We start from the raw sequence: 43697 nt of genomic DNA, 5'->3' as shown, positions 1-43697 counted from the left end.
TCCATCGCGCAACTGGTCATCCAGTATGAAAGCGAATGGCGCTACACCGCGAAAAGAATGGAGCCGCTGGACAAACTGCTGGGCCACACCCGCACCGAGCCGATACTGAACTGGATTGCGGAGAAGGAACGCTGGAAGGCGCTGGGTTTCTGGGATGACGTGTGGAGGAAGGTGGGATTGCCGGAGGCGGCCAAGGTTTATCACTTTCATCCGATTGGACTGATAGGGTGGATGGACTTTAAGAAATTAAGAATAAATAAAGAAATGCTTAAAAAGGTATTTGAAGGTTTAAGGAATACCTCTAGCAAAGATGATTTACTTCAAGGTATGGCTGATGAACTCAGCCAGAACGCAGAGCGCTACAAATTGGATACGCCGCTACGGCTTAGTCATTTCTTTGCGCAGGTTAGGCAGGAGGTGGGTGCCACGCTTGAAGTTGAAGAAAATAGCTTCATTTTTAGTGCGCATTATCTGAAGCAGAACTTCAAGTATTTTATAGATCACCCGGCCGAAGCAAATAATTACGGTTATGTAACTGTAAAGGCATCGCTTTCGCCAAGCAAAAAGATAGAGCTGGCCAATAGAATGTACTGCAATAAGATTGGGAATGGAGATGTGTCTTCTGGAGATGGTTGGAAATATAGAGGTAGAGGACTGAAGCACTTAACCGGAAAGTCTAACTATCGTAGCTTCACAGTTTTCCACAAAGAGTTCTGGGGGGAGGATGTTGATTTCTCTGGAAATCCGGATATTGTGCATTTAAATTCAAAGTATGTACTGCGCTCTGGGGTTTATTTTTGGGTGAGAAATGAACTCTACAAAATTGCCGATAGAGGTTCAACTTCGGAAGATATTAATGACATTACTAAGGTTGTTAACAAGGCGACAACAAGCTACAAAGAAAGAAGAGATAATTTTAGTAGGATATTTGTAGATGAGAAAATATTCTTTGATATTTAGTTTGCTTCTGTATTTTTTGCCTCTTGTGGGCGCGAGAGCAGATGTCGGATACATTGAATTTCCTCATTCGGCAGTAATTGCCGAATTGAATGGAGTTAAGTCGCTGGTGTTTTTTGTTAAGAATAACTATGCGCGCGAGGTTAATGGAGTTAAGGCGCAGGGATTTGTTCATGATGTCGAAATTTATAATGTTCCGCAAATGGGTGGGGAAGTGGAACGCGTTGGGGTGGCCCCCGAAGGAGATGTGATCTCCGTATTCTTCATGGTCGACAGAGGAGGAGATAAGCTTATGTATGTACTTACCTCTTTAGATGGCGCCGCGAGGGGGTTTAAAGGGAAAATTTATAATGCCAATAGCTACTCTATGTTTGTCTCTAATGGACGTCTTGTTGTGCGTGGTTTGGAAGGGGATATTCAGTATGATGCTTTGTCAAATTGTTTTGACGGAACTGACCTTGAAACGGGAGAGGAAAAAAATGCCCTTTCCACGATGCCAAGACCGCGAAAGCATATATTAAGAAACTGGATGGGTGAAGTGAGCTTGGTGCTTGGAAGGGGCGGAAAGTTAAAGTTGAGTGCGTTATGGTTAAAAATTGGATTTATGAGTTGGCAGATAACGGTGGAAGATCAAACTATGTCGATGAAGAATGCGTGAGAGACTAATTGCAATATTGATAGCTGCAGCCACGTCACTGGCCGCCCATTCCGAAGAACCAAAAATTAGCGAGTCCCTATTCTATAAGGGGACGATAAATAAATCACCAATAAGCATGATGCTAAGAATTCAAAGCAATAAAGCATCAGGAAGATATATATATGACAAATACAAAATTCCAATAATTCTCTCTGGAGAATATAACCTAAACAAAATAACCCTGGCAGATCATGATAAAGAACGCCTCGCCCTGTCTTCTGCCACTGGAGACCTTGTAGGTGTGTGGAGTGATGGAAAAAATTCCCAGAAAATCTGGCTAACCCCCCAATCAAAGAGTTACAAGAGCATTATTGAGTCAGTAACTGGATCACCGCAGGAGATAAATATAAAATTCAAAGGAGGTGCCATTCAAAATATTAAACTATTGATCCCAGAAGAATCCTTGGTAATAAATTTTGAAGATTTCAATTTTGATGGATACCCAGATTTTGCAGTGCTAGCAGCAGGAGGAATAACCAACTCGTCATATCTGTATTACGCATATGATCCAAAAGAAAAAAATTCGCCCCCCTACATAACGGCATAGCGACACTGAACAATCCTAGAGTGATGCATAGCATAGAAACTGTTGCGGGACTTTCTAGAGATGGCTGCTGCAGATACTCGGTGACATTAATGAATGGTAGCAATTACACAACAGCAACCTACGACTACTCAACTAAAATCGGCCACAAAACGCAAGGCCTCATTAAAAATAAAAACTATACCCGGCAACCTATCTCACTGCAGGAGTTTGAAAATATCTACATGAAAAAATACAACTCCACACTCCCATAAATAGCCGAGCCGAAAAAGGGAAGATCTGTACTCACGAGAAAAATTTAGTAGCACCCATGAAGTCGAAGGACTGGCTATTAATAGCAAGAAGGTACAACGGCGTCGACCAAAATGCGTATGACGAAAAAATCAAAAGGGCGCATGATGCTCTCAAGAAAAATCGGCAATATATTACTAATTATTTCTCTTGCGGCAAACTTTTCAGTATATGCTGTCGATTGCCGCCAAGTAAGCTCTAACACCAAAATATATCAAGAGACCGACCTGAGCGGAGGAGTTCTATACTTAGCCAGATCCAATGGAGAACTTGAGGTTATTGCATTCAAATTAGAGCCAAGCTTTGGAGAGATGGATAAAATCAGCCTTAGCAATACAGAAACTGAAGGCTGGGATGGAGTTATATCAGGGACACTCCATTCAAGAGCAAGCAACAGAACAACAACCATTAGAAACATATGCGAATCGGAGGGTGGATGGCCACAACTGACGGGAGTACTTACCGAATCAACCACCAATGAAGACTTCCTCGCGATACTATGCAGATACAATATCAACCACTCCGGACTAGGCATAGTCGGAACTTTATTTACGCCAAAAATATTTCAATATCGCGACAAAGAGATAAAGGAGAGGCCTGATATTTCTGAGGCGCTATCAGGCTACGAGGAAACATCAGAAAACGGGGATGAATCATACTATTTTTACAAGGACAACGAAATCTTAAGACGCAAGATCTTCCTGATCTCTCGAAATATCACCTCTGACAATCTAAACTTAAGTCGAGACATTGCTGTCGACCTTTTAAGAGGAGAAAACAATGCAGCAGTAGCAAGCTACATATCCAGCGACAGGATCACACAATTAATAAAAATAGCCCCTATAAATTCAAAGAATGCATCGCTATACAACGATATAGCTTACTCACTTTCTCAAGCAGGCGAAAAGAAACGCGCGATAAAACTAATGCTCGATATAGAGAAAATAGCACCCGAACGCGCACCACTACTTCTCAATATTGCAGACAGCTTATGGGAAATCGACCCTAAAAGAGCAAAGACCTACTACGAGAGATACATATCAAAGATGAAATCAATGGGCACTGAGAGAAAAATCCCACCAAGAGTTATTGAGCGGACTGGAGAATAATATACTGGAGAGGATGAAAAATAATTGCAGTTTAAGAGTCTGAGTGCAATCGCCAAAAACCACCTATCACAGAAGTCACGACGACACCGTCTCCCTGCCCTTCGCCATTGGCTTCGTGCTGGTCCACCACACTTAACGGGCGGCCAGCATGACGAGTCCAATCAATCAATTTCCAGTAGAACACCAGGCAGATACGGGCGTCACGCCGTGGGTCAGCTCCTGGGCCTGGGAAGGCTACGACATCATCGTCAACGTCAATCCCCTCGAAGAGGGCATGGCCTACTTCAAGCAACTGCACTCCGACAGCGAGGCAGTGGCGTACCTGGTGACGACCTATGCGGAGCGGTTGGACTGAACTGTTCCACGCAAAGAATCCACGCAACAAAAAAGGCCCGGCAGGTTCCCCCACCGGGCCTTTCTCGTTTCAGCGCCCCGCGATCAGCAGGTGCAGCACATCATCGGCATGCCGTTGCAGCTCATCATCATGGGCATGCCGCATTCCATCATCTTGTTCATCAGCAGGCAGCAGTTCTTGAGCATGTCCATGCTCATGCCCTGCATCGGCATCATCTTGCACATCATCATGTCGCCCTGCATGGAGCATTCCATCATGCACTTCATGCCGGGCATGCCCATGTTCATACCCATCATCGGCATCTGCATCATCGGGTTCATCATGCCCATCATCGGCATCATGGCCATGGCGGACTGGGACATGCCCATCATCATCATATTGCCGCAGTGCATCATCATCGGCATGCCGCAGTTCATCATCATCGCCATCATCTCGGCGCTGTTGCGGAACATGGCCATTTCCATGCCCATAGCCGGCTTCATCTTGCACATCATGCCGTCAGCGAGCATCTCGCATTCCATGGTCGCCATCATCATCGGCATGCCCATCATCGGCATCATGGCGTTGGTGTTCATCGGCATCTGCATGGCGTTCATCATGGTGGGGCTCCCTGAATCGATTGGAATGAAGTGCTGCGAATGGGGCCGATTCTAGGAAGGCGCGGCGGAGGGACAAGATGGCGAGGGAACGGCGGGTTTTGCAGTGTCGACCCGCGATTCGGATTCGATGTCGGAGATGTTGTTCGCAATGCTTTCAACACTGGCGCTATAGCGAACACGCTCGAACTGAAAGCCGCTATTTCAGCAACATGGATATCTCATCCAGTGCTGAGCAAAGAACCGTAGTGAATATTGAATCTAACCAGCCAGTAAAATATCCCGCTTCGGCGCAGATGCTCGCCCTAGAGCGCTCGCGCCCCATTCGACGAAGCTCTTAAACGAGCATATGAGAATGCGTTTTTAATATTTAAAGAAATAACCAGCGGCGACCTATAGTGGCGGTTTGGCTCAACTCTCATCAGCGCAAGGAAGTCCCATGCTCCGCCATCTGCTCGCTGCCAGCCTCGCGCTGGCGCTGTTCGGCTGCGCCACCCCGCCCGCTCCTTCCGTCCATACCACCGACCCCGCGACCTCGACCCTGCAGGGCGACCCGACACGGCCGGCGCAGGCGCAGTGGCTGCGTACCGAGTTGTACTTCGCGTTGGGCCAGGAGAGCGGCAAGGAGAAGATCAGCGAGCAGCGCTGGCGGCAGTTCCTCGACCAGGAGGTGACGCCGCGCTTCCCGGATGGCTTCACCGCCTACGACGCCTACGGCCAGTGGCGCGACCACGGCGCGCCGGAACCGGAGCGGCTGAGCACCAAGGTGATCGTGATCCTGCATGAAGACACTGCCGCGCGCGGCAAGGACATCGAGGCGATCCGCCTGGCCTGGAAGCGCATCACCGGGGACCTCTCCGTGCTGCGTCTGTCGCAACCGGCGCAGGTTTCCTTCTGATGGGCGAATTCCGCGAGTCGCTGCATGACGGTTACGCGCAGGCGCTGACCGTCGACGAGCCGATCTACCAGGGCAACACCGGCCAGCAGGAGGTGCAGGTGTTCCGCAACCGGCGCTTCGGCCGCGTGCTGACGCTGGACGGCGTGGTGCAGACCACCGAGGCGGACGAGTTCGTCTACCACGAGATGCTCGCCCATGTCCCGATCCTCGCCCATGGCGCGGTGCGCCGCGTGCTGGTGATCGGCGTGGGCGACGGCGGCATCCTGCGGGAGATCGTCCGTCACGCCGGCATCGAGGAGATAGTCGCAGTGGAGATCGACTCGCAGGTGGTCGAACTGTGCCGCGAGCTGCTGCCGCTGCATTGCGCTGGCGCGCTGGACGATCCGCGCCTGCAGCTGATCTACGCCGACGGCCTGGAGTACCTCGCGCAGAGCCGCGAGACCTTCGACCTGATCCTCTGCGATTCCACCGATCCGGGCGGCCCGGCGGCCAGCCTGTTCACCGACGCCTTCTACCGCAACTGCCAGCTGCGCCTGGGCAGCGGCGGCATCCTCGCCACGCAGAACGGCGTGCCCTTCCTCCAGCCGGAGGAACTGGGCGGTACGGCGCGGCGGCTGGCCGATACCTTCGCCGACTGGGGCTTCTTCCACGCGGCGGTGCCGACTTATATCGGCGGCAGCATGGCCTTCGGCTGGGCGTCCAACAGCGAGAAGGTGCGCCGCACCGACCTGGAAACCCTGCGCCAGCGCTTCGCGAAAAGTGGCCTGGTGACCCGCTACTACACCCCCGAGGTGCACCAGGCGGCGTTCGCCCTGCCGCGCTACATGCTCGACCTGATCGAGGCCGGGCTTCAGCGCGACAGCTGAGGGTTGTCCAGGCGCTGCGGCGTCCAGTCCGGGTCGCGGGCGCGAACCGGGCTGCTGACCTGCAGCACCGCCGTGCCGAAGCGCTGCTTGAAGTGCGCGCCGATATCCGTGAGTGCCTGGCGCGTGTAGGGGTTGTCGGCGTGGATGAGGATCAGCATCCGCGACGGCAGCTTCTCCGGCCCGCCGCTGGGGCCGCGCCACTGGCCGTGCAGGTCGAGCCAGCTCAGGCCATCGGGGAAGCGCGGCGTCACCTCGCGGGCGAGGAAGTCTTCCCACTGCGCCAGCTCCACCGCTTCCAGGTACAACTCGGTGCGCAGCATGCGTCGGCCGCTGGCTTCACCGCTGGCGCTGGCTGACGGCTCGTTGAGCCATAGCCCGACCAGAGCCGCCACCAACACGGCCACGGCGCCATTGCGCCAGAGTGCTTTTGCGCGCATCACACGCCCTCCTCCGGCCAGCCTTGCACCTGTGCCGCTCGCGGGCGCAGAAGCAGCTGCAGCAACGCGCCCAGAGCCAGCACGGCCACGCCGAGCAACGCGCCCCAGCCGACATAGGCGACGCTGGAATACAGCATGTACAGGCACACCGCGAGGAAGCCCAGCGGCAGCCACGGGTACAGCGGGACGCGGATCGGCCGCGGCACTTCCGGGTGACGGCGGCGCAGGACGATCAGTGCCACGCTGCTCAGGCTGAGGAACAGCCAGTACACCGGGGTCATGTACTCGACCATGGTGTTGAAGCCATGGCCACTCCAGCCGCCGACCGCAATCAGCAGCAGCGCCACCACGCCCTCCGCCAGCAGCGCGGCGCGTGGCACACCGTGGCGCACGTCCCAACGACCGAGCACGGCCAGCGCTGGAACGTCACGCGCGGCGGCGTAGGTCGTGCGGCTACCGACGATCAGCGTGGAGTTGATGCTGGCGACGGCGGACACCACCACCACCGCCATGATCAGGCCGATGCCCGGCGCACCAAAGGCCAACCCGAGCAGTTCCAGCGCCGGCGCGCCGCTGGCGGCCAGGCCGTCGAAACCCAATCCGCGAATGAAGGCCCAGTTCAGCGCCAGGTAGATCAGCAGCAAGGCGGCGAGCGCGCCGAGCATGGCGGTGAAGATGCCCCGGCGGTTGTCGCGCAGTTCCGCCGACAGCGTGGCTGCATCGCTCCAGCCGCCGAAGGCGAGGAAGACGTAGATCAACGCGGCGGAGAACCCGGCAACGCCAACCTGCTCCGGCTCCACCGGCGCCACGGCGGGTGGCACGAAGCCGCGCCACTCCAGCCACAGGCCGGCGCCGAAGATGCCGAGGAAGCCCGCCGCCACCAGCGCCACCAACCCGGCCTGGGTGCCGAGGCTGACCCGCCAGCCGATCAGGTTGAGCGCCACCAGCGCGCTCACCAGCCCGCCCGCCAGCAGCACGTTGCCCAGCCGGCCAAGGCCGAGCAAGGCGCTGAAGTGATCGGCGAAGAGGAAGGCCATCAGCGCAATCCAACCGGTGTGCAGGATGGCGAAGCGCGACCAGGCAAACAGGAAGCCCACCCGCTGGCCGTAGGCGCGCTCGAGGAAGTGGTAGTCGCCGCCGGGATGGGCGAAGGCCGAGGCCATCTCCACGTAGCACAGCGCACCGACCATCGACAGCACGCCACCAAGCACCCACACCAGGTAGAAGTGTTCCTGGCCGACGTTGAGTGCCACGGTGGGCGCGGTTTTCAGGATGTCGCTGGTGATCACCATGCCCAGCGTCAGCAGCAGCGCGTGGACGGCGCCCAGGTGCCGGCGCGGGCCGGCTGGCCTGTCAGCGGCAAAATTGTCAGCCATGAGTCGGCTCCGCAAAAGTAGCCGGGCCGCAAGGCGGCCCGGTCAGAACACCAGCTATCAGAACGACTGCCTCTAGAACGAATAGCTCGCGCGGGCGTAGTAGTACGCGCCGTTGGAGCCGATCGGCGAGAGCACGTCATACGGCAGGTTGCCGCCGTAGTTGATCTCCGAGCTGGAGCGTTCCGGGTAGTTGTCGGTGAGGTTGTTGCCGCCCACCGCCAGGCTGAACTGCGGGGTGAACTTGTAGGCCACCTCGGCATCCAGCTGCCAGACCGCGCCGTAGGTCTGCTCCGGGTGGTAACCGTCGCCGAAGTCGAACACGCGGGTGGTCTCGCCCTGTCGGGTCAGACGGCCGAGCAGGTTCCACTGCGCATCGCTCCAGGTGGTGGTGAGGATGAAGCGGTCCCTGGGCGCGGCATCGGTGAGGGTGTTGCGCTCCTCCACGCCCACCAGTGCGTCCTCGCCGATGCCGAGGTTGGAGAGCTGCTGCGGCGTGCCCTTGGTGCTGCGTACCTTGGTGTGGTTGTAGGTGTACGCGGTGGTCACGCCCAGTTGCCCGCCGACGAAGGGCTGGTGGTAGTTGAGCACCAGCTCGGCGCCATCGGTGCGGGTGTCGGCGGCGTTGGTGAAGAAGTTCACGTCATGCACGCCGGCCACGCCGAAGTTGTCCTGGATGAACTGCTCCATGGCGTCGCTGCCGATGCGCTGGGACAGGGTGATGCGGTCATCGACGTCGATGCGGAACACGTCGAAGGACAGGTCGAAGCGCTCGTTCAGCTGCGCGGTCAGGCCCAGGCTGAAGTTCTTCGAGGTCTCCGGGTCGAGCTTCTCGGCGCCCAGCGCGCGGGCGATCGGGTCGTTCACCGAGAGCACGCGGATATCGGTAAGCGTGCCGCCGTCGCCGAAGTTGCTGGTGGTGTTCTGGAAGCCGACCTGGGCCAGCGAGGGCGCTCGGAAGTTGGTGGAAGCCGCCCCGCGCAGGGCCAGCACCGGGGTCAGCTGGTAGCGGCCGCTGAGCTTGCCGGTGAGCTTGCTGCCGGCGTCGTCGTAGCGTTCCCAGCGCGCGGCGGCGTCGACGAAGAACTTGTCGGTGAGATCGCCCGACAGGTCCACGTAGGTGCCGAAGACGTTGCGGTCGATGTCCACCTCTTCGCTCGGGCGCAGGCCGTTGGCGCCATCCGCGCCGACGCCGTAGTAGGAGGCTTCGTCGCCGGCGGTGGTGATGTAGTTTTCGTAGCGGTACTCGCCACCGACCGCGAGCACGAAGGGCCGCCCGGCGAGGCTCAGCTCGCGGCTGAGGTCGAGGTTGGCGACGCTCTGGCGCAGCTCGTAGTCGCCGGTATCGAAGCGCGTTGGCGTGTCGTCGCCGAGCGATGCGTTGAGGGTGCGCCGGGTCGAGGATTCGAAACGGTTGCGGCCGTGGGTGACGCTGGCGTCGTAGTCCCAGGTGTCGGCGATCAGACCCTTGTAGCCGAGGGTGGCGGAAAGATCGGTGTTGTCGCCCAGGGACTGCGGCAGGTAGCCGTTGGGGTAGATCTCCGGGTGCTCGTCCGGGTAGCGGTAGAACTCCGCGCCAGTGGTGTGGCGCTCGTTGTACAGGCCGAAGGAGTAGAGCTTGCCGCCGCCCAGCGCGAGGTCGCCGTTGAACCAGGCATTGACGTCGCGCGCCAGGCCATCGCCCATCACGTAGTTGCGCTGACCGGGGGTATCGGCGAAGCCGTCGTAGCCGGCGCGGTTGGTCGGCTCGCGGTTGATGAACTCGGCGCCGCCACGGACAAAGCCGTCTTCGCCCAGGCGCGTGCCGGCCTTGGCGGCGGTGTAGGAGTTCTGCCCGTCAGTGGTGGTCTTGTCGATGGCGTCCTGGTGGGTGTGGTAGGCGCCGTAGCTGGTGGTCACCTCGCCGCCTTCGGGGGCGTCGTCGAGGATGATGTTGATCACCCCGGCGATGGCGTCGGAGCCGTACTGCGCGCCGGCGCCGTCACGCAGCACTTCGATGCGCTTGATGGCGCTGATGGGGATCGAGTTGAAGTCCACCGGCGCGGTGCCACGGCCGATCTTCGAGGAATCATTGACCAGCGCCGAGGTGTGCTGGCGCTTGCCATTGATCAGCACCAGCACCTGGTCCGGGCTCATGCCGCGCAGTTGGGCGGCGCGCACGTGGTCGGCGCCGCCGGAGTTGGACTGCCGTGGGAAGTTGAAGGACGGCAGCAGCGTCGCCAGGGCCTGGCCCAGCTCGCCACCGACAGCGCCGGTGGACTTGAGGTCCTGCGCGGTGAGCACGTCCACCGGCACCGGGGAATCCAGCAGGGTGCGGTTGTTGCCGCGGGTGCCGGTGACCAGCACGGTTTCGAGTTTGGTGGTGGCCTCGGAGGTCGACGGGGTTTCGTCGGCGTGCGCGGCAGACTGGGCGATGACCGAGGCCACCGCAACGGCAATGAGGGAACGGGATAACACGCGAAGTACTCCTGTCTCGCTTAAAGAGCGCCACTCGCCGTTGGCGGCGAGTCCGGAACTCCGCTGATGTGTTTTTCTGATGGGCTCGAGCGGTTGGTGTCGGAAGTCCGGAAACCGCGAGCGACTGTTCCCCTCAGGATGGAGAAAACAGTGCTCGGGAAAGCGCTCCAGGTGTCACGGCCGGTCTCTCTTCGTGATGAGCGAAAAGGCGCGGCTCTCGGTATCGCCGGTCATCCCTGACCAGATGGGGAAGGCGTCATCCTAGCTAGTGGCAGAGTGCTTTCAAACGAATAAAAAATGCTTTGTTTATAACTGGTTACGGTGTTCGCCGAGCAACAGCTCAAAGTGTTTGCCCAGCAACAGCGACGCCCGTCAATCAAAGGCCTTGCGCTCCCATTCGTCCTCGGGAATATCCAGCGCCTCGCCGGAAAAACGCTCCTCGCGGAACGGATCAGCCTCGTTGTGGAAGCCATTGCGCTCCCAGAATCCGAGGCGGTCGCTGTCGCTGAATGCCAGCTCGCGCAGCCACTTCGCACTCTTCCAGAAATAGCGCCCGGCGATCACCAGCCGCAGCGGCCAGCCGTGCACCGGGGTCAGCGGCTCGCCGGCGTAATGCGTGGCGAGCAGGCTGTCAGGGCGCAACAGGTCCTCCAGCGGCAGGTTGGTCTCGTAGTCATGGTCGGCGTAGGCCATGACGAACTGCCCGGCCGGTTCCACGCCGTAGTGCGCGAGCAGGTCAGACAGGTGCACGCCGCGCCACGCGGTGTCGAACTTGGACCAGCGCGTGACGCAATGGATATCGCAGACCAGCTCGCGCTGCGGCAGCGCCAGCAGGTCGTCCAGGCTCAGTTCCAGCGTTTTGGACAGTGCCCCGGACAGGCGCAGGCGCCAGGTCGCGCGGTCGTATTCGGGTACCTTGCCTTCGTGGAGGATCGGGAAGCGCTCGGTCAGCACCTGACCCGGCGGCAGGCGCTCGCCATAACGCGGGTCGCCAGCCGGCGAGCGCGCCTTCTTCAGGCGCCGGGCCTTGTCGTGCAGGCTCATGCTTCAGTTCGCCAGCGGAATCCACGGCGCCTGCGCCACCTTCTGCGCCTCGCCGAAGGCGGGCACCTTGCGCGCCAGGTCACGGACGTTCTTCACGTCGAGGTCGAGCAATTGCTGGCGGGTGATCAGGGTCGGCGGCACCAGAACCTGCTCGCCGGGATTCTCCCCGGCGATGCGCAGCGCCAGGCTGCGCACGCTGATGGCGCCGGCCACTTCCGGGTTGACCGCGGCGGTGGCGCTCCAGGCGCTGCCCTGCTCCTTCATGATCTGGATGTCGGCGGTGGAAATGTCGGCGCTGTAGATCTTCACCTGCTTGCCCAGCCCGGCTTCGTCCACGGCGATCTTCACGCCCTTGGCGAACTCGTCGAAGGGCGCGAAGAACACAGTGATGTCCGGGTTGGCGCGCAGCACCGCGCTGGCCTGGTCGGCCACCGAGTTGGCGATCGGCGCGTTGAGCGTGCCGAAGCGCGCCTTCTCGACGATGCCGGGGTTCTCGGCCTTCACCTGGCGCCAGATTTCGTCGCGGCGCTCCATCGGGGTGAAGCCGTCGATGTACACGTAGCCGGCGTCGAACTGGTTGCCGTTGTCCTGCAGCACCTGCCTGAGCGCCAGGCGCGCCAGCTCGCGGTGGTCCTGCTCGACGCGGGTGATGCGCGGGTCGTTCACGTCGACGTCGAAGGTCACCACCTTGATGCCCTTGGCCAGTGCCTTGTCGATGGAGTCCTTGAGCGTTTCGGCGAGACCGAGCTGGACGATGATGCCGTCCACGCCCAGGTCGATGGCCTGCTCCAGCATCTCGCGCTGGGTGGCCGCCTGCTGGCGCGCGTCGAACACTCGCAGCTTCACGTCCAGCGCGTTGGCCTGCTTCTCGACGCCACGCAGATAGGCCTCGGGGAAGTCGCCGGAGAACAGGTAGCCGACCAGGGCGATCTGCACGCCGCCCTTGTCGAAGGGTGCGGGCGCACCGGGTAGCCCGGCGGCGACGGCGCTGGCTGCGCCGGACAACAACAGCCCGGCGGCGAACAGCGCGCGCAGGGTTTTTGCGGGGGTGAATTTCATCCGTTGAATCTCCGAATAAGGTGACGATCAGCGCCCGCGCCGGGCCAGACCGAAAGTGAACATCAGGGCCGAGACCAGCACGGCGCCCTTGACGAAATCCTGGGCGTAATACGGCGCGTTGAGCATGGTCAGGCCGTTGAGCAGGGTCGCTACCAGCACCGCGCCCACCAGGGTGCCGAAGGCGTTGGGCTTCTGCGCGCCGAGCACGGCGAAACCGATCAGCGCAGCGCCAAGGGCATCGAGCACCAGCCCGTTGCCGGAGCTGACGTCGCCACGTCCGAGGCGCGCTGCCAGCAGCAATCCGCCCAGTGAAGCGAGCAGCGCCGAGAGCACGTAGGCGAGCAGCTTGTAGCGCTCCACCGCCGCACCGGCGAGGCGTGCGGCCTGCTCGTTGCCGCCGATGGCGTAGAACAGCCGGCCCGGCCGCGTGCGCTCGAGGAACAGCCAGACCAGCAGCGCGCAGCCGAGCATGATCACCACGGGCACCGGCACGCGGTCCCACAACTGCGCGCGGCCGAGGGCGAGGAACCAGCCGGCAAAGGCGCCCGGCGCTTCGTCACCGTTGGGCAGGGTCATGCCCACGGCGATGGAGCGGCCACCGGTGGGGATCAGTTGCACGCCGACCACCAGGAACATGCTGCCAAGGGTCGCGAGAATATCCGGCACGCGCATGCGCACGATCAGCCAGCCATTGAGCAGCCCCACCAGGGTGCCGAGGCCCAGGCTGATGAGGATCGCCGCGAGCGGGCCCCAGTCCAGCACCACCATCACGTAGCTGGCGGTCATCAGGCTCAGCGCGGCGACCGCACCGATGGACAGGTCCAGCCCGCCTACGGCCATGCTCAGGGTCACACCCAGGGCGAGCAGCGCGACGATGGACACCGACTGCAGCACCAGGAACAGATTGCCGACCCGCAGGAAGGCAGGCTCCAGCAACGCGAAAACCAGTACCAGCAGGGCCAGCAGCAGGAGCAGCGCGTAGTGGATGAGGAAGTCGAGCAAGCGTGCGACGGGCGACGTCGCTGGGCTGCCCAAGACAGTTCTGGACACGCACGGCTCCTTTCTAGATACGCGCAGTTTCCTGGCGTGAAGGGTTGGATGGGGTGAAATGGGCGACGATTTCACTGCGCTGCAAGTCGTGCCGGGGCAGCTCGGCGACCACCGCGCCGTCGCTCACGACGAGGATGCGGTCAGCGATTTCCAGGGCTTCGTCCGGGTCGCTGCAGATCACCAGCGTGGCGCGGCCGGTGGCGCTGGCGCGGATGCGCTGGCCGATGTCGCGGCGGGCGCGCACGTCGACGCCCTGGAAGGGCTCGTCGAGGATCAGCACGCGGCCCTGCCCCAGCAGCCAGCGGGCGAGGATGACCTTCTGCTGGTTGCCGCCGGAGAGCAGTTCGAGCGGATGCTCGGGGCCGGGCCCCTTGATGCCGAGCGCTTCGATCTGCTCGGCGACTTTGGCGCGCTCGGCCGTGCGATCGACGAAGCCGAAGCGCGTAAAACTGCGCAGGAACGGCAAGGTCATGCTGGCTCGCACCGAGAAGCCCGGTACCCGCGAGTTGCGCGCGCGGTCCTCGGCGGCGAAGAACACGCCGGCGGCAATCGCTTCGCGCGGCGTGCGGGGCAGCCAGTCGCGGCCATCCAGGCGGATCGATCCGGCGTGATGGCGGCGCAGGCCGAACAGCACTTCGGCGATCTCGCTCTTGCCGGCGCCGAGCAGGCCGGTCAGGGCGACCACTTCGCCTTCGTGCAGGTCCAGGTCGAATGCTGCGCTGTGAGCTTCCAGCTGCCAGTCGCGCAGGGACAGCACCGTCTCGCCGCGCTCCAGCGGCTGCAACTGCACTGCACCCAGCGCGGCGCCGAGCATGGATTCCACGGCGGCGCCGAGATCCAGCGGTGCACTGAACTCGCCCACCAGGCGGCCGTCACGCAGGACCAGCGCGCGGTCCGCCACGCGCTGCAGGTCCGACAGCCGATGGGAGATGTAGAGGATCGCCACGCCGCGTTCGCGCAGGTGGTCGATGAGATGGAACAGACGCTCGGCCTCGACGGTCGACAGCGATGCAGTGGGCTCGTCGAGAATCAGCAGGCGCGGTTTCAGCGCCAGCGCGCGGGACAGGATCACCAGTTGCCGTTCGGCGGTGCCGAGGGTTTCGATGGGCGCTTGCAGTGGCAGGTGCAGTTGCAGGCCGGCGGCGATTTCAGCTGCGCGCCTGAGTGCTTCGCGCGGACGGAAGATCAGGGAACCGGAGGCGCCGCAGAGTTCGTCCAGCAGGAGGTTTTCGGCGACGCTCAGGCCGGGCACCACACCCTGCTCCACCTGCTGATGCACGGCAACTATGCCGTGGCGACGGGCGTCGTGGGGCGAGGTGAAATGAACCTCATGGCCGTCGATCAGCAACTGCCCGGCGTCGTGGCCATGGGAGCCGGCGATGATCTTCACCAGCGTCGACTTGCCCGCGCCGTTGGCGCCGAGCAGGGCAAGGACCTCGCCGGGGCGAATTTCCAGGCCCAGATCGACCAGCACGCGGTTTTCGGCAAAGGACTTGCCGACACCTTCGAGGCGGAGGAACGGGACACAAGCAGCTTGGACGGACATCGGGCTCTCGATACGACGCGGCAGAGCGAAAGCGCCGTTTCAGAGCTTCGCCGTTGGACTGAGCGGCGATTCTTTTATAATCTCAAATCATGCATCAACTAATTTTTAATATCGTTTATGCATATGCTAACAACCGGCTGCGCATCCCCAGGCGTACTGTTCGCCCAGCAACAGCCGCCCGGAAAATCGGCTGACGCAACGTAGACCCGGCGGTTAGCATCCATGGCATTCAACCCACAAGGTGAGAACTCACGATGGCGAACGATACCTACACTCCACCCCGCGTCTGGACCTGGGACAAGGGCAACGGCGGCGCCTTCGCCAGCATCAACCGGCCCATCGCCGGCCCGACCCACGACAAGGAACTGCCGCGCGGCAAGCACCCGCTGCAGCTGTATTCGCTGGCTACGCCCAATGGCGTGAAAGTCACCATCCTCCTGGAGGAACTGCTGGAGCTGGGCGTGAGCGCCGCCGAGTACGACGCCTGGCTGATCAAGATCGGCGACGGCGACCAGTTCGGCAGCGGCTTCGTCGAGATCAACCCGAACTCGAAGATCCCCGCCCTGCTGGACACCAGCGTCGAGCCGGCGCTGCGCATTTTCGAATCCGGCTCGATCCTGGTGTACCTCGCGGAGAAGTTCGGCCACTTCCTGCCCAGGGACCTGGCCAAGCGCACCGAAACGCTGAACTGGCTGTTCTGGCAGATGGGCAGCGCGCCCTTCCTCGGCGGCGGCTTCGGCCACTTCTACGCCTACGCGCCGGAGAAGTACGAGTACCCGATCAACCGCTACGCCATGGAGGTCAAGCGCCAGCTCGACGTGCTCGACCGCCAGCTCGCCGAGAACCGCTACATCGCTGGCGACGAATACAGCATCGCCGACATGGCGATCTGGCCCTGGTACGGCGCGCTGCTGAATAACCAGGTGTACGAGGCGGCTGAATTCCTCGACGTGGAAAGCTACACCCATGTGCGCCGCTGGACCGACGAGATCGCCGCTCGCCCGGCGGTGCAGCGTGGCCGCCGGGTCAACCGCACCTGGGGCGACGACGCCCTGCCGGAGCGGCACAGCGCGGAGGACTTCACCCGCTGATGCCCCGCGATCCGCTACAGGGAAGAACCTTGTAGGGCGCATAACCCGGAACGGGTTATCCGCCGATGCCACATCGGCGGATAACTCTGGCGCGTTATCCGCCCTACGATGCTCTGCCCCCCTCCCCGGCAAACGCTTGCGTAGGATGGGTGGAGCTTGCGATACCCATGCTGTTGCCGGTGCGCGGGAGCGATGGATATCGCTGCGCTCCACACCATCCTACGTTGGTACTCCGCGGTGATTTGACGTACAGATGGACCTCTGAAAAAGCAAAAACCGGAGCCCCTTTCGAGGCTCCGGTTCTTCATTTCAGCAGTCTGTTACTTGCCAGCAGTCAGGGTGCTGTAGGCAGTGATCAGGTTGCGGTAATCCGGGATGTGGTTGGAGCACAGCGCAGCCAGGCCTTCGATGTCGTTGCGCCAGTCACGGTGCAGCTCACAGGCTACGCCGAACCAGGTCATCAGCTGGGCGCCAGCCGCTTCCATCCGGCGCCAGGCGGCGTCGCGGGTCATCTCGTTGAAGGTGCCGGACGCGTCCGCCACCACGAAGACGTCAAAGCCTTCCGCCAGGGCCGACAGCGCCGGGAACGCCACGCAGACCTCGGTCACCACGCCGGCGATGATCAGCTGCTTCTTGCCAGTGGCCTTCACCGCTTTCACGAAGTCCTCGTTGTCCCAGGCGTTGATCTGGCCAGGGCGGGCGATGTACGGCGCGTCCGGGAACTGTGCCTTCAGCTCGGGAACCAGCGGGCCGTTGGGGCCGGTTTCGAAGCTGGTGGTGAGGATGGTCGGCAGGTTGAAGAATTTGGCCAGGTCGCCCAGCGCCAGCACGTTGTTCTTGAACTTGTCCGGATCGATGTCGCGGACCAGCGAGAGCAGACCGGCCTGGTGGTCGACCAGCAGTACGGCGGCGTTGTCTTTGTCCAGGCGGTTGTAGGTGGGGTTGGTCATGGTGAAATCCTCGATTTGCTTTCAGTGGGTGCCGGCTGGGCCGGGAAGGTTTGGACTCGTTTGCAGTGCGTCACTGCATGGAACAAAGATTAAATTCGATACCCTTGATCCACCAGACGGCAAAAATTGCTTCTAGCGTTCCATCAACAGAACGATCTACCGCAAAGGTGCCGCCGGGTGATCGGGCTAACCCGCGTGCCGCCAGGTGGATTCGCGCACCCCATCGAAGAAGCGTCGCTGCCAGCTCAGCGGCGTGACGCCTTCGATGCGGTAGAAGATCCGGCAGAAATGCGCCTGGTCGCAGAAGCCGCATTGCAGGCCGATCTCCGCCAGCGGGAAGGTCGATTCACGCATCAGTTGCTTGGCCTTCTCCACCCGCTGGATTCGCATCCAGGCCTGGGGCGAATGGCCGGTGGTGACCTTGAACTTGCGGGTGAAGTCGCTGCGTGACAGTGCGCAGGCGGCGGCCAGGTCGCTGACCGTGATGCCGCTGTCCAGATGCTTGAGCAGCAGCGCCTGGGCACGCTCCTTCTGCCAGGGGGCCAGGTCGCGCTTGGGGGCGTCCACTGGAATCTGGCTGATGAGTCTCTGAAGCATGCTGGTCTCTCCCCTGCGGTCTGCGAACCATTCTTTGTGGGTGCAGGGGTACCGGCGAGTTAAAGCTGGTTAAACCGCATTAATCCGCAGCAGAACAAAAGCAGCGGTCCGACGCCCGCGAGCAAAGGTTTTCAGGGGCCGCCCTGTCGCTCGCCACCCCCGTGGAAGTACCTGTGATCAGCCGCCGGGCCTCGCGCAGCGGGGCCTGTAGCGAAAAAGTCCGAACGACGCGTTGCGCCGGGCTGGTCTCGTTGGGCAGCGGGGCAGCTGGCCCGGCGTTAATCGTTATTAAGCCCGCCGGCAGAACGCCACGCCCGGCGCAGGATGGCTCAACGCCGAGCCGTCGTTTACCCTGACTACCGTTCACAGAAGAATGGCCAATCGACCGCAGAGTCGATGGACCTGTGCCACCGGGGCTGACGCCCGGGCCGGCACGCAATCTGCCCCCAGCGTGCGAAAGCGACTACCAGACGATGACTCCCGAGCCCGCGGCCACGGTCGAAACCGTGCTTCATTTCGGCCCTTACCAGATCTATCCCGCATCCCGCGTGGTCCTCGAAGCCGGCCGCCCGCTGCGCCTGGGGCAACGCGCGCTGGACATCCTGCTGGCACTGCTGGAGCGCGCCGGCCAGGTGGTCAGCAAGCGCGAGCTGCTGGCCCGCGCCTGGCCCGGCCAGGACATCGACGAAGGCAACCTGCGGGTCCACATGACCGCCCTGCGCAAGGCGCTGGGCGACGGCCAGAACGGTCGGCGCTTCATCGTCACGATCGCCCTGCGCGGCTACAGCTTCGTCGAGCCACTGACAGCGTCGGCGCAGGCGACGCCCGCCCCCGATGACAGCCAGTCGGCGGATCACAACCTGCCGCCTCGGCGCAACCGCCTGCTGGGCCGCGAGGCCGAACTGGAGCGCCTGGTCGCCGAGCTGCCGCGACGTCGCTGCGTCAGCCTGGTGGGCTGTGGCGGCATCGGCAAGACCAGCCTCGCCCTGCAGGCCGCGGAGCGTTTCATCGGCCGGTATCCCCACGGCATCCGCATGCTCGACCTCACCCAACTGCAGGATGCGCGGCCGCTGAACAGCACGCTTGCCGGCGCGCTGGGCATTCCGGGACTGGCCGGCGAATCGCTGGAACATCTCTGCCGCCAGGTCGCCGACCGGCAGATGCTGCTGCTCATCGACAACTGCGAGCACCTGATCGAGGCGGCCGCGCACCTGGTCGAGTGCCTGCTGCGCCACGCGCCGCAGATCCACATCCTCGCCACCAGCCGCGAGAGCCTGCGCGCCACCGGCGAATACATCCTGCCGCTACGGCCGCTCGGATGCCCGCCGGCGCAGGTCGGCAGCGTCGAGGACGCCCTCGCCTACCCCGCCGTCGCACTGCTCATCGAGCGGACCAAGGAGACCCACGAGGACTTCGAATTCCGCCCCGAAGACCTCCCCCGCGTCGGCGAAATCTGCCGACGCCTGGAGGGCATTCCGCTGGCGCTGGAACTGGCCGCCGGCCACCTGGGCCAAGCCGACGGCGGCATCGACGCGCTGCTGCAGGACGGCTACCTGGACCTGCCGCTGCAGTCCGATGAATCGCCCAGCCGCCACGAACACCTGCGCGCGATGCTCGACTGGAGCTACACACTGCTGCGCCCTGCGGAGCAATACTGCCTGCGTCGCCTGAGCGTGTTCCGCGGCAGCTTCACCCTGGACTCCATCGCCGCCGTCCTCGGCCAGCCGGCGGACCTGGGTGCGGCTTTCGTGCTGGTGAACCAGCTGACCGCCAAGTCGCTGCTGACCACCGAGATTCGCAGCGACGAAGTCACCTACCGGTTGCTCGAACCGACCCGCCTGCATGCGCTGGAGAAACTCCAGGCCGCCGGCGAGCTGCACGAGGCCCGCGAACGCCACCTGCAGCTGTGCCAGAGCGCGATGCAGGCCGCGCAGAACGACTGGGAAAGGTCCGCCTCGCTGGGCTGGCTCAAGCAACATTCGCCATGGCTCGCCGAGGTTCGCGCGGCCCTCGACTGGGGGCTGCACGCGGAGGTCCGGCACACCCAGGCCATTCACCTCGCGGCCTGCTCGGCGCCGCTCTGGCAGGAGCTGTCACTGCTGCACGAATACGGCCCCTATGTGAGCGCGGCACTCGGCCTGCTCAGCGCCGAATCCGCTTCATCGTTGCCACTGGCCATGCGCCTGGAACTGGCGCTGGGCAACACGACCTACCACGACGTGCGCAATAGCCAGGCGGACGAAGCCTTCCAGAACGCCCGCTACCTCGCCCAGCAGATCGGCGACCTCAACGGTGAACTCACCGCGCTGTCCGGCGGCCTGGCCGTGCTGCTGTGGGCCGGCCAGTACCAGCAGGCGGCCGAGCAGAGCCGGCACTTCGACCGGCTGAGCGATGGCCAGGGCGAAATGCTTGCCACCAGCGCCCTGCGCCTGAAGGTGCTGGCGCTGCATTATTCGGGCAACCAGGTACGCGCCCAGGCCGTCGGCGATGAAGTGCTGCGGCGTCTGGAGGAGCAGCGCCGGGCCAACCGCTTCGCCCCCTGCCTGGGCGTGCAGTACGACCAGCAGGTTGCCTCCCTGGCGACACAAGCGCGCACGCTCTGGTTACGCGGTTTTCCCGAGCAGGCAGAGCGCATGGCGACACAGGCCATCGAGCTGGCCTGCGAGATCGACCACAGCGCCTCCATCGCCTACAGCCTTGCGGTGGCCGGCTGCGTCATCGCCTTCTACAACGGCGAGTTCGACAAGGCCCGCAGCCGCGTGCGGCAGATGATCGAGGTTGCCGAGCGCCACCGCGTGCCGTTGTTCACCGACTGGGCGCGGCACTATGCGTGGGCCATGCAACTCGATGAAACAGCCGGCGCCATGGCACCTGCCGTCGGCCTGGTGCGCGACATCGTACAGACCCTCGGCGGTCGCCCCCTGCCTGCCGATCAGGCCCAGCTGATGCGCGCACGCACCGGCGCGGCCGGCTGGTGCGCACCGGAAATCCTGCGCAACGAAGCGGTCGCCCTGCTGGCGCGCGGCGACCGCGAATCCCTGCTCGGCGGAGAAACCCTGCTGACCCGCGCCCTGACACTGGCACAGGAGCAAGGCGCACAGGCCTGGGAACTGCGATCGGCCACCGGCCTGGCGCAGCTGTGGAGCGCGCAGGGCAAACAGCAGGCCGCGCGGCAACTGCTGGAGCCGGTCTACCAGCGCTTTACCGAGGGATTCGACTCACCGGACCAGCGCAGAGCACGGCAATGTCTTGAGGCCTGCGCCCACTGACGACGCGCCTGTAGGAGCGCGCCATGCGCGCGATCGCGGGCATGGCCCGCTCCTACAATGGAACGTCCATGCCAGCCGGTGAAGCAGACGCGAGCTATCTGCAGTGCCCCCGATACGCAACCCACCGGCCCCGCAGCAACCCGCTTGACATTAAAGTTAACTTTAAACTTAGGGTAAGCCCATCCGCCGCCCGGCTCGTAACACTGGGCGGCTCCCACCAGGGTCAAGCAGAGGTTAGCAGATGAAGGCGCGGTTCAAGGAAGTCGAGTTCGGCACCCAGAGCGTTGAAGTGATCGAGGGCGGCTATTACGACCGCTACCGGATGAACCCGGACCTGAACGAGGTGGCGAAGGACCCCGCCGCCGGCAACATCGACTACTTCCGGCGCATTCCCAAGCAGATGGTCGCCTCGCGCGTCGGGCAAACCTGGGCGCCGAATTTCTACTACCGCACCAGCAGCATCCAGCTGCTGTTCCTGGCGCCCATCGACCGCCTGCGCGCCACACTGCCGGTGCCGCTGGAACCGCTGCGCGCCCTGCCCGGCCAGGGGCTGGTGGCGCTGACCTTCTTCTCCTACTCGGTGTGCGACAACGACCCGTACGATGAAGTCTCGGTCGCCATCGTCATCCGCCGGCCGGGCACCAGGGGCAGCCATGCCCTGGAACTGTTCGACGCCGTGCGCCGCCGCAGCTTCGTCGCCCATGTGCTGGCCCTGCCGGTTTCCACCGAGATCGCGCGGGTGCGCGGCGTGCATGGCTACCAGTTGCCGAAATGGCGCACCGGTATCGAAGTGAAGATCGGCAGCGAAGTGTCGGCCAGCATCCAGGGGCCCGACGGCAAAGCCGACCTCGCCCTGCAGGCGCCGCTGCCGGCGCTGGAGATCGCCACCCCGCAATCGCGCCTGGGCACTGCCACCATGGTCCATCAGGTCGATGGCCGCTGGCACCAGACGCGCGTGCAGAGCAACACCCTGGCCTACGCGCAGAAGCTGCTGCCCGGCAACGTCCGGCTTGCCCGCAACGGCGGGCCGCTGAGCCAGTTGCTCGATGGCCTGGGCGCATCGCGCATCCTGCGCCTGGACGTGGTCAAGGATGCGCAGATCGTGCTGCACCTGCCCTCGCCGCTGGAGAGCCAGCCCTGAACGGACGCCCTACTGCGGCTGGACGCTGACGGCGACGGCGGAGGTCACCCGCATCACCAGCTGGCGGCCGAGGTACTCGGGCTTCATCACCACATCAGGGCGGACCTTGACCGTATGCTGGCTACCGTCGGCGAACTGCAGGGTGGCAGTGCGCTTGGCGGTGTCCATGGATTTGACGGTGGCGGTGATTTCCACCGTGTCGGCCGCGAGCATGCCCGGCTTGCTGCCCGGCTGCGCCGTGGCCAGCAGCCCGGCGCCGCCGCTGCCGGTTTCCTGGCCCGGCTCGCGCAGGAAGACGAGGCGCTCCAGCGCAACGATGGCGCGGACCTTGTCACCCACCTTGAGTTGGTCGAAGTTGCGCATCTCCGGCGGCGCCTGGAGGGTGCGGCTGTTGCCGTGGTCATCCTTGAGGGTGAAGGTCCGCTTGCTGCGATCGATGGCAGTGACGCTGGCCTGCATCTCCTCCGTCTCGGTCATCGCGCCGCCCGGCACACCCTTGGCAACCGACTCGGTGCTGTCGTACTGGTAACTCAGCTCATCGTTCTTCTGGCTCTGGCAGCCGACCAGCACGCCAGCGGCGAGGGACAGGCAGATCCAACGGGACACACTCATCAGGCGACTCCTTGCATCAGGGTGTTTGCGTTCGGGGTTTGCGGGCAAGTACAGGAACGCGCATGTCGCTCCTTCATGGCTGCGTGGCTACACCGAGCGTAGCAGCCGCCCGGCCATCCACCGTGCGGCACTTCGCGCTCTGGCGCTTTCAGTACTTGATGTCCCGCGCGGTCTCACGCCCCTGCTGCTTGGTCTGGCGTTTGTCCTGCCGACACTGGGCGTTGTACTGCTGGTCCGCGGCACGGCAGTTCTGCTTGGTCTGGCGCGCATCCTGGCGGGTTTCCTGGCGCACATCCCGCGCCTGGCGGCGCTGGTTGCCCTGCTCGGTGGCCCAGGCGGTCCCGGCCGAGGCGAAGAGGAAGGTCGCCGCGAGCATCGCGGTGAACAGGGAACGGGTCATGGCAGCACCTCCTGTCGCGCAGGGATCGGGACTATCCAGTACAGCCGATTTCCCGGGGGCTTGCCGGGGACGGCAAAGGCTTCGTCGCACTGGACGACGAAAGGCAATGCCGGCTACCTGCAGCCGGCCCCAGCCGCGCCTACTGATCGCGCACCAGCAGCACCGGGCGCTTGCTCGACTGCAGCACGCCTTCGGCCACGCTGCCCAGCATCAGACGATGCACACCACGGCGGCTGTGGGTGCCCATGACGATGGCGTCGGCCTTGACGGCATCGGCCTCGGACTCGATGCGGTCAGCCACTTCCTCACCGGTGGTCTCCATCGTGACGCGCTGGTAAGTAGCGGGTACGGCGTACTCGCCGACCACCTCCCGCGCCTTGCTCAGGATGTCGTCGGCAGCTTTGAGCGCGGCGGCCTGCAGCGCCTCGGCGTCATAGTACTTGGCGTAATAAGGCAGGTGCCCCAGCGGACGGTCGACGATGGTGATGACGTGCAGTTCACCGCCACTCATGCGGACCAGCCGTGCGCCTTCGGCCAGGGCTCGGAACGAAACGGGGCTGCCGTCGACGGCGGCCAGTACGTGCTCGTACATGCTGTGCTCCTCGTTGTTTGGGCAGTTCGACCTTAACTGCCCAGGCCAGGAACGCCCTTGTGCCGTGTCAATGTAATCACCCCATGGCGCATCAGTGCGCCGGAGCGACCTCGTCACGACAGGCGGACGGGCTCAGCCCGGTCCAGCGTTTGAAGGCGCGGCGGAAGCCGCGCACGTCACTGTAGCCAAGCGCCTCGGCGATACGCTCGATGGGCATTTCCGGGTTGTTCAGCAGGCTCATGGCGCGGGCGTGGCGCACCTGGTCCTGCAACGCATCGAAGGTGATGCCGTGCTCGCTCAGGCGACGACGCAAGGTCCGGCTGCTCATGTTCAGCTCGCTGGCGACCTTGTCGATCGGGCTGCCGTGGGCCAGGTCGCGGGCGATGGCGCGTTCCACTGTTTCCAGCAGGCCGGTCTTCTGCTGTACCGGAGCGGACTCCGCCTCCAGCAGGCTGAGCGCCTGGCGCAGGGCGACGGGATGATGGCTGGGCAATTGCACATCCAGCCAGTGGCTGGCGATGGCCACGCGGTTGTGCAGGCAGCCGAACTGCAGGTTCGGCCCGAGCAGGCGGCGGTACTCGGCTGCATAGGCCGGCGCGGCGTGGGTGAACTCGAAGCGCAGGGGCTGGAACTGGGGCCCGATCAGGGTGCGGTTGTAGACCAGCAGGCTGGCGAAGAACTCCTCCACGGCGAACACCTGGATGTCGGCGAAGGGCAGCCGGCATTCCACTTCGATGAAGCTCTCCTGCGGCCCCTCGATCAGGTTGCAGACCGCGATGCCGCCGGTGGTGTGCTGAAAACGGCGGCCCAGCTCGAAGGCATCGCGCAGGTTCTTGCAGAGGGAGAGCACATGGCCCAGCAAACCGAGGGTGCCCAGCACGTTGCGGTGGCCGACCCAGAGCCCCAGGCCACGCTCAGGCAGTGCCGCGAGGGCACGCTGGATCATCGCCACCGTCTGCCGGTAGGTAACGCGCTGGTCCGGGTCCTGCAGCTCCTCGGCGGTGAAGCCGAGCCCACGACACAGGCGCTCGCCGCTGACGCCTTCGTCACCGGCGACCTCGGCCAGGGTCTGCAGCAGGAAGGGCGAAACCAGGGCCAGGTCGTATTGCGCATCGATGCTTGTACTGGGCATGCAGGCTGCTCTCGATCGGGGGCGCCAGCGATTCTTGTTATGTGGCTGGCGCACGATGGCCGCATCATAACGCGTTCGCAGGCCCGCCAAGAGCGGGCGTAACAGAATATTACAGGCAGCCGTAGAAACAGCTGCCGGCGCAAGACTCCCCATCTTGCGCCGGCGCTGCGCCAGTCAGCTATAGACCGGCCACTGCTCGACGATGCGCCCTCCCCGCACCGCCAGCAGGTCGCCGAATTGCAGCAGGATCGACTCGGACTGGGTCGGCCGCAGGAACATCTGGTCGTCCACCTTCAGGCCCACGGCGCTGGAGCCGTTGACCATCTCCTGGTTCGAACTGCGTCCGTACAGGCCGTTGAACTGCAGGCCCCTGGGCGATTCGGGCTCGGCCATCCAGTTGCCGCCATAGACGAAGAAGGTCTCGCGCAGGTTCGGGTCCCACCAGGAGAACAGCTTCGACTTGTCGTCCAGCGCCGGAATCCGCACCGGGCCGGTGCTCTTGATCACCGGGGTGGCAATGAACGCGGCGGGCTGGTGGTCCACCAGCGAAGGCAGGTCGTAGTGGGTCGGTTTGACCAGCGCCGAGCCCACCGATACCTCGGTGCTGGTGCGTTCGTTCTCGTGCATCCTGTAGCTCGGGCTGCCGGCGGTATTCAGCGTCAGGCCCGGCTTCCACAGCGTCGGGTGCTGGGTGCGGGCGTAGTCGACGAAGCCGTCGTAGAGCGTCATCACCTTGGCGAAGAGCTCCTCCGAGGAGCCGAGGACCTCGGGCACACCCATGCCGACGAAGGGGTCGTAGCCCATGAAGCCGGCGAACTCCAGGTGCTGCGGGTTGGTACCGATGATCCTGAGCATCCTGCCCAGGGTTTCATGATCGGCCACACCTCCCCGGTGCAGGCCGACGTCCAGTTCGATGTTGATCCGCAGACGGGTATTGCGTCCCTGTGCCAGCACCAGGTACTGCTGCAGGCGCTCAGGGGTATCGAGCAGCCATTGCAGCTGGGTGGTCGGGTCGAAGGGGCCGCGCAGGTTCTCGTAGAACTGCTGCGCCGAGCCCACCGGCAGTGGCTTGCCCAGCAGCAGGTCGGAATCGGGGAAGCGCTCGGCGTCGTGGTTGAGGAAGGGCTGGTGGAAGGACATCATCCGCCGGGTGCCGGCGCGCCTGGCAATGTAGTCGAGCAGTTGCGGCGACGGCAGGGACTTCTCCACCACACGCAGGTGCTTGCCGGTGCGGGCCACCGACTGCATCACCACGTCGACGTTGTGATCCAGACGGTCGAGGTCGATCAGCATCACCGGGCGCATCGGCCCGTGCTCGCGCAGCTCGCGGTTGAGCCGGGCGAAGTAGTCGTCGTACGGGGCGCCGTGGTCGCTCGGGCGCAGCCAGGCGCCGGCACCGGCGAGCAGCACGCCCGCCCCCGCCGCGCCGACGATGAAGTTGCGTCGTTTCATGGTGATTCTTCCTTGTCAGGCCACGCCCAGGATCGATGACAGGTGGGCATTGAGGAACTTGCCCTGCGGGTCCAGTTCGCGGCGCACCTCGGTGAATTCCTTCCAGCGCGGATAGAGCGGTTGCAGCGTGCGCGCGTTCAGCGTGTGCAGCTTGCCCCAGTGCGGCCGGCCGGCGTACTTCCAGAAGATCGGCTCGACGGCGGCGAAGAAGTTGTGGTGGTCCATGCTGTAGTGCTGGTGCACGGAGATGGAGCAGCTGTCGCGCCCCTCGAACATGCTCAGCGGGATGTCGTCGGCCTTCACGTAGCGGTACTCGATGGGAAACCAGGTGCGCAGGTCCTTGTCGTTGATCAGCTTGAGGATCTCGCGCAGGCAGGCCGGGCCGTGTTCGGCCGGGACCGAATACTCCATCTCGTTGAAGCGCACGTTGCGCACGTTGGCAAAGACGTCGTAGGAATCGCCGATGCGGTCGTCGAAGCTGGCGATGTGACGCAGGCTGTTGAGCAGGAAGCGTCGCGCGGCGGGGAAATCGCTGCCGTACTTGTCCAGGCCCTCGATGATGCTCACGTACTCGTTGCCGCCCTCCTTGGCCGGGTCCAGCGGCGGCGTTGCCGGGTCGGTGGTCTCGTTGAGGGCGATGGACAGCGCGTAGTCGGAATGGGTCAGCACCTGCATTTCCCAGTGCTGGTTCTCGCGGGTGTTCTTTTCCACGTCCTCCAGCAGCTCTTCGGTGCTGGCGATCCACTGCCGCTCGTGCAGGCGGAAGGCCGCGCGATTCTGCAGACGCACGCGGGTGGCGATGCCGAAGGCGCCGAGGGACACCCGTGCGGCGTTGAACACCTCGGGATGGCGCTGGGCGTCGCAGTCCAGCACCTCGCCGCTGGCGGTCACCAGTTGCAGGCCGGCGACGTGGGAGGAATAGGAACCGAAGCCAACCCCAGTGCCGTGGGTCGAGGTGGAGATCGCCCCGGCCAGGGTCTGGTAGTCGATGTCCGACATGTTCGGCAGCGCCTGGCCGATCTCCTTCAGCGCCGGCCCCATGAGCGACATGGGCGTGCCGGCGGCGAATTCCGCCTGCAGCGTGTCGGCATCGTGGCCGAGCAGACCGTTGAAATAGGCCAGCGAAACCAGCGTACCGTCGGTGGGCACCAGGGCGCTGAAGGAATGCGCCGAGCCCACCGGGCGGACCTTGCCCTGGGCCTGGCGGATGACCTGGACCAGTTCATCCAGGCTCTGTGGCGCCAGGCGCGCCGCCGGCAGGCAGCTCTGCCCGCCGGACCAGTTGCGCCAGGGAATCAGTCGCGGCGCACGGGCCAGCTCGGCCGCCAGCGGGCTGCTCGACAACGCCATGAATGCGCCGGCAATGCCCGCGTTCTGCAGCAGTTGACGGCGGGTGAGATGAATTGGCATCGAAGGAACCCCGCGCTTATTGGACCGACTGGCCGGACATGAAGGAAATCAGCGCGAGGAACTCCTCCTCCGAGCACTGCATGCACATGCCCATCGGCGGCATGCCCTTGAAGCCGTTGATGCTGTGGTCCAGCAGGCTGTCGGCGCCCTGGGCGACACGCGGTTGCCAGGCCTTCGCGTCACCGGTCTGCGGCGCTCCGGAGGCCGGGTTGGCGTGGCAGAGCTTGCAGCTGCTGTCATAGATTTTCGCCAGCGCGGGATCAGCGGGCGACAGGACGGCAGCGTTGCGGGCCACCGGCGGCGCGGCATCGTCGCCACAGCCGCCGAGCAGGCCGGTCAGAGCCAGCAAGGCAAGCGCAAGCCAGGGTGTTGCGGGTTTATGCATGGTGCTCCCCTTTTCTTCCCGCGCGCGACGACGGCGCGGATTATTGTTGTCATGGGTAGCTGGCAGGTTAAGCCGGGCAGCGGCCGGGCCTGAGGGCATTACCGGCCAACAAGGGGGCTCTGAGCGGACAAGGTGGCGGTTTGGGTCCCTTGTCGGTTTCAGGATGCGCAGGGTCGTTCGAGTGCTATCCCTAATCCAGAGGGATGGCAATCTTTCCTACTGTCGAGGACCAGGCACGCAAAGATGCCTGGCCGGACGGCAACACCCCATAAGAACGATGGCGCCCCGGAGAACCACGCAGACCCGCCGGTACGCCGCCGCCGAAGGATTCCGGGCCGCCGCCCATCGCAGGCGCCCGCGATGTCGAGGTGCGCTGTATGCCTGATGATTCGCTTCACCTGCCCCTGATCCACGATGTGCTGGAACGTCTCAAGGCCACGCCCGGCGCCCTGCTGCCGGTGCTCCACGCCATCCAGGACTGCGTCGGCTACATCCCCGACGATGCCCTCCCGGAAATCGCCCACGCCCTGAACCTCAGCGTCGCCGAGGTACGCGGGGTAATCAGCTTCTACCACGACTTCCGCAGCGCGCCGCCGGCCCGCCATACGCTGCGCCTGTGCCGCGCCGAGTCGTGCCAGAGCCGGGGCGCCGAAGCCCTGGCCGCGCAGCTGCGCGAGCAGCTCGAACTGGACGACCACGGCACCAGCGCCGACGGCCGCATCGCCCTGCGCCCGGTCTACTGCCTGGGCGCCTGCGCCTGCTCGCCGGCGCTGGAACTGGACGGCCGAGTGCATGCCCGCCTCACCGCCGAACGCCTGCGCGAACTGGTGAACGGTTGCCGGGAGGACGCCGCATGCTGAAGCTGTTCGTTTCCTGCGATTCGGTGGCCCGCGCAGTGGGCGCCGACGAAGTGACCGACGCCCTGGTCGCCGAGGCCGAGCGCCGCCAGCTGCCGCTGGACATCCAGCGCACCAGCTCGCGTGGCCTCTACTGGCTGGAGCCGCTGCTGGAGCTGGACAGCGACGCCGGCCGGCTGGGCTTCGGCCCGCTCACGGTCGACGACGTGCCGACCCTGCTCGACGCGCTTTCCGGCGACCCGGCCAGCCATCCGCTGGCTCACGGGTTGGTGGAACAACTGCCCTACCTGAAGAGCCAGCAGCGCCTGCTCTTCGCCCGCGCCGGCATCACCCGGCCGCTGTCGCTGGACGACTATCGCGCCCACGGCGGCTTCGCAGGCCTGGCCCGCGCCATCGGCATGGACGGCGCCGACGTCGTCGCCGCGGTGCTCGACTCCGGCCTGCGCGGCCGCGGCGGCGCGGCCTTCCCCGCCGGCATCAAGTGGCGCACGGTGCGCGAGGCGGCCGGCAGCCAGAAGTACGTGGTATGCAACGCCGACGAAGGTGATTCCGGGACCTTCGCCGACCGCATGCTGATGGAGGGCGACCCCTTCCTGCTGATCGAGGGCATGGCCATCGCCGGCCTCGCCGTCGGCGCAACCATGGGCTACCTCTACGTGCGTTCGGAATACCCGGACTCCATCGCCACCCTCAACCAGGCGCTGAAGCTCGCCCGCGACGCCGGCTACCTCGGCGAAGACGTCTGCGGCAGCGGCCGCGCGTTCGAGCTGGAGATGCGCGTCGGCGCCGGCGCCTATATCTGCGGCGAGGAAACCGCCCTGCTGGATTCGCTCGAAGGCAAGCGCGGCGTGGTCCGCGCCAAGCCGCCGCTGCCCGCGCTGCAGGGCCTGTTCGGCCTGCCGACGCTGGTGCACAACGTGCTCACCCTGGCCTCGGTGCCGATCATCCTGGCGAAGGGCGCAGCGTTCTACCGCGACTTCGGCATGGGCCGTTCGCTGGGCACCATGCCCTTCCAGCTGGCCGGCAACGTCCGTCACGGCGGGCTGGTGGAGCGCGCCTTCGGCCTGACCCTGCGCGAGCTGGTGGAAGGCTACGGCGGCGGCACCGCCAGCGGCCGCCCGCTGAAGGCCGCGCAGGTCGGCGGCCCGCTGGGCGCCTGGGTGCCCCCGGCGCAGTTCGACACCCCGCTGGATTACGAAGCCTTCACCGCGGTTGGCGCCATGCTCGGCCACGGCGGTGTGGTGGTGGCCGACGACAGCCTGGACATGGCGCGCATGGCACGCTTCGCCCTGCAATTCTGCGCCGAGGAATCCTGCGGCAAGTGCACGCCCTGCCGCATCGGTTCGACCCGTGGCGTGGAGGTGGTGGACCGGCTGATCGCCGCCACCGACATCAGCGCGCGCGAAGAACAGGCGCGACTGCTCACCGACCTCTGCGACACCCTGCAATACGGTTCGCTCTGCGCCCTCGGCGGGATGACCGCCTTCCCCGTGGCCAGCGCCCTCAAGCACTTCCCCGCCGACTTCGGTCTGGCGACTTCGGAGGCCGACCAGTGATCAACTACTTCGATCCCTCCTCGTCTGCTGGCAGCGCCAGCGACATCGACTTCGGCACACCGGCGCGCGACAGCGACGTGCAGGTCAGCCTGAGCATCGACGGCCGCGAGATCAGCGTGCCCGCCGGCACTTCGGTGATGCGCGCCGCCGCCCTGCTCGGCACGACCATCCCGAAACTCTGCGCCACCGACAGCCTGGAGGCCTTCGGTTCGTGCCGCATGTGCCTGGTGGAAATCGACGGCATGCGCGGCTACCCGGCCTCCTGCACCACGCCGGTGAGCGAAGGCATGGTGGTGCGCACGCAGACGTCGAAGCTGGCGGACCTGCGGCGCAACGTGATGGAGCTGTACATCTCCGACCACCCGCTGGACTGCCTGACCTGCTCGGCCAACGGCAACTGCGAACTGCAGACCGTCGCCGGCCAGGTCGGCCTGCGCGAGGTGCGCTACGGCTACGACGGCGCCAACCACCTGAAGGACCAGAAGGACGTCTCCAACCCCTACTTCGACTACGACCCGAGCAAGTGCATCGTCTGCAACCGCTGCGTGCGTGCCTGCGAGGAAACCCAGGGAACCTTCGCCCTGACCATCGAAGGGCGCGGCTTCGAGTCCCGCGTGGCGGCGGCCGGCGGCGACAACTTCCTCGACTCCGAATGCGTCTCCTGCGGCGCCTGCGTACAGGCCTGCCCCACCGCCACGCTGATGGAAAAGAGCGTGGTCGAAATCGGCCAGCCGGAACGCGCCGTCATCACCACCTGCGCCTACTGCGGCGTGGGCTGCTCCTTCCGCGCCGAGATGAAGGGCAACCAACTGGTGCGCATGGTCCCGGACAAGAACGGCCAGGCCAACCACGGCCACTCCTGCGTCAAGGGCCGCTTCGCCTGGGGCTACGCCACTCACCCGGATCGCATCACCAAGCCGATGATCCGCCAGCACATCAGCGACCCGTGGCAGGAAGTCAGCTGGGACGAGGCCGTCACCTACGCCGCCAGCGAGTTCCGGCGTATCCAGACGAAATACGGCCGCGACTCCATCGGCGGCATCACTTCCAGCCGCTGCACCAACGAAGAAACCTACCTGGTGCAGAAACTGGTGCGCGCGGCGTTCGGCAACAACAACGTCGATACTTGTGCGCGGGTCTGCCACTCGCCTACCGGCTACGGCCTCAAGCAGACCCTGGGCGAGTCCGCCGGCACCCAGAGCTTCGACTCGGTGATGCAGTCCGACGTGGTGCTGGTGATGGGCGCCAACCCCACCGATGCGCACCCGGTGTTCGGCTCGCAGCTCAAGCGCCGCCTGCGCCAGGGCGCCCGGCTGATCGTCATCGACCCGCGGCGCATCGACCTGGTCGACTCGCCCCACGCCCGCGCCGAGCTGCACCTGCAACTGCGCCCCGGCACCAACGTCGCCATGCTCAATGCCCTGGCCCACGTTATCGTCAGCGAAGGCCTGGTCAAGCAGGACTTCGTCGACGCGCGCTGCGAGGCCGCGGACTTCATCCGCTGGCGCGATTTCGTCAGCCTGCCGGAGAACGCCCCGGAAGTGCTCGGCCCGGTGTGCGGCGTACCCGCCGAAGAAATCCGCGCCGCCGCGCGCCTCTACGCCACCGGCGGCAACGCGGCGATCTACTACGGCCTGGGCGTCACCGAGCACAGCCAGGGCAGCACCGCGGTGATGGGCATCGCCAACCTCGCGATGGCCACCGGCAACGTCGGCCGCGAGGGCGTCGGGGTGAACCCGCTGCGCGGCCAGAACAACGTGCAGGGCTCGTGCGACATGGGTTCCTTCCCCCATGAGCTGCCCGGCTACCGGCACATTTCCAACGAGACCGTGCGCAGCCAGTTCGAACAGGCCTGGGGCGTGACCCTGCAGCCCGATCCCGGCCTGCGCATCCCCAACATGTTCGAAGCGGCTCTGGGCGGCACCTTCAAGGCGCTGTACTGCCAGGGCGAGGACATCGCCCAGAGCGACCCCAACACCCAGCACGTCACCGCCGCCCTCTCCGCCATGGAATGCGTGGTGGTGCAGGACATCTTCCTCAACGAAACCGCCAAGTTCGCCCACGTGTTCCTGCCGGGCAGCTCCTTCCTCGAGAAGGACGGCACCTTCACCAACGCCGAGCGGCGCATCTCCCGCGTGCGCAAGGTGATGGAGCCCCTCGGCGGCAAGGCCGACTGGGAAGGCACCGTGGCCCTGGCCAATGCCCTGGGCTACCCGATGAACTACACCCATCCGTCGCAGATCATGGACGAGATCGCCCGCCTGACGCCGACCTTCACCCGCGTCAGCTACGCCGAACTGGACCGCCATGGCAGCCTGCAGTGGCCGTGCAACGATGCCGCACCGGAAGGTACCCCGACCATGCACATCGAGCAGTTCGTGCGCGGCAAGGGGCGCTTCATGCTCACCGGCTACGTGCCCACCGAGGAGAAGGTCAACGCCCGCTACCCGCTGCTGCTCACCACCGGGCGCATCCTCAGCCAGTACAACGTCGGCGCGCAGACCCGGCGCACCGACAACGTCGCCTGGCACGAGGAAGACCGCCTGGAAATCCACGCCAGCGACGCCGAGAGCCGTGGCATCAGCGATGGCGACTGGGTCGGCGTGGGCAGCCGCGCCGGGCAGACGGTGCTGCGCGCCAGGGTCAGCGAGCGCGTGGCGCCGGGAGTGGTCTACACGACCTTCCACTTCCCTGAATCGGGCGCCAACGTGATCACCACCGACAATTCCGACTGGGCCACCAACTGCCCGGAATACAAGGTCACGGCGGTGGAGGTGGTGCGCGTGTTCCAGCCTTCGGAATGGCAGAAGCGCTACCAGGCGTTCAGTGACGAACAGCGGCGCCTGCTCAAGGAGCGCCGTCACGCCCAAGGCGAGAAGGCCGAAAAAGCCGAGAAAGTCGAGAAAGTCGAGGTCCGTCGATGAGCGTCGAGAACCTGATCAAGATGGCCAACCAGATCGGCCAGTACTTCTCCACCGAATCGGACCATGCCCTGGCGGTCCACGGCGTGCAGCAGCACCTGCAGAACTTCTGGACGCCGGCCATGCGCCGCGACCTGAAGGACTGGCACGTCAATCATCCCGGCACCGAGTTGCATGCCCTGGTGCAGGCGGCGCTGACGGAAACGGCGCAAGCCTGACCGCCCACACCGCACCCGGCCCGTGCGCCGGGTCGGGTGCGGCAGACCTCAGGCGTGCTTGCCCGAAGCCGTCTCGGCCGGCACCGCGTACTGCGGCTTGAGCTTGCCGTCCGCATCGAGCAGCCAGGCATCCATGATCTCGCGCACCACCGGCCCGGCCACACGCCCGCCGGCCTCGCCGTTCTCGATGGTCACCGAGACCACGATGGAAGGCTCGGCCGCCGGGGCGAAGCCGACGAACAGCGCGTTGTCGCGGTGGCGCTCCTTGGTCTTCAGGCGGTTGTAGCGCTCGCCCTGGCGGATCGCGACGATCTGCGCGGTGCCGCTCTTGCCAGCAATGCGGTACTGCGCGCCCTGCCCTGCGGCCCGCGCGCCGCCGCCCGGATCGTGCATCACCAGCTGCATGCCGTAGTTCACCGCATCCCAGTCGTGGGGATTGCCCAGGTGGATGTCGGGCATGGGGTTGTTGTCCACCACGTCTTCACCGCCCACCGACTCGGCCAGCCGCGGACGATGCCAGGCGCCCTTGCTGGCGATCAGCGAGGTCGCTTCGGCTAGCTGCAGCGGCGTCACCTGCATGTAGCCCTGGCCGATACCGAGGATCACCGTCTCGCCGGGGAACCAGGCCTGGCGCCGGGTGGCGCGTTTCCACTCGCGGGACGGCATCAGCCCCGGGGATTCCTCGGCCATGTCGATGGACACCTTGCTGCCCAGCCCGAAGCGGGTCAGGTAGTCGTGCATGCGGTCGATGCCGAGCTTGTGCGCGACGTCGTAGAAGTAGGTGTCGTTGGAGCGCTTGATGGCCGTGTCCAGGTCCACCCAGCCATCACCGCTGTGGTTCCAGTTGCGGTACTTGTGGTCGTAGTTGGGCAGCTGGAAGTAGCCCGGATCGAAGACCCGCGTGGCCGGGGTGATGGTGCCGGTATCCAGCCCGGCGATGGCCACCACCGGCTTGATGGTCGAGCCCGGCGAATACAGCCCGCGCAGCGCCCGGTTGAACAGCGGCCGGTCTATGGAGTCGCGCAGCTGCGCGTACTGCGCCGAGCTGATGCCGTTGACGAACAGGTTCGGGTCGAAGCTCGGGTTGCTGACCATCGCCAGCACCTGGCCGGTGTTCGGGTCCAGCGCCACCACCGAGCCGCGGCGATCGCCCAGGGCCTTCTCGGCGGCGACCTGCAGGTCCACATCCAGGCCCAGCACGATGTTCTCGCCGGCCACCGGGGGCACCTTCTTCAGCACGCGCATGACGCGGCCTTGCGCATTGGTCTCGACTTCCTCGTAGCCGACGTGGCCGTGCAGCTGCGGCTCGTAGAAGTGTTCGACACCGGTCTTGCCGACGTACTCGGTGCCCCGGTATTCGGTGCTGTCGAGCCGCGCCGCCTCGCGCTCGTTGATCCGCCCCACGAAGCCGACCGAATGGGCGAAGTGCTCGCCGTAGGGATAGTGGCGGACGAACTCGGCATCCACATCGATACCCGGCAGCTTGTAGCGATTGACCTCGATGAGGGCGATCTGCTCCTCGCTCAGATCATGCAGGATGGCGACCGGCTCGAAGGGATGGCGGCTCTTCTTCAGCGCCTTGTCGCACTGCAGGCGCTGCTCGGGGCTCAGGTGGAGGATATCGGTCACCTGGTCCAGCACCGCCTGTGAATTGCCGGCGCGCTCGCGGGTCAGGGTGAGGTTGAAGCTGGGCAGGTTCTCGGCGAGCACCTTGCCGTTGCGGTCGAAGATCAGCCCGCGCTCCGGGGGGATCGGCAGGACATGGATGCGGTTGTTCTCGGAGACGGTGGCGTTGGTCGCGTAGTCGGTGACCTGGAGGAAGTACATCCTTGCCACCAGGGTCACGCTCATCAGGGCCACGAGCGCGCCGCAGGCGATCAGGCGGCGGTTGACCAGCGTCGCCTCCTGCTGGTGGTCCTTGAGTTTGATCGGATCGTGCATCGGGATTCCAGAAGGTCCCCATCGACCCGGTGGAAAGCGCATCGCTCCTGCCGTGCAGGGGAGCTTTCCGATCGATGCGGCCTGTTTGCAGCAGAGTGGGAACGAAAGGAAGCGGGCATCGCCAGACGCGGGGGCATCACGCGCCAGCTGGCATACCGGCGCGGCATGGTACCAGACTGGCAGGCCGGATTCTGACCGGTAGTCGAGGCGGTGCCCTGGTCTCGCATCGCGCCGGATGGCAGTCCGCTTCTACAGGGGCGCTGGCGTTCGGCGCCGGGTGTAGGAGCTGGCCATGCCTGCGACAGCCCGAGCGCAACAGCATCACGGACGAAGCCCGCTCCCACACAGGGGTTGGCAATGGCGTCCTGTAGTGGACGCGGACTTTGTCCGCGCTCGCGGGCATGGTCTAGGCGCCCCCGCCCTTCCTACAGGGGAAATCCATGTACCTCAGAGGCTGGCAATTCCCGCTCTGGCAACCTGCGCGTCCTGTTCCGCGCGGACGCCGGAAACGCCGACCGCGCCCACTACCTGCCCGCCCACCAGGATCGGCACGCCGCCTTCGAGGGAGGTCAGCAACGGCGCGCTGAGGAAGGCCGTGCGGCCGCCATTGACCATGTTCTCGTACTCGCGGGTTTCGCGCCGGCCGATCGCCGCGCTGCGCGCCTTCTCGGTGGCGATGTAGGCGCTGGCCTGGGCGCAGCCGTCCAGGCGCACCAGCGCCAGCGGGTGGCCGCCATCGTCGGCCACGGCGATGCACACCGCCCACCCCTGGCGCCGGGCTTCATCGGTAGCGGCGGCGACGATGCGGGTGACGTCGGTCTGGTCGAGTACGGCTTTGTGTTGCATGCAATCTCTCTCGTGAAACGGCGCATCGCGCCGGGTGGGAAGCAGGAAAAATCAGACCACCGAGCCTTCCGGTGGCTGCTCCAGCACCGCCACGACCACGGCGCTGCCGACGATCAGCACGATACCGACCAGCGACAGCAGGCTGAGCACCTCGCCCCAGATCACGTAGCCGAACAGGCTCGCCCAGATGATGCTGGTGTAGGTGTACGGCGCCAGCGTGGCGGCATGGGCGCGGCGCACGGCGATGGTGAACAGCAGCTGGCCGAGGGTCGCGAGCAGGCCGAGGGCGAGCATGAAGCCGAGGTCCGGCAGGCTTGGCGTGCTCCAGGAAAACGGCAGCGTGGCGCCGGTGACCAGGGTGCCGACCACGGTGAAGTACAGCACCGTGGTGGTGGAATCGTCGGTCTCGCGGATGCGGCGGATCTGGATCATCGACAGTGCGCCGAAGAAGGCGCTGGCCACCAGCAGGCCCGGCCCGACCAGACTGGCCTCGGCGTTGTCCGGCTTGACCACCATCAGCACACCGACGAAGCCCAGCACAGCCGCCAGCGCGTTGCGCGGCAGCAGGCGTTCGCCCAGCAGCAGCGGCGCCAGCACGATCACCAGCAGCGCCTCGGAATAGGCGATGGAGATGGCCTCGCTCAGCGCCACGTAAGGCAGCCCGGCGAAGAAGAGTGCCGAGGAGCCCAGCAGGGTCACCGCGCGGATGCTCTGGCCGCGCACGTCCAGTTGCCGCCAGCGCTGCGCCAGCGGCCGGCCGCGCAGGCAGAGGAGAAACGCCGGCAGCACGCCGAAGGCCATGCGGAAGAAGGTCACCTCGTTGGCCGGATACTTCAGCGCCACCACCTTGGCCAGCGCATCCACCACTGCGAAACAGAACATCGACAACAGCATCAGACCCACGCTGCGCATGGCATGGCTGCGGGGGGCGACAAGGGTCAGCTGGGGCATGTCGAAATCTCCTGTTGTCCGGGGTGAATGCCAGTGCTTCAGCGAGAGCCGAAGCGGCTGGCGAGGAAGGGCGTCACCGGTACGCTGGTGACGACGTCACTGGCCTGCTCGGCGAGCAGCTGGCCGGTGATAGCGCCAAGGGTCAGGCCGATGTGGCCATGGCCGAAGTTGTAGAAGACCTGCGGCAGGCGCCGGGACGGGCCGAGTACCGGCATGCTGTCCGGCACCGAGGAACGGAAGCCCATCCACTGCGACACCGGCTCGTGCTGCAGGCGCAGGAAGCGCCGCGCGCCACGGGTCAGGTAGCGGTAGCGCGCCGGACTCGGCAACGCTTCCAGCCCGGCGAATTCCACCGTACCGGCCACGCGCAGGCCCTGCGCCATGGGCGTCATATAGAAGCCGCCGGCACCCCAGCACACCGGGCGATTGAGCACCTGCCCGGCATGGCCGAAGAGCACGTGGTAACCGCGCTCGGTGTCCTGCGGCACGCTATCGCCCAACTGGTCTACCAGCGTGCGCGACCAGGCGCCGGTGCACAGCGCCACGCGGTCGGCGGCCAGCTGTTCCCCGCTCGTCAGCTGCGCGCTCACCGCATCCCTGCCCTGCCCGGCCGGTTCCAGGCCCAGCAATTCGCCACGGCGGAACTCGCCGCCCCTGGCGAGGAAGCGCTCGAACAGACGCAGGCTCAGCGCATAGGGATCGAGCGTGCGGCTCACGCCGGGCAGCTCCACCGCGCAGCTCGCGCGGGCGTTGAGCGCCGGTTCCAGCTCGCGCAGTTCGGAGCCCTCGACGAAGCGGATCGGCACCTCGAAGCGCCGGTGGTAATCCACCATGGCTTGCGCATCGCTGCGCTCGTGGGCTTCGAAGATGTACAGCGAGCCGTCGTGGCGGATCAGGTCGTTGGCGCCTGCCTCGTCGAACAGCCCCTGCCATGCGCCCATGCAGGGGCGCAGCAGGGTGTTTAGGTCGTGGCCGATGGCTTCCACCCGGTCACGCCGCGAGGCCGCCAGGAACTGCAGCAGCCAGGGCGCAATGCGCGGCAGGTAGGCCGGGCGGATCGCCAGCGGGCTGTCCGGGCGCAGCAGCATGCCCGGCGCCTTGCGCCAGATGCCGGGGGTGGCCACCGGTTCCACCGAGTAGGTGGCGAAGGTGCAGGCATTGCCGAATGAGGTGGCCAGGCCCGGCGGATTGCGGTCCAGCAGGGTCACGCGCAGGTCGCGGCGTTGCAGTTGCAGTGCGGTGGCCAGGCCGACCACGCCGGCGCCGACCACCAGGGCGTGGCGGCGCAGGTCGTTGGGCTGGGTCATTTGCCGCTCATCACGCGGGTCCACAGGCGGGTGCTCATGCGCATCCCGGACGGCGACAGGGTCTTGATCGGGAACAGGGTGTCGAGCACTTCCTGTGGCGGGTAGACGGCCGGGTTGCTGCGCAGCTCCGCGTCGACGTACTGGGTCGCGGCGGCGTTGCCGTTGGGGTACTGCACGGCATTGCTGATGTTGGCGATCACTTCCGGCTGCAGCAGGTAGTTCATGTAGGCGTAGGCGTTGTCCAGGTGTGGCGCGCCCTTGGGAATGGTCACGGTGTCCACGGCGATGGTGCTGCCTTCGCGCGGCAGGCTGTAGCCGATCTTCACGTTGTTGCCGGCCTGCTTGGCGGTGGTCATGGCCTGCAGCACGTCGCCGCTGAAGCCGATGGCGACGCAGATGTTGCCGTTGGCCAGGTCGCTGACGTACTTGGACTGGTGGAAGTAGCGGATCGACGGGCGCACCGCCTGCAGTGCGGCTTCGGCGGCCTTGAAGTCGTCCGGGTTCTGGCTGGCCGGGTCGCGGCCGAGCACCTTGAGGGTGATGGGCACCATCTGGGTGGCGTTGTCGATCACCGCGATGCCGCACTGGGCGAGCTTTTCCGCGTTCTTCGGATCGAACAGCAGCTGCCAGCTGTGGGTGACGTCGGTGTTGCCGAAGATGGCCTTGATCTTGTCCTCGTTGTAGCCGATGCCGACGGTCACCCAGAGGTAGGGAATGGCATAGCGGTTACCCGGATCGTTGGCCTCGAGGATCTTCATCAGCTTGGGGTCGAGGTTCTTCCAGTTGGGCAGCTTGCTCTTGTCCAGTTCCTGGATGGCGCCGGCCTTGATCAGGCGCGGCAGGAAGTGGTTGGACGGACTGGCCAGGTCGTAGCCGCTGGCTCCCGTCATCAGCTTGGCTTCGGTGGTCTCGTTGCTGTCGACGAGGTCGTAGGTGGTCTGGATGCCGGTCTGTCTGGTGAAGTTCGCCAGGGTGTCTTCGGCGATGTAGCCGCTCCAGTTGGCGATGGTGACGGTCTGCGCCGCCTGGGTGGTGCCGGTCACTGCTGCGAGTGCGAGGCCTGCCAGGGTGAAGCTGGCCAGAGTCTTGGAACGATTGATCATGCTGCCCTCGGTTTTTTTGTTCTTGGGAATAGTTTTCTGGAGATGGTCTTCATGGATTGCGTGCGTGGGTAAAGCGATGAATCAGGCCTCGGCGCGTGCGCGGCGCACTTCCCAGGCCATGCGCAACGAGGCGCCGATATCGAAGAACGGGCTGGACGGCAGGTAGCCGGGGCTGGCCTGCGCGAGCACGTCGGCCAGCACGGGCGAGCTGTCGCCCGCGGCCATCTCCACCAGCAGGCGACCCCACAGGGTGCCGCGCGCCACGCCCGAGCCATTGCAGCCCGCCACCGCATGCAGGCCTTGGTCGACGCGGGCGAAGTACGGCTCGCCGGAGCGGGTGCCGCTGAGGTGGCCGGTCCAGCTGTAGGCGATATCGGCTTCGACGAGGCCGGGGAAACGCTTCTGCAAACCGCTCAGATGACGGCGACGGCGCTCGGCCAGCGCGTGGTGGTCGAGGTCACGATGACGGTATTCGACGGTGTTGCGGATCAGCAGCCGGCGGCCCGGCAGCAGGCGCACGGTACCGCCGCCCGGCAACGGCGCGAGCACGCCCCACTGGCGCTCGCCGAACAGCGACTGCCAGCGCGGCTCGTCCAGCGGGCGGGTAATGCTCGCGCTCAGCTCCAGCGGGAAGGCGCCGCTGTCGTGCAGGCCGGCGCGGGCAATGAAGGCACCGAGGCAGACCAGCACCTGCGGCGCATGGACTTCGCCCTGCCCGGTACGCGCCACCCAGCCCTGGCCGCTGCGGCGCAGGTCGGTCACGCCGCTCTGCTCGAAGACTTCCACCGACGCCGGCAGGCTCTCCGCCAGGCCTTTCACATAGCGCCCCGGTTGCAGCAGCGCGTTACCACCGGCGCAGTGAATGGCCCGCGCGTAGAAGCCACTGCCGAGCCGCTGCTCCAGCGCCACGCCTTCGTAGTAGCGAGCGCTGGCGCCGACCGAGGCCAGCGTGGCGAGGATGCCGTCGACATCGCCCAGGTGCTCGGGCCGGTGTGCGGCGAAGTGATAGCCGTCTTCGAAAAGCTCGCAGTCGATGCCCAGCCCGGCGATGCGCTGGCGGACTTCCTGCGCCGCTGCGATGCCGATGCGCGAGGCGACCTGGTACGCGGCGTGGCCGGGCTGCCCGAGGCGTTCGCTGGCGGCAGGCAGTTCATGGGCCACGACGAACCCGGAATTGCGCGCCGAGGCGCCCTGGGCGATGCGCTGGCGCTCCAGCAACACCACGCGCTGCTGCGGGAATCGCGCCGCCAACGCATGGGCCGCGGACAATCCGGTGATGCCGCCACCGATGATCAGCCAGTCCGCCCGCTGGGTGCCGCTCAGCGTCGGCCGCGCGGGCAATTCGCCCGCCAGGGCGATCCAGCCACAGTGATTGTTCATTGCCCGCCACTCCTTCACAATCCATGCGCCGGGCGTATCCAAGCGATTTCCCCGATGGCGCGTCATGATCAGAATCTACGGGCAGTTGAGCTGGACGCACCAACGCTCATTTTTCATCCTGGTATTCCTATCTCGCATAGATTGGCGCATAGATCGCGCACGGAAGGGTCATGGACAAACTGCTTCGCGTTCCCTCTCTGCAGGCCCTGCAGGCGCTGGTACAGGTCGCCGACTCCGGCAGCTTCACGGCCGCCGCGAAACAGCTGCACCTGACCCAGAGCGCCATCAGCCGACAGGTGCAGCAACTGGAGGAGTACTACCGCGTGCCGCTGTTCGATCGCACCAGCCGCAAGGTGGCGCTGACCGACGCCGGCCGCGAAGTGCACGCAGTGGCCGAGGGCATGCTCCAGCAGCTGCTGCGCCTGGAAGAGCGCCTCGCCCCGGCCTCGGCGGAGCGGCCCTTCCGCATCCGCATCTTCGTTTCGCTGGCGGTACGCTGGCTGCTGCCGCGCCTGAGCTCCTTCTACTCGCGGCACCCGGAGCTGTGCCTGTCCATCGAGACGGTGGGCGGCGAAGTGGTGGACGACGGCGGCGACTGCGACGCCTACGTGCTCTACCTGCCCAGCGGCAGCGACCCGCAGGGCCGCACGCTGATGCCGCTGTACGACGAATACCTGATCCCGGTCTGCGCCCCACGCCTGGACGACGGCCAGGCGCCGCCGCGCTCGCTGGAAGAGCTGGCGCGCCACCCGCTGATCCACGCCTCCAGCGGCGGCCTGGAATGGCCGCAGTGGCTGCGTGCCCAGGCCGCACCGCCACCCACGTCGTTCAAGCACATGCTGTTCAACCTCGACGACCTCGCGCTGGATGCCGCCACCCGCGGACTGGGCGTGGCCATGACCGACCGCCTGCTGGCCCATGACGCCCTGCAGCGCGGCGACCTCATCGTGCCCTTCGGCGAGGCGCTGAAAACCGGCGGCCGCTATGCCCTCTGGCTGCGCGACAGCGGCGCCGCGCACCCGGCCTGCCAGCCGGTGCTCGACTGGTTCGAGGAGCAGCGCAGCCAGCTGGAATACTGAAGAGTTCCCGGCCACGCTGGCCTGCCGGCAGAAGTGGTGCGACAATCGCCCGAATTAGTTAACAGAAGAAACCTTATTGCCATGACGAAGAAGAGCCGTGCCCCCGAGGGCGACGAGGACCAGGGCGCAGGTGCCGTCGCGCCCGCCTCCCCGCTGGACAACTACGTCGGCTACGCCCTGCGCCGCGCGCAACTGATCGTCTTCCAGCACCTGGTGGACGAGCTGGCAAGGTTCGACCTGCGCCCGGCGCAGTTCACCGCGCTGGCGATCATCGACAGCAATCCAGGGCTGATGCAGGCCGATCTGGCCCGCGCACTGGGCGTAGAGCCACCGCAACTGGTGCCCCTGCTGAACAAGCTGGAAACCCTTGCCCTAGCGGTACGCGTGCGCTGCAAGCCGGACAAGCGCTCCTACGGCCTGTTCCTCAGCAAGGCCGGTGAAACGCTGCTCAAGCAGCTCAAGGAAGTCGCCCTGCAAAGCGACTTCGCCGCCACCTCCCGCCTCTCCGAGTCCGAGCGCGAACAGCTGCTCGCTCTGCTGCAGAAGATCCACGGCGCCGACTGATTCAGCCGGCACGCTTCTGCGCACCTCTATCAGCCCGACTCCGTTCACCGGCCCTGCCGGAGGACGGAGCACGCCGTTGACGAATGCCGCCAAGCCTCCTAGCATCGCGAAACTAGTTCATTTTATTAACTAGTTTCGCCGAACAACAACTAGAAGAGCATTCCCGGCATGAGCGATATCACATCCGTTTCCGTGGCGCGCCCGAGCGCCGCCACCCCACTCACCATCCTGCTGTGCTTCATCGTCGCCCTACTCGAGGGCATGGACATCCAGTCGGCAGGTATCGCCGGCCCCGGTATCGCCGCTCACTTCGGTCTGGACAAGGCGCAGCTCGGCTGGGTGTTCAGCGCCAGCATCCTCGGCCTGTTGCCCGGCGCCTTCGCCGGCGGCTGGCTGGCCGATCGCATTGGCCGCAAGCGCGTGCTGACCGCCGCCGTCGCGCTGTTCGGGCTGTTCTCGCTGCTCACCACCCAGAGCTGGAATCTCGACAGCCTGCTGCTGGCGCGCTTCATGACCGGCCTGGGGCTGGGCGCCGCGCTGCCGAACCTGATCGCCCTGACCTCCGAATCCGCCGGCAACGACCGCCGCGCCACGGCGGTGAGCCTGATGTACTGCGGCGTGCCGCTGGGCGGTGCACTGGCCTCGCTGGCGGGCATGTTCGCCA

Annotated in this window: 40 protein-coding genes (1 of these 40 only partly in view); 17 read left to right on the top strand and 23 right to left on the bottom strand. The window is 64.9% G+C overall.

What is annotated here, in order from left to right; genetic code table 11:
* The 5 genes from IB273_RS15905 to IB273_RS15880 all read left to right on the top strand — a co-directional run.
* Nucleotides 1–960: glycoside hydrolase family 19 protein (locus IB273_RS15905; protein ID WP_412548077.1), on the top strand; the 960-nt coding region annotated here is incomplete at its 5' end.
* Entirely contained in the window at nucleotides 935–1615 is a 681-nt protein-coding gene (locus IB273_RS15900) for a hypothetical protein (protein ID WP_192224496.1), read from the top strand. The genes IB273_RS15905 and IB273_RS15900, both read left to right, overlap by 26 nt.
* Nucleotides 1608–2201 (top strand): XAC2610-related protein, encoded by a 594-nt coding sequence (locus tag IB273_RS15895; protein WP_192224495.1) that lies wholly within the window; start codon nucleotides 1608–1610, stop codon nucleotides 2199–2201. Before IB273_RS15900 ends, IB273_RS15895 begins: the two co-directional genes overlap by 8 nt.
* Nucleotides 2202–2563: 362 nt before the next feature.
* Nucleotides 2564–3598 carry a tetratricopeptide repeat protein gene (locus IB273_RS15885; protein WP_225610208.1) on the top strand — a complete coding sequence of 345 codons (1035 nt, stop codon included), beginning with the start codon at nucleotides 2564–2566 and terminating at the stop codon, nucleotides 3596–3598.
* A gap of 148 nt (nucleotides 3599–3746) precedes the next feature.
* The gene (locus IB273_RS15880) at nucleotides 3747–3953 is read left to right on the top strand and encodes a hypothetical protein (protein WP_192224492.1); all 207 of its coding nucleotides are present in this window, start codon (nucleotides 3747–3749) and stop codon (nucleotides 3951–3953) included.
* Between the two features lie 83 nt (nucleotides 3954–4036).
* On the opposite strand, the gene IB273_RS15875 is transcribed toward IB273_RS15880, so the two are convergent.
* A complete protein-coding gene (locus IB273_RS15875; protein ID WP_192224491.1) occupies nucleotides 4037–4552 on the bottom strand; it encodes a hypothetical protein in 516 nt (171 codons plus the stop codon).
* Nucleotides 4553–4988: 436 nt separating this feature from the next.
* On the opposite strand from IB273_RS15875, the gene IB273_RS15870 reads away from it, so the two are divergent.
* Together IB273_RS15870 and speE are read left to right on the top strand one after the other, a co-directional pair.
* Nucleotides 4989–5447 carry a DUF3574 domain-containing protein gene (locus tag IB273_RS15870; protein WP_138214538.1) on the top strand — a complete coding sequence of 153 codons (459 nt, stop codon included), beginning with the start codon at nucleotides 4989–4991 and terminating at the stop codon, nucleotides 5445–5447.
* Nucleotides 5447–6313 (top strand): polyamine aminopropyltransferase, encoded by an 867-nt coding sequence (gene speE / locus IB273_RS15865; protein WP_192224490.1) that lies wholly within the window; start codon nucleotides 5447–5449, stop codon nucleotides 6311–6313. Before IB273_RS15870 ends, speE begins: the two co-directional genes overlap by 1 nt.
* Here the strand turns inward: speE and IB273_RS15860 are convergent.
* The 7 genes from IB273_RS15860 to IB273_RS15830 all read right to left on the bottom strand — a co-directional run bounded on the left by IB273_RS15860 (nucleotide 6298) and on the right by IB273_RS15830 (nucleotide 15279).
* Nucleotides 6298–6750 (bottom strand): DUF3574 domain-containing protein, encoded by a 453-nt coding sequence (locus IB273_RS15860; protein WP_192224489.1) that lies wholly within the window; start codon nucleotides 6748–6750, stop codon nucleotides 6298–6300. The two genes, speE and IB273_RS15860, sit on opposite strands and share 16 nt — an antisense overlap.
* Nucleotides 6750–8126 carry an APC family permease gene (locus IB273_RS15855; protein WP_192224488.1) on the bottom strand — a complete coding sequence of 459 codons (1377 nt, stop codon included), beginning with the start codon at nucleotides 8124–8126 and terminating at the stop codon, nucleotides 6750–6752. The genes IB273_RS15860 and IB273_RS15855 overlap by 1 nt, the downstream gene beginning before the upstream one ends.
* Nucleotides 8127–8198: 72 nt before the next feature.
* Nucleotides 8199–10580, bottom strand: a complete 2382-nt coding sequence (locus IB273_RS15850) for a TonB-dependent receptor plug domain-containing protein (protein WP_192224487.1) — start codon at nucleotides 10578–10580, stop codon at nucleotides 8199–8201.
* Nucleotides 10581–10952: 372 nt separating this feature from the next.
* Entirely contained in the window at nucleotides 10953–11618 is a 666-nt protein-coding gene (locus IB273_RS15845; protein ID WP_192224532.1) for a sulfite oxidase-like oxidoreductase, read from the bottom strand.
* A 9-nt stretch (nucleotides 11619–11627) separates the two neighbouring features.
* Nucleotides 11628–12683, bottom strand: coding sequence for a substrate-binding domain-containing protein (locus tag IB273_RS15840; protein WP_192224486.1), 1056 nt, complete (start codon nucleotides 12681–12683; stop codon nucleotides 11628–11630).
* A 27-nt stretch (nucleotides 12684–12710) separates the two neighbouring features.
* On the bottom strand, nucleotides 12711–13733 hold the full coding sequence (locus IB273_RS15835) for an ABC transporter permease (protein ID WP_192224485.1): 1023 nt from the start codon (nucleotides 13731–13733) through the stop codon (nucleotides 12711–12713).
* A gap of 13 nt (nucleotides 13734–13746) precedes the next feature.
* A complete protein-coding gene (locus tag IB273_RS15830) occupies nucleotides 13747–15279 on the bottom strand; it encodes a sugar ABC transporter ATP-binding protein (protein WP_192224484.1) in 1533 nt (510 codons plus the stop codon).
* A 254-nt stretch (nucleotides 15280–15533) separates the two neighbouring features.
* Between IB273_RS15830 and yghU the strand changes: the two genes are divergently transcribed.
* Complete coding sequence (gene yghU / locus IB273_RS15825) at nucleotides 15534–16370, top strand: glutathione-dependent disulfide-bond oxidoreductase (RefSeq protein ID WP_151187489.1); 837 nt, start codon at nucleotides 15534–15536, stop codon at nucleotides 16368–16370.
* 320 nt (nucleotides 16371–16690) lie between these two features.
* On the opposite strand, the gene ycaC is transcribed toward yghU, so the two are convergent.
* Together ycaC and IB273_RS15815 are read right to left on the bottom strand one after the other, a co-directional pair.
* Complete coding sequence (ycaC, locus tag IB273_RS15820) at nucleotides 16691–17320, bottom strand: isochorismate family cysteine hydrolase YcaC (protein WP_192224483.1); 630 nt, start codon at nucleotides 17318–17320, stop codon at nucleotides 16691–16693.
* 186 nt (nucleotides 17321–17506) lie between these two features.
* Complete coding sequence (locus IB273_RS15815) at nucleotides 17507–17917, bottom strand: helix-turn-helix domain-containing protein (protein WP_081518376.1); 411 nt, start codon at nucleotides 17915–17917, stop codon at nucleotides 17507–17509.
* Nucleotides 17918–18390: 473 nt separating this feature from the next.
* Between IB273_RS15815 and IB273_RS15810 the strand changes: the two genes are divergently transcribed.
* Complete coding sequence (locus IB273_RS15810) at nucleotides 18391–21186, top strand: ATP-binding protein (protein WP_192224482.1); 2796 nt, start codon at nucleotides 18391–18393, stop codon at nucleotides 21184–21186.
* Nucleotides 21187–21427: 241 nt separating this feature from the next.
* Nucleotides 21428–22327, top strand: coding sequence for an acetoacetate decarboxylase (locus IB273_RS15805; protein ID WP_192224481.1), 900 nt, complete (start codon nucleotides 21428–21430; stop codon nucleotides 22325–22327).
* A 9-nt stretch (nucleotides 22328–22336) separates the two neighbouring features.
* Here the strand turns inward: IB273_RS15805 and IB273_RS15800 are convergent, their stop codons facing one another.
* From IB273_RS15800 to IB273_RS15770, 7 genes are all read right to left on the bottom strand, one after another.
* Entirely contained in the window at nucleotides 22337–22939 is a 603-nt protein-coding gene (locus IB273_RS15800; protein WP_081518379.1) for a hypothetical protein, read from the bottom strand.
* Nucleotides 22940–23087: 148 nt separating this feature from the next.
* A complete protein-coding gene (locus IB273_RS15795; protein WP_192224480.1) occupies nucleotides 23088–23339 on the bottom strand; it encodes a hypothetical protein in 252 nt (83 codons plus the stop codon).
* A 139-nt stretch (nucleotides 23340–23478) separates the two neighbouring features.
* Complete coding sequence (locus IB273_RS15790; RefSeq protein WP_151187493.1) at nucleotides 23479–23931, bottom strand: universal stress protein; 453 nt, start codon at nucleotides 23929–23931, stop codon at nucleotides 23479–23481.
* Nucleotides 23932–24022: 91 nt separating this feature from the next.
* Nucleotides 24023–25063, bottom strand: coding sequence for an AraC family transcriptional regulator (locus IB273_RS15785; RefSeq protein ID WP_081518382.1), 1041 nt, complete (start codon nucleotides 25061–25063; stop codon nucleotides 24023–24025).
* A gap of 174 nt (nucleotides 25064–25237) precedes the next feature.
* Nucleotides 25238–26515 (bottom strand): DSD1 family PLP-dependent enzyme, encoded by a 1278-nt coding sequence (locus IB273_RS15780; protein WP_192224479.1) that lies wholly within the window; start codon nucleotides 26513–26515, stop codon nucleotides 25238–25240.
* Between the two features lie 15 nt (nucleotides 26516–26530).
* Entirely contained in the window at nucleotides 26531–27865 is a 1335-nt protein-coding gene (locus IB273_RS15775; protein WP_412548083.1) for a D-arabinono-1,4-lactone oxidase, read from the bottom strand.
* A 76-nt stretch (nucleotides 27866–27941) separates the two neighbouring features.
* On the bottom strand, nucleotides 27942–28310 hold the full coding sequence (locus tag IB273_RS15770; RefSeq protein ID WP_081518385.1) for a c-type cytochrome: 369 nt from the start codon (nucleotides 28308–28310) through the stop codon (nucleotides 27942–27944).
* Nucleotides 28311–28687: 377 nt separating this feature from the next.
* Here IB273_RS15770 and IB273_RS15765 point away from each other — a divergent pair, with 377 nt between their 5' ends.
* From IB273_RS15765 to IB273_RS15750, 4 genes are read left to right on the top strand one after another with little or no spacing between them, the layout of a single operon-like run.
* Nucleotides 28688–29170 (top strand): formate dehydrogenase subunit gamma, encoded by a 483-nt coding sequence (locus IB273_RS15765; protein ID WP_192224478.1) that lies wholly within the window; start codon nucleotides 28688–28690, stop codon nucleotides 29168–29170.
* Nucleotides 29164–30723, top strand: coding sequence for a formate dehydrogenase beta subunit (locus IB273_RS15760; RefSeq protein ID WP_192224477.1), 1560 nt, complete (start codon nucleotides 29164–29166; stop codon nucleotides 30721–30723). The genes IB273_RS15765 and IB273_RS15760 overlap by 7 nt, the downstream gene beginning before the upstream one ends.
* Entirely contained in the window at nucleotides 30720–33647 is a 2928-nt protein-coding gene (gene fdhF / locus IB273_RS15755) for a formate dehydrogenase subunit alpha (protein WP_192224476.1), read from the top strand. The genes IB273_RS15760 and fdhF overlap by 4 nt, the downstream gene beginning before the upstream one ends.
* Nucleotides 33644–33862 (top strand): formate dehydrogenase subunit delta, encoded by a 219-nt coding sequence (locus tag IB273_RS15750; protein ID WP_192224475.1) that lies wholly within the window; start codon nucleotides 33644–33646, stop codon nucleotides 33860–33862. Before fdhF ends, IB273_RS15750 begins: the two co-directional genes overlap by 4 nt.
* A gap of 48 nt (nucleotides 33863–33910) precedes the next feature.
* On the opposite strand, the gene mrdA is transcribed toward IB273_RS15750, so the two are convergent.
* From mrdA to IB273_RS15720, 6 genes are all read right to left on the bottom strand, one after another.
* Nucleotides 33911–35803 (bottom strand): penicillin-binding protein 2, encoded by a 1893-nt coding sequence (mrdA, locus tag IB273_RS15745; protein ID WP_192224474.1) that lies wholly within the window; start codon nucleotides 35801–35803, stop codon nucleotides 33911–33913.
* Nucleotides 35804–36250: 447 nt separating this feature from the next.
* The gene (locus tag IB273_RS15740) at nucleotides 36251–36649 is read right to left on the bottom strand and encodes a heme-binding protein (protein ID WP_192224473.1); all 399 of its coding nucleotides are present in this window, start codon (nucleotides 36647–36649) and stop codon (nucleotides 36251–36253) included.
* Nucleotides 36650–36700: 51 nt separating this feature from the next.
* Nucleotides 36701–37600: a DMT family transporter gene (locus tag IB273_RS15735; protein ID WP_192224472.1), complete on the bottom strand. Its 900-nt coding sequence runs from the start codon at nucleotides 37598–37600 to the stop codon at nucleotides 36701–36703.
* Between the two features lie 38 nt (nucleotides 37601–37638).
* Nucleotides 37639–38907, bottom strand: a complete 1269-nt coding sequence (locus IB273_RS15730) for an NAD(P)/FAD-dependent oxidoreductase (RefSeq protein WP_192224471.1) — start codon at nucleotides 38905–38907, stop codon at nucleotides 37639–37641.
* Nucleotides 38904–40010 (bottom strand): polyamine ABC transporter substrate-binding protein, encoded by a 1107-nt coding sequence (locus IB273_RS15725; protein WP_192224470.1) that lies wholly within the window; start codon nucleotides 40008–40010, stop codon nucleotides 38904–38906. The genes IB273_RS15730 and IB273_RS15725 overlap by 4 nt, the downstream gene beginning before the upstream one ends.
* Before the next feature lie 81 nt (nucleotides 40011–40091).
* Nucleotides 40092–41390, bottom strand: coding sequence for an NAD(P)/FAD-dependent oxidoreductase (locus tag IB273_RS15720; RefSeq protein ID WP_192224469.1), 1299 nt, complete (start codon nucleotides 41388–41390; stop codon nucleotides 40092–40094).
* 170 nt (nucleotides 41391–41560) lie between these two features.
* Here IB273_RS15720 and IB273_RS15715 point away from each other — a divergent pair, with 170 nt between their 5' ends.
* From IB273_RS15715 to mhpT, 3 genes are all read left to right on the top strand, one after another.
* Nucleotides 41561–42469 carry a LysR substrate-binding domain-containing protein gene (locus tag IB273_RS15715; RefSeq protein WP_192224468.1) on the top strand — a complete coding sequence of 303 codons (909 nt, stop codon included), beginning with the start codon at nucleotides 41561–41563 and terminating at the stop codon, nucleotides 42467–42469.
* Nucleotides 42470–42550: 81 nt separating this feature from the next.
* Nucleotides 42551–43033, top strand: a complete 483-nt coding sequence (locus IB273_RS15710) for a MarR family winged helix-turn-helix transcriptional regulator (protein ID WP_192224467.1) — start codon at nucleotides 42551–42553, stop codon at nucleotides 43031–43033.
* Between the two features lie 168 nt (nucleotides 43034–43201).
* On the top strand, nucleotides 43202–43697 hold the 5' end (the start) of the coding sequence (gene mhpT / locus IB273_RS15705; RefSeq protein ID WP_225610166.1) for a 3-(3-hydroxy-phenyl)propionate transporter MhpT. The gene runs 719 nt beyond the window's last position; 496 of the gene's 1215 nt are visible here — the first part of the coding sequence; its start codon is at nucleotides 43202–43204; the stop codon falls past the right edge of the window.

Origin of the sequence: Pseudomonas sp. PDM19 (genome assembly GCF_014852215.1) — a bacterium.
In the GTDB taxonomy this organism is placed as follows: domain Bacteria; phylum Pseudomonadota; class Gammaproteobacteria; order Pseudomonadales; family Pseudomonadaceae; genus Pseudomonas.
Note: the sequence above shows the minus strand (reverse complement) of the source record. Positions and strands in the feature narration are given on the sequence as shown.

What these genes read in the sequence shown, in the direction of transcription:
- IB273_RS15900 (WP_192224496.1), top strand. Translation starts at nt 935, where the DNA reads ATGAGAAAATATTCTTTGATATTTAGTTTGCTTCTGTATTTTTTGCCT.
- IB273_RS15895 (WP_192224495.1), top strand. Translation starts at nt 1,608, where the DNA reads ATGCGTGAGAGACTAATTGCAATATTGATAGCTGCAGCCACGTCACTG.
- IB273_RS15885 (WP_225610208.1), top strand. Translation starts at nt 2,564, where the DNA reads ATGCGTATGACGAAAAAATCAAAAGGGCGCATGATGCTCTCAAGAAAA.
- IB273_RS15880 (WP_192224492.1), top strand. Translation starts at nt 3,747, where the DNA reads ATGACGAGTCCAATCAATCAATTTCCAGTAGAACACCAGGCAGATACG.
- IB273_RS15875 (WP_192224491.1), bottom strand. Translation starts at nt 4,552, where the DNA reads ATGATGAACGCCATGCAGATGCCGATGAACACCAACGCCATGATGCCG.
- IB273_RS15870 (WP_138214538.1), top strand. Translation starts at nt 4,989, where the DNA reads ATGCTCCGCCATCTGCTCGCTGCCAGCCTCGCGCTGGCGCTGTTCGGC.
- speE (WP_192224490.1), top strand. Translation starts at nt 5,447, where the DNA reads ATGGGCGAATTCCGCGAGTCGCTGCATGACGGTTACGCGCAGGCGCTG.
- IB273_RS15860 (WP_192224489.1), bottom strand. Translation starts at nt 6,750, where the DNA reads ATGCGCGCAAAAGCACTCTGGCGCAATGGCGCCGTGGCCGTGTTGGTG.
- IB273_RS15855 (WP_192224488.1), bottom strand. Translation starts at nt 8,126, where the DNA reads ATGGCTGACAATTTTGCCGCTGACAGGCCAGCCGGCCCGCGCCGGCAC.
- IB273_RS15840 (WP_192224486.1), bottom strand. Translation starts at nt 12,683, where the DNA reads ATGAAATTCACCCCCGCAAAAACCCTGCGCGCGCTGTTCGCCGCCGGG.
- IB273_RS15830 (WP_192224484.1), bottom strand. Translation starts at nt 15,279, where the DNA reads ATGTCCGTCCAAGCTGCTTGTGTCCCGTTCCTCCGCCTCGAAGGTGTC.
- yghU (WP_151187489.1), top strand. Translation starts at nt 15,534, where the DNA reads ATGGCGAACGATACCTACACTCCACCCCGCGTCTGGACCTGGGACAAG.
- ycaC (WP_192224483.1), bottom strand. Translation starts at nt 17,320, where the DNA reads ATGACCAACCCCACCTACAACCGCCTGGACAAAGACAACGCCGCCGTA.
- IB273_RS15815 (WP_081518376.1), bottom strand. Translation starts at nt 17,917, where the DNA reads ATGCTTCAGAGACTCATCAGCCAGATTCCAGTGGACGCCCCCAAGCGC.
- IB273_RS15810 (WP_192224482.1), top strand. Translation starts at nt 18,391, where the DNA reads ATGACTCCCGAGCCCGCGGCCACGGTCGAAACCGTGCTTCATTTCGGC.
- IB273_RS15805 (WP_192224481.1), top strand. Translation starts at nt 21,428, where the DNA reads ATGAAGGCGCGGTTCAAGGAAGTCGAGTTCGGCACCCAGAGCGTTGAA.
- IB273_RS15800 (WP_081518379.1), bottom strand. Translation starts at nt 22,939, where the DNA reads ATGAGTGTGTCCCGTTGGATCTGCCTGTCCCTCGCCGCTGGCGTGCTG.
- IB273_RS15795 (WP_192224480.1), bottom strand. Translation starts at nt 23,339, where the DNA reads ATGACCCGTTCCCTGTTCACCGCGATGCTCGCGGCGACCTTCCTCTTC.
- IB273_RS15790 (WP_151187493.1), bottom strand. Translation starts at nt 23,931, where the DNA reads ATGTACGAGCACGTACTGGCCGCCGTCGACGGCAGCCCCGTTTCGTTC.
- IB273_RS15785 (WP_081518382.1), bottom strand. Translation starts at nt 25,063, where the DNA reads ATGCCCAGTACAAGCATCGATGCGCAATACGACCTGGCCCTGGTTTCG.
- IB273_RS15780 (WP_192224479.1), bottom strand. Translation starts at nt 26,515, where the DNA reads ATGAAACGACGCAACTTCATCGTCGGCGCGGCGGGGGCGGGCGTGCTG.
- IB273_RS15775 (WP_412548083.1), bottom strand. Translation starts at nt 27,865, where the DNA reads ATGGCGTTGTCGAGCAGCCCGCTGGCGGCCGAGCTGGCCCGTGCGCCG.
- IB273_RS15770 (WP_081518385.1), bottom strand. Translation starts at nt 28,310, where the DNA reads ATGCATAAACCCGCAACACCCTGGCTTGCGCTTGCCTTGCTGGCTCTG.
- IB273_RS15765 (WP_192224478.1), top strand. Translation starts at nt 28,688, where the DNA reads ATGCCTGATGATTCGCTTCACCTGCCCCTGATCCACGATGTGCTGGAA.
- IB273_RS15760 (WP_192224477.1), top strand. Translation starts at nt 29,164, where the DNA reads ATGCTGAAGCTGTTCGTTTCCTGCGATTCGGTGGCCCGCGCAGTGGGC.
- IB273_RS15750 (WP_192224475.1), top strand. Translation starts at nt 33,644, where the DNA reads ATGAGCGTCGAGAACCTGATCAAGATGGCCAACCAGATCGGCCAGTAC.
- mrdA (WP_192224474.1), bottom strand. Translation starts at nt 35,803, where the DNA reads ATGCACGATCCGATCAAACTCAAGGACCACCAGCAGGAGGCGACGCTG.
- IB273_RS15740 (WP_192224473.1), bottom strand. Translation starts at nt 36,649, where the DNA reads ATGCAACACAAAGCCGTACTCGACCAGACCGACGTCACCCGCATCGTC.
- IB273_RS15735 (WP_192224472.1), bottom strand. Translation starts at nt 37,600, where the DNA reads ATGCCCCAGCTGACCCTTGTCGCCCCCCGCAGCCATGCCATGCGCAGC.
- IB273_RS15730 (WP_192224471.1), bottom strand. Translation starts at nt 38,907, where the DNA reads ATGACCCAGCCCAACGACCTGCGCCGCCACGCCCTGGTGGTCGGCGCC.
- IB273_RS15725 (WP_192224470.1), bottom strand. Translation starts at nt 40,010, where the DNA reads ATGATCAATCGTTCCAAGACTCTGGCCAGCTTCACCCTGGCAGGCCTC.
- IB273_RS15720 (WP_192224469.1), bottom strand. Translation starts at nt 41,390, where the DNA reads ATGAACAATCACTGTGGCTGGATCGCCCTGGCGGGCGAATTGCCCGCG.
- IB273_RS15715 (WP_192224468.1), top strand. Translation starts at nt 41,561, where the DNA reads ATGGACAAACTGCTTCGCGTTCCCTCTCTGCAGGCCCTGCAGGCGCTG.
- IB273_RS15710 (WP_192224467.1), top strand. Translation starts at nt 42,551, where the DNA reads ATGACGAAGAAGAGCCGTGCCCCCGAGGGCGACGAGGACCAGGGCGCA.